Genomic DNA, 55,600 nt, shown 5'->3' on the forward strand with positions numbered 1-55,600 from the left:
GGGTCGATCTTCACCAAACTCGACCTGGACCCCCGGATGGACGGCCACCGGAGGGTGCTGGCGGTGCTGGCCTACCTCGACCGCTGACACGGCCGGGGACCGGCGTGCGGCCGGGCTACCCCGTGGCCTCCTCCGACGCGGAGGACGGGGACGCGCCCCCCTCCTGGCCGCTCTCCTCGCCGCCTCCGCTCCCGTCGTCCATGCGCAGGGCCCGGATGCTCGGCAGCAGCGCCGCCGCCGCGCACATCACCGCCACCGCCCCGCCGCTGGCCATGAGCACGGCGAGCGGCCCGAAGGCGTCCACCGCGGGCCCCATCACCAGCGTCCCCAGCGGCATCAGGCCGTTGAACGCCAGGAAGACGATGCTTCCCACCCGGCTCATCAGGTGCTCGGGCACCTTCGCCTGGAGCAGCGACGGGAACAGCGAGTTGAAGAAGTGCAGCCCGACGCCGTACACGACGGCCATCGCGAACGCCCCGGGGTGGTCCCCGAACACCCCCACCATCAGCAGTGACGCCGCCATCATGGCCAGCATCGCGAACATCCCGGTGCCGACCCGCACCACCGTCAGCCGCACCAGGATCAGCGCGCCCAGCAGCGCCCCCGCCCCCTCCAGCGCGTAGAACCCGCCGAGGTCGGCGGCCTCCTCGACGCCGCCGGGGGAGAGCACGAAGGGCACCGTGACGTCCAGGCTCCCGGTGAACACCGCGTTGGCCAGCATGCCCACCGCGAACGCGACCACCAGCCACCGGTGGCCCAGCACGTAGCCGAAGCCGCCGGCGATGTCGGCGAGCACCTTGCGCGGGCCACCGTCGCCGTCGCCACCCGCGTCGCCGGTCGCATCGCCGGTGGCGGACTCGGCGGTGGACTCGGCGGTGTCCGCGCCGGAGGCACCCGCGTCGGCGGGGACGGCCGGGCCCGCCCCCTGGGCCCGCCTGCTCCGCGCACTCCGGATCGCCAGAATGCACACCGCCGACGCCAGGAAGGTCAGCGCGTTGAACCCGAACGCGGCCGCCGCGCCCAGCGCGCCGATGAGCAGCCCGCCCAGCATCGGCCCGGTGATCAGCGCGATCTGCTGCCCCACCGAGTTCGCCGAGTTCGCCGCCACCAGCCGGTCCTTGCGCACGATCTCGGTGAGCAGGGCGAACGAGGCGGGCATGAAGAAGCCCTCGCCCACCCCCAGCAGCAGGGCCAGCACGACCACCACCGCCGGGTGGGCGGACAGCAGCACGGCGACGGTGATCGCCCCCGCCGCGGCGAACCGGCCCACGTCGGCGGCGGCCATGATCCGCCTGCGGGAGTCGGCCGTGTCCCCCACCGCCCCGCCGTACAGGTAGAAGACCAGCGACGGCAGGGTCAGCACCGCGCCCGCGACCGCCAGGCTCCACGGGCTCCCGGTCTCGGTGATCAGGTAGGTGATCAGGGCGATCCGGAACGCGTAGTCGCCCAGCAGGGAGAGCACCCGACCGGTCCACAGCATCCCGAAGTCGCGCTCGGCGACGATGCCCAGGCGCGACCGGAGCGCCGCCACCCCTCCTCCGCTCATCCCGCGGCCTCCTTCCACACGTCGGCGGCCCGTGCCGCGACCCGCTCGGCCCCGGGGGCCAGACCGAGCAGCGACCCGCGCACCGGGACCGCCGAACAGCCGCGCAGCCGCTTGGCCTCCTCCGCGCCGAGGCCGTAGGAGATGCGCCGGATGCCGACCTCGCGGGCGTGCTCGACGGGGGTGTAGTAGGTGCTCTCGAAGTAGGCGCCGACCGCCCGGGGGTCGTCCTCGTCGGCGCCGGTGTACAGCCCGTGCCAGACGTCGCCGTCCCGCACGAACAGGGTGAAGCCGAGCGGCGGCCCGCCGTCCCCGGGGTCGAGCACGACCAGGTCGGTCCTGCCCTCCAGCGCACCGGCCACGGCCTCCAGCCGCAGGAGCTCCGCACCGTGGTCGGCGGGCAGCCCGTACTTGCGGCGGTTGGCGGTCCGCAGCCCGGCCATCCGGTCGAGCAGGGCCCCGTCCGGCCGCTCGGTGACCCGCGCCCGCACCCCGTGCCCGCGCAGGGCCCGGCGTTCGGCCCGCACCGCCGTGCGCCGCTTGGACGGCAGCGCGGCCAGGTACCCGGCGAACCCGTCCTCGGGAACGTCCAGGTAGGCGTCGCCGCCCAGGTCGAACCCGTGCGCCCCCAGGGCGCGTGCGGCCCGGTCGAGCGGGGAGTCCGCCTCGGCGTAGGGCAGGGCGACCGCCGCCAGGCCGCTCTCCCGCGCCCACGCCACGACGGCGGCCAGGCCCTCGCCCGCGTCGCCGGGGCCGAGGGGGAACGTGGCGTAGCCGGGGTAGGTCAGCAGCAGGTGCGGGTAGAGGGCGGCCGTGTCCAGGCCGGTGAGCCCCTCTCGGGCTGTGTCGGGGGCGAACGGCGACCCGGGGTCGGCGAAGAGCGCGCCCGCGTTGCCCAGGGGGTAGGCGCCGGGGTCGGAGACCACGAACCCGCCGATGCCGAAGGCGGGGCCGCCGCCGGGCGCCTCTCCCCGGCTGAACCAGACCTGCTCGCCTTCGATCCGCCCGGCCATGGCCGTGCTCCACTCCTCGGCGGCCAGCAGCGGCGGACCGGCCGCCCGCCAGGAGGCGGGGTAGGCCGTGTCCACGGCGAGGTCACCCATGGCCGCCGCCTTCCAGCGCCGCGCGCAGTCGGCCCAGGCCCGTGTCGAGGCGGTCGGCGGGCAGGGCGAAGGAGAGCCGCACGTGGCCGGGGGCGCCGAAGGCCGCCCCGTCGACGACGGCCACGCCGTGCTCCCCGCGCAGCCACCCGACGGGGTCGTGCCGCGCCGCCTCTGGGGCCCGCTCCCGGAGCCACCGCGACAGGTCGGGGAAGAGGAAGATCCCGCCGCCGGGCTCCGGGCAGTCCACGCCGGGGAGCGCGTCCAGGGTCTTGGCGGCCCGGCGCATGTTCTCGGTCAGCGGCCCGCCGACCCGCTCGGGCAGGCCGCGGTCGCGGACCGCCTCGGCGGCGGTGGCCTGCACGGCCGCCGACACCCCGCCGACCAGGTGGGAGGCCAGGCCCTGCGCCCGCTTGAGCAGGCCGCCGGAGGCCAGCGCCCACCCGATCCGCAGTCCGGCCAGCGCGTGGCTCTTGCTCAGCCCGTCGAGCACGGCGCAGTGGTCGGGGAGCGTGCCGAACAGGTCGAGGGCCGACGGGGCGCGCCCGCCGCGCAGCGGCACCCCCCGGTACACCTCGTCGAAGAGGACCGTGACGCCGTTGCGTCCGGCCCAATCGGCGATGGCGGCCAGGTCCTCGGCCGGGGTGAGGGCGCCGTCGGGGTTGCGCGGGGAGTTCACCACGACCGCGCGGGTGGCGGGGGTGCGCGCCGCCTCCAGGTCGGCCGCCCGCACCCCGGTGCCGACGTCGCCGGGCACGGGGACGGCCGTCGCACCGGCCGCACCGATCACGGCGGGGTAGCTCGCCCAGTAGGGCGCGGGGAGCAGCACGTCGCCGCCTTCGGCGGCGGCGCGCAGCACCACCAGTGCGGCGACCCGGGCGCCGGGGGCGATGAGGACCGCGTCGGCGGGCACCTCTGCGGCGCTCCGGGAGGCCTGCTCGGCGACCAGGGAGCGAAGTTCGGCGTCCCCTGCGGGCGGCGGGTAGGGCTGGTCGCCCCGGCGGGGCGCCGCCGCCCCGCGCTCGGGGTGGACGGGAACGCGGACGTCCCCGGTGGTGAGGGCGATGACGCCGTCCCCATGCGAGACGGCCGCAGTGGGAGAGAGGCTCATTCCGCCGTCCCTTCATGGTCGTATTCCGGCCCATGTCCACGAGACGGGCAGGTGCACCGAGGGGCACGCCGGGAGCGGACGGTGTCCCGGTCCGCGAGCACGTCGCGGGGCCCCTGCACGAGTCGCCCCACGATCTTCCGGTCGGCCGGAACCGCTTCACGACGGTTGCGGACACCACCGTGCCGGTCCGGGCCCTCGCAGGAGGCGGCCCCGCCCCGATGGCGTCCGCGGAGTTCGCCCGCGATGTGCCCCGGAGTCACGGGGCGATCATCGCCTCGGTCTGAAGACGCTGCCGCGTGCCCGGTGCGGTCCTGTGCGGCCGCAGGCCCTACGGGCCGCTGCTCGCGCGGCGTCCCGTGGTGGGAGTGCGGCATCAGGCCGCCCCCTCCGGGTCCGGGAGGACGCGGCCGACGCGGACCGGGCGGCCTGCGAGGGCTTGTGCCACCGCTTCCGCCACCCGGCGGCGGCTGCTGTCCTCGGCCTCCTCCGACAGGAAGGCGCGGTGGCTGGTCACCACCGTGCGCGGGTGGGCCAGGACCGGCGCCCACCTCGGGTCGTCGTGCGGGTTCTCGGGGAAGAACACGTCCAGACCGGCCCCGGCGATCCGGCCCTCCTCCAGTGCCTTGCCCAGCCCCTCGGGGTCGACGAGCGCCCCGCGCGCCGCGTTCACCAGGTAGGCGTCCGGCCGCATGCGGGACAGCGCCGCCGCGTCGAACATGCCCCGCGTCTCATCGTTCAGCGGGCAGTGCAGGGTCACCATGTGCGCCTGCCCGAGCAGCTCGTCCAGGTCGTCCACGGCCTGCGCCCCGTACCCCTCGGGCAGGTCGCGCCCGATGTAGGGGTCGTACACCAGCACCCGCCCGTAGAACGCCCCGAGCCGCGCGGCCACCGCCCGCCCGATCCTGCCGAAGCCGACCACGCCAAGCGTGCGCCGGTTGGTGCGCCTGGGCACCCCGCCCGCGTAGATGTCGAAGGCTCCGCCGGTGAGGCCCTGGTGCTGGGGGACCACGGCCCGCTCCAGGGACAGCGCCAGCGCGCTGGTGTGCGCGCTGACCTCGTCCACGCAGTAGTCGGGGACGTTGTAGCCGGGCAGGCCGCGCTCTGCCAGGAGCGGCGCGTTGAGGTTGTCCACGCCGACGCCTTGGCGCACCACGGCCCGCAGTCCGGGCCCCGCCGCGTCCAAAAGCTCCGGGGTCACCTTGCAGCGGTACACCACCAGCACTCGGGCGCCCCGGGCCCGCTCGGCCAGGTCCGGCCCGTCGAGCAGGTAGCGGCCCCCTTCGCGGCGGCCGAAGGCCAGCTCGACACCGGGCCCAAGGACCTCGGTCTCGACCGTGGCCAGTGCCGGGTCGGCGCCGTCGCCGGACGCCAGCCACGGCGGGTCGGTGTACAGCACGCGGGGTCGGCCATCAGCCATGGGTCTGCATCCTCTCCGTGTTCTCCGTCATCGCGCGGAGCACGTCGCGCTCGGTCACCGCGCGCGGGTTGTTGTCGGCGCGCCGGGAGGCCAGCGCGTCCGCCCACCCGCCGTGCCCGGGTACGGACTCCGGCATCCCGCCGAAGGCGAGCACCCGGTCCACCAGGTGCTCCACACCGTCGGCACCGGCGTGGCGGCACGCGCCCCGGACCCGCTCCACCAGGTCGCGGAGCGCTTGGGGGCCGTCCGGGTGCCGGTTGTCCTCCCGGGTCACCGCCGCGTTGTGGCCGACCAGCCAGCGCAGGTGCAGGCCGACCGCGTACCCGTGCGGCACCCCGTGCCCGGCGGTGAGCCCGTAGGACAGGGCGTGCGCCGCCGTGGTGCGGGTGCGGTCGATGGCCGCTCCGGCCATGAGCGCCCCTCGGGCCAGCTCCTCGCGCAGGCCGGGGTCGGCGAACCCGGCGCCGTCCGTACCGCCCTCACCGCGCGTGCCCCTCGTTCCGCCCACCGCGCGGAGCAGCGGCGGCGCGACGGTCTCGACCGCGCCGAGCGCCAGTTCCCGCGACGCGTCGGTCCCGGCCACCGACCAGTGGGACTCCACGCCCTGGCAGAGGGCGTCCAGCGCGCTCGCGGCGGCCGTGTGCGGCGGCACCGACGCCGTGAGGTCGGGGTCGACCAGGGCGGTGTCGGCCGCGGCCTCCGGGTGGTCAAGGGAGAGCTTGCGCCCGCCCTCGTAGACGGTGGCGAACCGGGTGAGCTCGCTGCCGGACCCGGAGACGGTGGGCACCAGCACCAGCGTGCGCACCCGCGGCCACCGCACCAGCTCGGGGCGGCGCAGGTGGGCGGCCACGTTGGCGCCGCCCGCGCCCGGGGCGGCCAGCACGGCGACCGCCTTGGCGGCGTCCATCGCGCTGCCGCCGCCGATGCCCACCACCGCGTCCGGGGTGAACCGGCGCGCCGCCGCCACCGCCTCGGCGACCTGGTCGGCCCCGGGGTTGGGGCGGATGCCGCCGAAGAACCGGACGTCGGGCGCGGCCCGTGCCACCCGCTCGGCCCGCGTCCCGGACCGGAACGAGGACCGCCCGTGAACCACCAGCACCCGGCGCGCCCCGCGCTCCTCCAGCACGTCGCCGAGGGCGTCCAGGGCGCCGCGCCCGAAGCGAACCTCGGTGCGCTCGGACAGGCCCTCCAGCGCGCGCCCGGTCACGCGGTCCCCTCCGCCAGGCGGGCGGAGAACCGGGCACCGATCTCCTCGACCGTGATCGTGCCCGACGCGCGCTCACCCGCCGAGCCGCCCTGCACCCCGCGCACCACCAGCGCGACGGGGCCGGGGGTGCGCATCGCCCTGCGCACGGCCGACGTCAGCGCCTCGGGCCCGACGGCGTCCGCACCCCCTGCGCCGCGCGCGCTTCCCGCTCCGCCGGTCCCGTCGACGGTCAGCGCCTCGCGGTAGCCGCAGGCGCGGGCCACCGCCGCCAGGTCGGTGCGCGAGGCCGCGACCGCCTGCCCGCCGGTCGACTCGTAGCCGCCGTTGTCGAAGACGACGTGCACCAGGTTCTCGGGCGCGAAGTGGCCCACCGTGGCGAGCGCCCCCATGTGCATGAGCACCGACCCGTCGCCGTCGAGGACGGCGAACCGCTGCTCGGGCCGGGCGAGGGCGGCGCCCAGCGCCAGGCTCGCGATGTGCCCCATCGACCCCTGCATGTAGAAGTCCCCGTCCCGCCCGCCGAGGTTGAACAGGGTGCGGGAGAGGTAGCCCGTGGTGGCCATCAGCCGCGCCTCCCCCGCCTCCGCGAGCACGGCGCGCACCGCGTCCTCGCGGGTGAGGGCGCCCGCCCGGGGCGCATCCGGCCCCGCCGCGGCCGGCGCCCCCTCGACCGCCCCCTTGGCGACCAGGATGAACGCCGGGCATCCCGAGTCCAGCACGGGCTGGGCCTCCTTCAGCAGGGCCGGCAGCTCGGGCCCGCCGGGCCGCAGCGTCCAGTGCGGGACCTCCAGGGAGTCCAGCCAGCGCGGCACCACCTGCCCCATCCACCGGTGCTGCGGCTCGCCCGGCCCCGCCTCGGGCCACCCGCGCATGCTCACCAGCGCCAGCACCCCGATCCGGTACGGCAGCACCAGCGAGGTCAGGGGGTTGACCAGGTTGCCGAAGCCGGAGTTCTGGGCGATCACCCCGGCCCGGACCCCCGACAGGGCGGCCCCGGCGGCCGTCGCCAGCGCCGTGCCCTCGTTGGCGGCGGGCACGTAGCCGATGCCCCCGTAGGACTCCAGCTCCCGGATCGGCGCGCCGAAGTAGGAGCAGGGCACGCCCGAGAGCAGCCCCACCCCGCGTTCGGCGAGCGCGTCCAGGAACGCCCGGCCGCCGATCACGGGGCCGCCTTGAAGTCCGCGGGCATGCGCTGCAGGTCGAACAGCTCGGGCATGGTGGCGATGCCGTCCTCGACGTCCCGCGCGCGCCCCGACGCCGCCAGCGCGTCGAGGGTGGAGGTGACGCCGCTGACCGCCGCGCGGAGCCCGTGGTTGGCGTAGATGACGATGCGGTACCCCGCGTCGAACAGCTCCCGCTCGTGCATCTGCCCGTAGGTGGTGGGGACCGCCACCAGCGGGACGCCGCCGTCCCAGCGGGCGCCGAACTCCAGGATGTCGTCGGGGCGGGTGCTCTTGCTGTGCACCAGCACCGCGTCGGCCCCGGCGGCGGCGTAGGCGCGGGCCCGCTCCAGCGCCTCGGGCACGCCCTGTCCGGCGATCAGCGCCTCGGTGCGGGCGATGAGCAGGAAGTCGGGGTCGCTGCGGGCCTGCAGCCCCGACTTGAGCTTCAGCGCGAACTCCTCGGTGGGGACCAGGTCGTGCGCGGTCCGCGCGAAGCTGTTCATCTTCGGGAAGACCTTGTCCTCGATGCAGATCGCCGCGACGCCGCGGCGCTCGAAGCGGCGCAGGGCGTGCGCCACGTTCAGCGGGCCGCCGAATCCGGTGTCGCAGTCGGCGATGACCGGCAGGTCCACCGCGGCGTCCATGGCCTCGGCGGCGTCGACGAACTCGGCCAGACCGAGCAGGCTGGCGTCGGGCAGGCCCTGGCTGGCGGACAGCTCGAAGCTGGAGGACCACACCGCCTCGAAGCCCGCGCGTTCGGCGAGCCGGGCGGTGAGGCCGTTGTGCGCCCCGACGGCGCGCACGGGGTCCGCGCCTCGCAGGAGCCGTCGGAGCCGTTCCGGTTTGGGTGTGCGGGGTCGTTCAGGCAACGGTCGCTTCCTTTCACGCTCGGGCGCCCGCGGGCGGGGTCAGTACCAGAGCCGGTCCTCGGCCACGTACCGGTCGATGCCGTCGGCGGCCATGGCCCCCAGGGCGAACCGCACGTCGGGGGTGACCGCGCCGCGGATGCGCAGCAGCAGCAGGCGGGGCGCCGCTCCGCCCTCGGGCGCCGCCAGGGACAGGGGGACGCCGGGGACGGCGTAGGCCGAGTCGCCCGGTTCCAGCCGCTCGCTGTGGCTCCGGCCGTCGCGGGTCCAGGAGGCGGTGACGGGGGCGTCCCCCAGGACGTAGGCGTACTGGTGCTGGTGGGTGGTGAGCGGCGGCCCCTCCTCCCCGGTGAGCACCTCCACCTCCAGGGCGCTGGTGTGGGGGTGCAGGGGGTCGCCCGCCAGTTCGGCGATGCGGTAGGACGGGCGGCGGGCGTCGGGGTAGGTCCAGCGGCGCACGTCGGCCCCCTTGCGCACCCGTACCCCGTCACGGGCCCGGGTGGAGGGGGCGAGCAGCTCCCGGACGGGGACGCCCAGGGCGGGGGCGAGCGCCGCCAGCTCGGACCATTCGGCCCGCCCGGCGCCCGTGCACAGGGTGTGGACACGGTCGGGGGACAGGCCGCTGCGCCGGGCCAGTTCCCCCTCGGACATGGCGCGCGCCCGCAGGAACGAGGCGAGCAGCGCCCCGTCGGCCCCGCTGGGCAGGGCCAGGTCCCCGGCCGCGTCCGTGCCGAGGGCGGCGATCTCCCGCTGGGCGTCGCCGGTGAGGTCCCCGCCGTAGGTCAGGGCGAGGATGTAGGCGGGTTCGGCGTCGCTGCGCGCGGCGAAGGAGTGCGGGCCGAACGGCAGCCCCCACACCGAGTCCCCGGTGGTCATCGGCACGCAGTGCCGCACGCCCTCCCACTCGTGGTAGTAGTTCACCGGCCCGACGAAGTAGGTGAACTGGTAGAGCAGGTGGCCCTTGTTCCATTCGACGGCCGGGTTGCCGGGCTCGTCGTCGTCCACGGTCCGCAGCATGCGGATCCACTCGGGCCGGTAGGAGGACAGCCGGGACATCGCGGTGTCCCGGTACTCGTAGTAGGGGCCGCCGCCGCGCTCGATCACGCGGGAGGTGGCGGCCGACTCCTTGGCGCGGCAGACGCGCACCCCGGTCGGGGCGTCGTCGCGCACCGGGAGCAGGTCGCGCTCGTTGACCGGCCAGACGCGGGCGGCGCGCTCGATCAGCTCCCAGGTGACGGGCCGTCGCCCGGAGGTGTACTCGGCGAACGCGCCCGGCGCCAGGGAGAGGTCGGCTTCGGCGTCGCGGTCGTTGCGCTTCAGGTCGTTGGCGGTCGAGCGCAGCAGGGCGGCGGCCCTGGCCTGCAGGTCGTCGCCGAGGGCGGACCCGGGCGCGGTGTCGGACGCGGTGTCGGGCATGCGGACCTCCATCTCGGTTCCCGGTGGGGAGGGCGGCGCGGGGCGCCGGGGCGGGTCGGTGGACGGCACGGTCGGGGGGCGGCACGGTCGGTGGACGGCACGGTCGGGCGGCGGTCAGGGCGGGGCGGGGGCCGTCGGGGCCGGTTCGGACAGCAGGGCGGCGGCCTGCCGCAGCTCGTCGGCGTGCGCGGGGTCCAGGGCCACGGCGTGGCCGCGCACCGGCGCCGGGGTGCAGCCGCGCAGCAGCTTGCCCTGCGCGTGCCCGATGCCGTAGTCGATCTCGTCCAGCAGCGACCGCCCGGTGTGGTCGACGACGGCGTAGTAGGCGGCCATGAAGTGCGCGAACGGCAGCCGCTCGGCGGCCTCGGAGGCGCCGGAGTAGACGACGTGCATCGTCCGCCCGGTGCGCACGGCGACGCAGGAGGAGAGCAGCTCTCCGTCGTGGCGGGCCCCGTAGGCGGTCAGGCCGGGGCCGAACTCGGCGAGGAGCCGCTCCAGCCTCCCCCGTTCGGCCTCGGCGTCGGCGCGCTGGCCGTAGCGCTCGAGCAGAGAGCACCGGCCGTGCAGGATGCGGTCGAATTCGGCGTGCGGGTCGACCCGCACGGCCTCGACCCCCGCCTCCTCGGCGCGGCGCCGCTCCCGACGCACCTCGCGGCGGCGGGCCGAGGGCAGACCGGCCAGGTAGGACTCCCAGCCGTCCCACCACACCGGCATCGCGCACCGCTCCGTCAGCGGGAAGGACACGCCACCGAGCCCTGCCACCGCCTTCTCGGCCGCCGCACCGCGGGTGTACAGCACGTACAGCGCGGCCATCCCGTTGGCCCGGCCCCACGCGGCGGCGCCGCTCAGGCAGCGCCCGACCGCCTCGGCCCGGTCGGCGCTGCGACCGGCCGGGTCGCCCAGGTACCCGGGGGCGACCAGCACCAGTGCCGGCAGCGCGCGGGCGGGTGCGTCCGGCAGCTCCGCCAGGCGCCGCGCCCGCCGCCCGGGATCGGCCACCGGGAAGACCGGCGGGTCACGCCAGAGGACGGCGCGGGGGTTGTAGGCCTCGTAGGCGTCCGGGTCGGTGACGACGGCGCCGAAGAAGCCCACGTCGCCTCCGTCGGTGACGGTGTAGGGCGCGCCGGGCAGGCGCCCGCCCATCGCCCGCAGCCAGGCGGGGCTCTGCAGCGGGGAGCCGTGCTCCAACAGGGACCAGGCCTTCTCGTCGAACCCGGGGACGACGGCGGTCATCCGACCACCCGCCCCAGGCGCACCGGCCGCAGCCCGTACCGGGTCTTGAACTCGTCGTTGCGCCGCCCGAACTCCAGTACGGGCAGGCCCGTGCCCAGCCCCGCCTCCATCTCGGCGGCGAAGAGCACGTACTGCGGGCTCCAGTTCAGCTCCCGCGGGTAGAGGCACCCGCCCGCCCAGAAGTGCGCCGAACGCCGGTCCAGCAGGCAGATGGAGGCGGCGAGCAGGGTGCCGTCGAGTTCCAGGCGCAGAATGCGGCAGTCCTCGCCGAGCGCGCGCAGCAGCGCCTCCAGCTCGTCGGGCGGGTAGTAGCCCGGGGCGTGCTTGTCCGCGGTGGCCAGGCACAGGTCGAGCACGTCCCGCCGCAGCGCCCGGTCGGGGGTGTCGAACCGGACCACCGCGCCCGCGTCCGCGGCGCGCCTGCGGTAGAGGCGCATGGTGCGGCGGGACGAGCGCCCCACCCCGGCGAGGTGGTCGTCCACCGAGGCCGGTCCCGGGTCGCGGGGCAGGCGGTAGCGGGGCGTGGTCTCCTGCGGTTCGAGCCCGATCCCCTCCAGCGCCGCCGCCAGGTCCCCGCCGAGCGGGATGTTGACCAGGCCCCAGGTGTCGGCCCCGGTCTCGGCGGCCAGGTCCGCCAGCGCCTCCCACAGCGGCCCGACCAGCCCGGGGCCGACGGGCACGCGGGAGGGCAGCGCCGTCTCATAGCAGTGCCACATGTGCCCGGCCAGGATCCGCACGGCGGGGGCGTCCGGATCGGCCGCGAAGGGGTCGGCGGTGTGCGCGAGGTAGAGCGGCAGCACCGCCGCCGGCTCGCCGGATCCGTCCCGGGCCACCAGGTAGAACGCCTTGGACCCGGCGGTCAGCGGCCGCTCCTCGATGCTGCGGAGGAAGCCGCGGCCGTAGAAGACCGAGGAGTCCGCGGCCAGGCGCTCCCAGGCGCCGCGCCCGATCCGCCCGATCGTGTCCTCGACCGTGACCCGCATCCGCGCCGCGGCCCCCATCAGGCCGCCGCCTCCGCCCCGACGGCGCCGCGGTCGCGTGCGGGCGGGAAGTACAGCGAGGTCTCCAGGACCAGGTGCTCCCAGGCGTCGGGGCGCACCCCGATCCGCTCCAGCTCCTCCAGCACGGTGCGCATCCGCACCCGGTCCTGCCAGTCCGGGGTGAACTCGCAGCGCAGCACCTCGGCCAGCGGGCCGCGCACGTGCCCGGCCACCAGGTCGGCCAGCGCGTCCCCGGCGCCGGGGCGGCCGAGCGCCGACCGGTCGGGGAAGGCGGCCCCGGCCCGGGTGCGCACCCCGGCGGGCAGGTCCTCCCAGAGCGCCAGCAGCGCCCGGGTGCGCACCCCGGCCAGGACGGCGTCGAACCCCCGGCGCTCCTCGGCCCCGCCGCCGCCCAGCCCGCACAGGTAGGCGGCGTCCGCGCCGTCCGCGTCGGCGGGGGACAGGCCGAACACCCCGGCCTCGCGGGCCGACTCCTGCGGGCCGTCCGAGGAGTGCATGAGCCCGAGAACGCTGTTGACGGCGCCGAAGTCGGCGCGGATGGTGCCGGGGGCGGCGCGGTGCGGGTGCTGGTGGCCCTTGCGCTCGGCGAGCGCCCGGTGCGGGTCGCCGTGGCGGTCGGCGCCCCGGCACAGCAGCGCCAGCGACGGGCCGGAGGAGAACAGGGCGTCCACCAGCCGGTAGCGCCAGGTCTGCCACTGGCCCGCGATCACGTCGGCGTACAGGTCGTCGATCATCTCCGGGTCGGCGCGCACCAGGCGCGCCGCCGCCGGGCGGAAGCCCTCGGCGGCCAGGCGCTCGGCCATCCGCCCCTGCAGCCCCCGGTGCAGCGCGTCCGGGCTGATCAGCACGAACACGTGCCGTTCCCAGAAGCGCTCGTCGGTCTCGCCCATGGTTGCTCCTCTCTGCGCGCGGGTGCCCCCGCTAGGCGGTGCGCCCGCCGGGGCGGGGCGCGGGCGGGCGGAAGGGGCAGCCCTGCGGGTCCGCGACCGCCGTGTCGTCGGGAAGCGCGTACTGGCGCCACTTGTGGGTGGAGGACCGGCGGGGGTCGCCCATGTGGGGGTGCGGGGCGACCGCGTCGTATCCGGCCAGCCCGGCGCGGACCCGGCGCTTGGCCGACCGCCCGGCCGGGGTCGACCCGCCGATCCCCTCGAAGACGCGGCGGGTCTGGAAGACGAGGGTCAGACAGGGGCCCAGATCACGGCTGCGGCGGGCGCCGTAGGCGGGGCTGCCCATGAAGGTGAACCAGGGCTCCCCGGCGAAGCACCACTGCCAGGCCGGGTCGGACGGATCGGACGGGACGTCGGGCGGCCACGGGTCCCGGTCCCGTGCGCTCAGGCCCTCCAGCAGCGCCCAGAACCGGGCCGTGTCCTCCTCCAGGGACGGATGTTCGCGCGGCGGTCCGGCGAAGACGATGAGCGACTTGCGCGGCGCCCCGGTCCAGGCCTCGTCGCGGAAGGCGCGCACGGTCCGGGCCAGGGCGTCCGGTCCGTGGTGGGGGAGGCGGTCGTCGACCGCGGCGAAGCGGTTGTCGCCGCGGCGCTGGCCGCGCACCCCGAAGTAGCAGGGGTGCTCCGGCCCGGTGGCCGTCATCCGGGCGTCGAAGACCGCGTGCGCGTCCACCAGCCAGTCCCAGGGGGCGGGGCCGCCGTCGGCCGCGGTGATCTCCTCCGACCGCCACGGCCCGCTCATCGCCCGCCCTCCTGCGCCTGCGCCAGCACCACGGCCGTCCGGCCGTCGGCGCGCAGCGGCGCCCGGGAGAAGTCGCCCCACATGTCCAGCAGGCGCCACCCGGCCGCCTCCAGGTCCCCGGGGATGTCCTCGGGCCACAGGAAGCGGAACGGCAGCGGCGGGCCGTACACGCGGTCGGTGACCGCGCCCGAGGCGTCCAGCCGCTCGAAGCGGATGCCCAGCTCCACCCGGCCGTCCGCGAGGTCCACCACGCGGGTGGTGTCCTCCCAGCGCACCGCCGGGTGGGCGAAGCGCTCCACGACCACGGCGTCGCGCGCGGCCAGCTTGGCCGCGTCGGGCAGGGCCGCGTCGAAGGCCAGCAGGCCGCCCGGCGCGGTGTTGGCGCGCACGTTGGCCAGCACCCGGCGCAGGTGGCCGCGGGTGGCGACGTGGTTGAACGTGTTGAGCGCGGCGTAGGACAGCGCCGCGGGCGCCGGGAGGGTGTACTCGGCCAGGTCGGCCTCGATGAGGCGGATCCGGTCGCCGACGCGCTCGCGGCACCGCTCCAGGGCCCGGCCGGAGCCGTCGACGCCGGCGCCGGGGCGGACGGTCCGGGCGACGCGCCCGTCGCCGATGCCGAGTTCGACCACCGGCCCCCGGGCGCCCTCGGCCAGGCCGCGGTAGAAACCGGCGTCCGGCAGGTCGATCCGGTCGTTGACCTCGGCGAAGCGGTCGGCGAGCAGCTCGAACGCCATGAGTTCCTCAGTGGGCACGGCACCTCCTGCGGGAAGGGACGCCGATCACCCTGCCAATCGGCCCTTGACAGCGCCTTGCATTCGCCATGACGGACACTTGCACCCGTGGTCGGAAGGCGATTTTCCATTCCGCTCTGGACGCCCCGGTGACGGTCGGGTAAGAAGGGGTGGACGAACGGGATCCCCGATTTTCCGGCCCCCTCGGACGGGAACACGCCGAAACGCCGCCGGAATGGCCGGACGGCCCCCGGAAACGGGAATCGAAAGGGAATCCCTGATTCCAGCCCCGGCAATCCGTGAATTGGGTGGTGATCGTGGCGGACTGCATCATGTGCCGCGGCGTGGACGCAGACCCGGACCTGATGCGGGTCCAGGTGTGGGAGGACGAGAACTGGAGGCTGACCACGGCCGTCGTCGGCGAAGCCCCCGGATTCTCCTTCCTGGAGCCCAAGCGCCACATCCGCTATGTGCACGAGCTCGACGGCGAGGCGGCGGCGACGTTCGGCACGGTCCTGGCCGAGAGCACCGCCGCCATCAAGGAGGCGACCGGCGCCGAGCTGGTCTACGTCTACATCTTCGGCGGGTCCTTCGACCACCTGCACGTCCATTTGGCGCCGCAGGCCGCGGACGGCCCCTTCAACGACTGCATGCTCAAGGGCGCGATCGTGGAGAAGGTCCTGGACAACGGGGCGGTGGTGCAGAGCAGCGAGGACTACCCGCTGCTCCCCGACGCCGACCTGCGGGACGCGGCCGAGGCCGTCCGCGCCGCGCGGAGCCGCTGATGGGCGCCCCGGCCGCCGCGACCGCCGCCGAGGCGCTGGACTCCCTGCCCGGCGGCGTGGTGCGGGCGCTCGCCGCCCGCGGCATCGCCCCGGACGACCTGGACGCGGCCCGCGTCCTGGACCCGCGCCCGGCCCAGGCGGTGCTGCTCACCGGCTCCTACGCCACCGGCGAGTTCAACCCCACCTCCGACCTGGACCTGCTGGTGCTCACCGACGGGTCCGCCCCGGCCCGGCCGCCGGGCGCCACCAACCACCCCTCCACCTTCGGCGACAGCTTCGACACGGTCGTGGGCGGGCTGGTGGTCAACACCGAGTACGTGGACCGGTCCCGCGCCGACGAGCTGTCCCGGGTGGTGGCCGGGGCGGCCGGCGCGCCCTCCGGCGCGGCGGCGCCCCCGGACCTGCCCAACCTGCAGCCGCTGGAGGTGCGGCTGGTCCAGCGCCTGTCCATCGGAGTCCCGCTGTACGGCGGCGGCCTGGTCGAGCGGCTCCGCCCCGGCCTGGGCGAGGAGACCGTGCGCGCCTCGGCGGCGGCCCTGAACTTCGTGATGGCGCTGAGCCTGCTGGAGGACACCACGGTGCTGCCGTCCCCGGCGCGGGAGCTGATGTGCCGGAGCGCGGGCGAAGCGCTCCTGCTCAGCGCGATCAACGCGTTCGGGCCCATCACCTACGACGTCAAGCACCTGTGCTCGCGGGCCGCCGCGCTGGCCGCCCGCCCCGGGGCGCCGGCGGTCGCCGCCGACCGCGAGCGCGCCCTGTTCGCCGACCGGCTCGCGCACACCGAGGCGCTCGACCTGCTCCTCGGACACGCCGAGGACCTGTACGCCCGGCTGGCGGGGGGCGGCGCGCCCGACGCGGCCGCCCCGATGCTGCGGCCCTTCCGCGGGCAGTGGGCGTGGACGGGGCGGGCCTTCGCCTGAGGGCCCACCCCGTCCGGGACATCACACCCGGCGCCGGATGATGTCCATGTGCGCCCGGGACAGCTCGGGGGAGACGTCGAGGCCGAGCTCCTCGACCAGGCGCGAGCGCGTCTGGCGGAACACCTCCACCGCCTCGGCCTGCCGCCCGTCGGCGTACAGCGTGTACATCAGGCGGGCGGCCAGGCGCTCGCGCATCGGGTTCTCCTCCCACGCCTTGCGGAGGAGCGGGTCGGCCCCGCAGTCGCGGAGCCGCAGCCGGGCCCCGGCCCGCTCCTCCAGGACGGTGAGCCGCAGCGCTCCCAGCCGGTCCGCCTCGTGCCGGGCGAACGCGTACTCGTGCAGGTCGGCGAAGGGGGAGCCGGCCCACATGTCCAGTGCGCGGTCGAAGTGGCCCACGGCCGAGTCCGGCCGGCCGCGCCGCAGCTCGGCGAAGCCCTCGTCGGCGGCCCGTTCGAAGCGGGCCGCGTCCACCGCGTGGCGGGGCAGGCACAGGCGGTAGGCCGAGCCCCGGCGCCGCAGCGCCTCCTTTCCCCCGAGCTGGGCGCGCAGCCGGGACACGTAGCTGTGCAGGGAGACCTTCACCGAGGGGGGCGGGGCGTCCCGCCAGACCTCGTCCACGATCTCGTCCGCGGACACGTGCCGTCCGATGTTCGCCAGCAGGACCCCCAGGATCGCGCGCTGCTTCTGCCCTCCCAGGGCGAGAGGGACCCCGTCGCGCGCGGCCTCGACGGCCCCGAGGACCCGGACGTCGAGGTGGAGGCCGGTTCGCTCTCCCTCGTTCCGAGGGGCGGGATGCGTCACGTACATGGCGTCCATTGCGCCTTTCGTTCAATGTCCGTGCTGCGGTACCGCACGGGATCGCCGTGCGGATCGTCGCCCCCTTCCGGAGCAGGTACCGCCCCGGTCGGGCACCTGAAAAGCGGTGGGCACCGCGGCGCGGACGCATTGGCGGCGACCGGGGCGCACTCCGGCGCCCCACCCCCGTTGCCCCGCCCGCTCGGCCGCACGATTTCCTACCGGAAAATCAATTCATGAACTGTGCATTAATTCGCGGTTATTGAGCATTATGTCAGGGTTGCGTAGCACCTGGAGGGGGACAAGGGCCCAGGCCGATGACGGTCACCGGCTTTAATCGCGCCCGAAACCGGGAATGACGGTACTTCCATGCCCGTGCCCCGGGCTCCAGGCCGCCTCCGCCCGCGGACGGCGCACGGGAACCGTCGTACGCGCGGCCCCGACCGCGCACCATGATCACCGCCGGGGACGCCGGGCCCGCAGAGCGCCATAACGGCATGGCCACATGTCGACATGCCTCTCCACCGAAACCCGGATCGACCGGTCGGCGCCGTCGCCCCCTGGGCCCCGCCCGCCCTCTCCCGCGGCACGCGCCACAGCCCCTGCCCTCCTCGCGGTGTTAGTGACTAACATTGTCGTATGGACCGTTGGAGCCGCACGCATGAGGCGTTGAGGCGGGCCGCCCTGGAGCTGTTCACCGAGGACGGGTACGACGCCGCGAGCACGGCCCGGATCGCGGAGCGGGCCGGGGTGAGCGAGATGACCCTGTTCCGGCACTTCCCCTCCAAGGACGCCCTGCTGCTGGCCGACCCGTTCGACCCGCTGATGGCCGAGGCGGTGCGCGCCCGCCCCGCCGAGGAGCCGCCGATGCGGGCCCTGGCCGAGGGGATCCGGCGGGCATGGGCCGGGATCGACGCCGACAGCGCCCGCGACCTGCGCATCCGCCTGCGGATCATCGCGGAGGCGAGCAGCCTTCACGGGGCGCTCGAACGCAACAGCGGTGAGACGATCGCGGCGCTGGCCGGTGCGCTGGCGAAGCGGGGGGCCGCCGCGGCACCGGCGCGCGCCGCGGCGACCGCGATGGTCTCCGGGCTGAGCGTGGCCCTGCTGGAGTGGGCGCGCTCGGAGCGGTCGTCCCTCGACGACGCCCTGGGCCGCGCGCTGGACGTGTTGGGTGGTGGGTGAGGTGCTCGACTTCTCGGGCGTCGGCTTCCGGTTCCACGGGGGCACGGGCGTCGACGACCTGGCCTTCCATGTGGACCCGGGCGAGGTCGTGGCCCTGATCGGATTGAACGGGGCGGGCAAGACCACGCTGATGCGCCTCGCGCTGGGGATGCTCCGCCCGCAGCGGGGCCGGGTGCGGCTGTTCGGCGAACCTTCGGCGGACCTGCCCGACGCGGCGTGGGGGCGGGTCGGGGCGCTGGTCGAGGTGCCGCCGGCGTATCCGGAGCTGACGGTGCGGGAGAACCTGCGCATCGCCTGCCTGCTGCGCGGGGGCGACACCCGGCGCGTGGAGGAGGCCGTGGACCGATGGCGGCTCGCCCCGGTCGCGGACCGCCGCTTCCGGCGCCTGTCGCTGGGCGACCGGCAGCGGACCGGCCTCGCCGCCGCGTTGCAGCACCGCCCCCGGCTGGTCGTGCTCGACGAGCCGGGCAACGCACTGGACCCGGCGTCGGTGATCCTGCTGCGCGAACAGCTGTCCCGACGCGCGGGCGAGGGGGCGGCGATCCTGGTCAGCAGCCACCACCTGGACGAGGTGGCGCGGATCGCCGACCGCGTGCTGCTGATGAACCGGGGCCGCCTGATCGGCCGCCTCGACACCACCGGGGCCGACCTCGAACGCGCCTTCTTCGAACGCGTCCGCGAGGACGACGAGCGGCGCGACCGGGACGGGGAGGGGACACGATGATCACCGCCGTCCGCGTCGAGGCGCTCAAGCTGGCGCGCTCCCCGGTCGGGGGGACCGCCACCCTCGCCCTGGTCCTCGGCATCGTCGTGCTGCTGGCCGGGATCACGGCCGGGGTCGCGGGCGGCGACCCCCGGCTCATCGCCAAGGCGGGGCCCGCAGCGGCCCTGGACTGGGAGGGGCTGGTCGCGGGGGCGCACCAGATCGCCGCCGCCGCCGCGCTCCTCGGCTTCGGGTCCGTGCTGTCCTGGATGTTCGCCCGCGAGTTCACCGACCGCACGATCACCGGCCTGTTCGCGCTCCCGGTCGGCCGCGGGAGGATCGCCCTCGCCAAACTCACCGTCCACCTCCTGTGGGCCGTCCTCGTCGGGCTCGTCCTCCCGCTCGGTGTCGCCGCCCTGGGCCTCCTCCTCGGCTACGGCGCCCCGACCGCCGAGGCCGGGGGCGCGCTCGCACGGCTGTCGGCGCTGGTGGCGCTCACCGGGATCCTCGCCACCCCGGTCGCCTGGATCGCCACCGTCACCCGCTCCCTGCTCGCGGGCGTCGGCGGCACCATCGCCCTCGTCGCGATCGCGCAGGTCGGGGCGCTGGCCGGAGCCGGTGGCTGGATGCCGTTGGCGGCCCCGGCCCTCTGGGCGATGAGCGGCGGGGCCGCCGTGAACGCGGTCCAGCTCGCCCTGGTGCCCGTGTTCGGAGCCGCCTTCACCGTCCTGACCTGCGCGGCCTGGGCGCGGCTCCAGCTGACCCGGTGAAGCGCGCACGCCGACGCGCCGCCCCGACGGTGTCGGGGCGGCGCGGGCGGCGCGGCGCCCGTCAGTCGGCGGGAGCCTGGCCGTCGACGCCTGCGCGCCGGGCGGTGTCGGCCTCCCGCACGGCCCGGGCGACGGCGGCGGCGTCCTTCTTCAGGATCGCACCGTGGTTGCTGGGCACCTTGGCGCTGACCTCGATGTGCGGGTTGCGGGCGGTCACCTCGGCGAGGCTGGTGCGGATCCGCTCCTGCTCGTCGCCGCGGCTTCCGAAGGACGTCCCCGAGGCCACCACGTAGCGGGTGGGGACGGTGAGGGCGTCCAGCACCGGGGACAGCTCGCTCTCCAGGGAGAGGCGGCCGAGCTCGATGTTGCTGACCGCCATCTCCTCGGCGTTCATCCGCGGGAGCAGGCCCGTCGGCCGCAGCAGGGGCGACAGCCAGGCGACCCGCCGGAACAGCGTCCGGACGCGCTCCTCCATGGCCTCGTCCATCCAGTCGTAGGGGAAGGCGCCGTCGACCAGGACCGCGGCCAAGGCGCGCCCGGGGTTCCGGTTCGCCCAGTGCGCCGCGACGACCGCCCCGTAGGACCAGCCCACCACCAGGGCCTTCTCCACGCCGCGGGCCTCCAGGACGGCGTCGACGTCCCGGACCGCGGCCTCGAAGGAGTAGTCGGCCGACCGACCGGACTTCCTTCCCCGCGCGCGCTCGTCGTAGGTGATGTGGCGCCAGCCGGTGCCCAGCTCTGCGACGGTGCGCCGCCAGTAGCCCTGGGTGGCGAACTGGCCGTTGAGGTAGAGCACCGGGGTTCCGGCGCCGCCGGTGTCGGTGACGGCAAGGGCGGTGTCGTCGACCGGCACCATGCCGGACCACTGGCCTGCGTCGTTCGCGGTGTGCCCGGTGTGCTTCGTCATCGGTTCCTCCTCGTGGTCGTGCCGGTCGTCGTCCGTGCCCGTCCGCTACAGGGTGCGGGCGGTGATGTCGCCGTGGGAGGTCGTCGCACGGATGGCCAGGCCGGGGGCGCCGTCGGTGTTCTTGAGGGAGTTGTGGACGCGGCCGTGGGCGGTCCCGGCGTCCAGCGAGGCGGAGACCCCGGGGGCCGCGGCGACCGTCACGTCGCCCATCTGCGTGGACAGCACGACCGCGCCGGAGGCGGCCTCGTCGACGGTGACGTCGCCCTTCTGGGTGGTGACCTCCGCGGGGCCGGTCAGGCGGCCGACCGAGACGTCCCCGAAGGCGGTGAGGTGCGCACCCGCCGCCTCGTCGATCCGGACGGCGCCGCCCAGTCCCTGCCCGGCGACGCGGCCGAGCCGGCCGACCCCGCGGAACTCGGCGTAGGACGAGGTCGCGTCGACGTCGGAGCCGGTGGGCACCTGGATCGTGACCTCGACGGCGCCCGTGGGACCGACGTGCCGGTTCGCCGCCCCGGGGCCGGTGACCCGCAGGACGCCGTCGCCGAACGCGACCCCGGTCTGCTCGGCCGCCTTCGCGTCGCGCCCCTTCGAGGCGTCGGCGGGGCGGATGTCGACGGTGGTGTCGGCGCGGTCGGCGGCGACGACCTGGATGCGCCCGGCGGGGATGTCGATGACCGCGGTGACGGGGGCGGGGGTGGTGAAGGTCTGCATCGTGGTCTCCTGCGTTCGCTCGTCGTTTCCGATGAACGAAACGCTACGTTGCCTTCACGGTCCAGGCAATGCCATCGTTGCGATGGAATCTCAAATCTGCAGGTCAGATAAATATAATCATTGCGTCGAGCAAGAGACTAACGCAATGCACACCTCGCCGATCGTTGCGTTGGACGGCGAAGTAACGCTACGCTGGCGGCATCGGGCCCACACGGAGGGGGAGACAGGGTGTCGGGAAGCAGGCTCACTCAGCAGGAGCGGCAGCAGATCGCGCTGGGGCTGGCCGACGGGCTGGCCTTCGCGGAGATCGCCAGGCGCCTGGAGCGGCCCACGTCGACGGTCACCCGCGAGGTCATGCGCAACGGCGGCCCCAACGGCTACCGCTCGGACCTGGCCCAGCGCGCCAGCGAGCGCCGGGCCCGGCGCGGCAGGCCCACCCGGCCCCAGGGGCAGGAGGCGCGGGCCCGGGGTGAGGGAGCCGACGACGCGGCCGTGCGCGAGTACGAGGAGGAGTTCACCACGCTCCTCATGCAGCAGGGCCTGCCCAAGATGGCGGCCGGGGTGCTGGCCGCGCTGTTCACCTCGCCGACCGGCAGCCTCACCGCCGCGGAACTCGTCCGGCACCTGGGGACGAGCCCGGCGTCGGTCTCCAAGGCCGTCGCGAGCCTGGACGAGCTCGGCCTGGTCACCCGTGAACGCGACCAGGGGCGCCGCGAGCGCTACATCGTCAACGACGACGTCTGGTACCGGTCGACGGTCGCCGGGGCCCACGGCCTCGCGCAGATCTCCGCGATCGCACGGAAGGGGATCGGGGTCCTCGGCCGCGACACCCCGGCGGCGACCCGCCTGGAGAACATCGCGCGCTTCAGCGACTTCGTCAGCGAGAGCATCCTCCGCGCCGCCGAACAGGCACGTGAGGTCCTCCACACGGGCCCGGTGGAGCCGTCAGGGGACACGGCCGCGCCGGACCCCCGGGAAGGGGTCACCGGCGACGGGTGAACGGCCTCACGGCGGCGTTCCCGGAGGTTCGACGCGAGTCGCGTGCCGGGAGAGGACCTCGGTGAGGGCCTCGGAGGACCCCGTCCCGTCCGGCCTCCCCGGGTCGGACGAGAACAGGGGACGGCACACGGCGAGCACGCGGTCCAGGGCGGGGCGCTCGGCCGGGTCCTTGGCCAGACAGGCGTCGACCAGCTCCTTGAGGGGGCCGGCCAGCCCGGCCAGGTCGGGCTCGGAGTAGACGACGCGGTGGGTCACCGCGTACGCCGGGCCTTCGCCGAAGGGGCTGCGCCCGCTCGCGGCGAAGGCCAGGACGCACCCGAGGGAGAACACGTCGGATGCCGGTCCCACCTCCTGCCCGGTCACCTGCTCCGGCGACATGAACGCGGCGGTGCCCAGAACGGTGGAGGTCCGAGTGGCCGACGTGGAGTCCAGGGCGCGGGCGATGCCGAAGTCGATCACCCGGGGCCCATCCGGGGACAGGACGACGTTCCCGGGCTTGAGGTCCCGGTGGACCAGCCGACAGCCGTGCACCGCCTTCAGGCCTTCGGCCAGGCCCGCGCCCAGCGCCGCGACCGGGGCCGCCGGAAGCGGTCCGTGCCCCTGCACCACCTCCTGCAGGGAGGGGCCGGGGATGTAGGCGGTGGCCAGCCAGGGCGGAGTGCCGTCGGGATCGGCGTCCACCACCTGGGCGGTGAAGAACCCGCCCACGCGCCGGGCGGCCTCGACCTCGGTCGCGAAGCGCCGCCGGAACTCCGGGTCGTCCGCCAGGCCGGGATGGACGACCTTCACCGCGACGGTGCGCCCGCCCGGGGAGTGGGCGAGGAACACCCGCCCCATGCCCCCGCCGCCCAGACGGCCGTGCACCCGGTAGGGGCCGATGTGCGAGGGATCGCCGGGGCCGTTCCGGGCGGTCGGCGCCGCGTCCGCCGCAACGGCCTCCGGTCCGCCGTTCGGCCCCGCCGCCACGGCCGCGGAGCGGCGCTCCGCTCCGCGGTTCCTCCAGAGCAGCACCGCAGTGGTGACGATGGCGACCACCACGACCGCGACGACGGTGATGAGCCAGAGGGGGAGGGGGAGAATCCTGGAGCCTTCGGCCGCCAAAGAGGACATGGGGAGACGCTAACCCCGCAGCCCCGTCCGCGGCGAGGGGCGGTCCCCGACCCCGCTCCTTCGTTGACGACCGCCCCCCTTCAGCTCCTCCGCCGCCCATCGGCGCCGGAGGCGCGGGGCCGCCGCTCTCCAGGTCCCGGCCGACGCGCTCGCAGATCTCCCCGCCGCCGGACAGGCACGCGAATCCCTCCACACGGGCCCCGGGGTCTCCTCCTCCACCACCGGTACCGGGTGAAATGCTTCCGGGGCGTCCGGGGCAAAGCGGATAAAACACCGGTGACCCGATCCGGCCATTTCGGCGTGCCCACTGGTGGCGCCGTCATCCACTGATCACCCGCCGTTGCCGCGCGACTCCCCTACGGGTAGGTTCGGCGTGTCGAATTCGGTCGAGCGCGAAGCAAGATCCATTTCCGTCCGCCGCGCACGCGGACCGGACGGGCGTTCGGCCTCCGATTCGCGTAAGCGACCCCACAGAATTCCACAGAGGAATACACGCGATGAGGAAATCCCCCACGCCCGGCCGCCGGCGCACCGTGGCGGCCGCCGCACTGATCGGCCTCACCCTCGGGCTGGCGACGCCGCCCGCGCTGGCCGCCACGGCCAGCGGCCCGCTGGGCTACATCGGCCCGATCTACGGCAAGAACTACACCAACCAGGCCGTGGTGAGCGACCAGAGCGTCAACTACAACCTCTACGCCGCCACCCGGAACAATTCCCGGAGCGGGAACCTGCCGACGGGGTACCTGGGAGCCCGGCCGCGCCTGTTCAAAGGGGGCTCCCTGTGCTCGCAGGGGGCCTGGTACTACAATTCGGGAACCGCGAGCGGGATCTCGACCTCACGGCACACCAACGGCTGCGGGCGCGGTTCGTACAATAGCTACGGAGTGACCCGCCACTACAACGGGAACGGGTACGACAACTACTACACGTTCCGCAGCCCCAATATCGGCTTCTAGGGATCCGGTGGAGAAATGAGGACCAAGCGCAGCAGGATGCTCACCGCGGTCTTCGGAACGGCCGCCTTCATCGCCGCCGGTGCGGTCGGAGCACAGGCCTCGTCGCTGATGCTCCCCGACGGCGGGCCCGCCCGGCCCGCCCCCTCGTACGCGACCAACGCCCAGGGGCAGACCTACGGTTCGGCCCTGGAGGCCCGGACCCCCCAGGAGGAGCCGGACCTGATCGAGGCCTACGGCGACGACGGAACGCTCGGCTACGTCAAGGCCGACGACCTCAAGGGCCCCGACCAGACGCGGGAAGAGGTCTTGGAGCACATCGACGCCCAGGAGAGGGACGCGATCCCGGACGTCCGGATCCCGCTCTATGAGCGCGACGGCACGACCGTCATCGGGACGTTCACGATCGACGGCTCGGACGCCTCCCGATCAGAGGAGACGGTCTCGGGAGACTGAGGAGGGTCGGCGTCCCGACCCCATCGGGACGTTCCGACGGAGCCCGGGCCGCTCCGGCCCGGGCTCCCTTGCGGGCGGCGGCCGAGTACTCTCCCCCGTCCCGGCCGGTCCCGCCCCGGCGCCGTGCCGGCACCGGTGGGTGGTGTACATGTGGTGGACCGGACCCTCCGCCGCACACCCCCGGAGACCTTCATGCGACGTGTCGCCATCTTTCTCGGCTCGGCCGACGGGCATGACCCCGCGCACGCCGAGCTCGCCGTCGGCGTGGGCAAGGAGCTGGCCCGACGCGGAATCGGCATCGTCTACGGCGGGGGCCGCAAAGGGCTGATGGGCGCGGTCGCGGACAGCGCGCTGAAGGCGGGCGGCGAGGTCGTCGGCGTCATACCGAAGAGCATGGTCGAACGGGAGTGGGCGCACGAGGACGTGACCGAGCTGATCACGTGCGATTCGATGCATGAACGCAAGGCGCTGATGGCCGACCGCTCCGACGCCTTCCTCGCCCTGCCCGGAGGGCTCGGCACCTTGGAGGAGATCTTCGAGGTGTGGTCGTGGCGCCAATTGGGCTTCCACTCCAAGCCGGTCGGGTTCCTCGATGCCGGGGGCTTCTGGACACCCCTGCTCGACGCGCTGCAGGGGCTCGTCGACTCCGGGTTCCTCGCCGCCGCCACACTGCAGGACGCCGCCGTCGCCCCCGACCTGCCCGGCCTCTTGGCCGAGTTGGAGGAACGGATGCGCAGCACCCCGCGGCCCGCCCACGGACCGGAGGGAGCCGGCTGAGCCTCAGGTGGGGGATCACCGGCCGCCCCCTCCCGGGCGTCGGCGTCCTCCCCGGACCCGCGTGCCCTCAGGGCGAGAGGTTCCCCGGGCCGACATGCGGGGAAGGAGACGTGCCTCTGAACCCGCATGTCGACTCCCCGGTGGGCACAGTGCGCGCGGAGATCGATGTGCACGCGAATCCGCTTGTCGACTCCGCACATGTCGACAAGCGGACCGCATGCGGGCACCCCCACCGCCCTGGTCGGGGTGCCGGTCCGAGGGCCGACGGGCTCAGGCGGCGGCCTTGTCGGTGACGCGCCGGACGGCGTCCAGGGCGACGTCGGGCTGGTCGGTGTGGATGTAGTGGCCGCTCTCCTCGGCGGTGCTCAGCTCACTGTCCTCGGAGACCGCCAGCCACTTCTCCTGGCCCTCCGTCCACACGCGCTCCAGGTCGTCGCCGTACTCGGGGACCTCGCCCAGGTAGGGGACCCCGTGCTGGATGACCTCGGTCGGGATGTCGCCCGCCGAGCGCACCTCCGGGTCGCTGTCGATGGTGATCATCTCCGGGTTCTCCCCGCCGAACAGGGCGACGTTCTGCGCGCGCACCTCGGCGCCCTCGCCCTCGGCGGACTCGGGGATGACCCCGGTGATGTCGTCGATCATCGTCGGGGAGGTGGCGTCCAGCAGCACCAGTCCGGCGACCTCGTCCTTGTGGTCGGGGGCGTAGCGGGCGGCGATCAGCCCGCCCAGCGAGTGGCCCACCAGGACGACCGGGCCGTCCGGGGCGACGTCCTCCAGCACCGCGGTGAGGGTCTCTCCGGCGTCGGCGATGCTCTGCGCCCCCTTCGGCGCGTCGCTCCCGCCCTCGCCGAACCGGTCGTAGGAGCAGACCCGGTCCTTCTCGCTCACGGCCTCCTGCAGGTCGGCCATCGTGTCCAGCCCGTCGCCCATCCCGGGCATCAGGACGACGACGGGCCGCTCGTCCGCGGGGCCGCCGGAGCAGGAGACGTTCACGTCGCCGCCGTCGGTGCCGAGCATCTTCGTCCCGGTGAACAGCTCCCCGTTGTTCGCCACGTCGTCGGCGGCGGACTCCAGGTCTGCCTTGACCTCGTCCATCCCCGCGCCGACGTCGTCGGCGACCGTCCCGCACCCGGCGAGGACGGTGGAGAACAGGGCGGTCAGGGCGGTCACCCGGATGGTGCGGGACATAGGGGGCCTCCAGAAGGCGAAGCTGTGCGGGAGAAGGCGCGGCGCCGGACGGGTCGTCCACCCGCCCGGCCGCCGCCATGGGCGCGGAGCGCCGGGTTCGGGGGAAGACGCTACGGATCCGGCACGGGTCGAGGCGTCCCCGTGGAGTGGACACCTTCCTGTCGCTCGCGCGGGGGACACGCCCCCGGACGGCCGCCGCTATGCTGCCCCGGTGTCCACGCTCCGGCGGCTCCCCCACGTGTGGCAGCGACTCGACGTCACCCTCCGGGACCTCCCCCTCGCCCTCCTGATCCTGACCGCCTCGCTCATCCCCGACCTGCACAACCACGGCACGCAGCTCGGCGGCGTCCCCGACCGCCCGATGGACTCCCTCGGGCTGCTCGCGGCCGCGCTGCAATGCCTGCCCCTGGCCGGGCGCCGACGGTGGCCCGCCCTGTCCCTGGCCCTGGTGGCGGTCGGCTTCTCGCTCGACCAGCTGAACGGCTACCACCTGTACGCGGGCACCGCGATGCCCATCGCGCTGATGAGCGCCGGCGCCCACCTCGGCCGGTACCGGCGCACCGCCATGGCCGCCGCCTCGGTGGCGTACGTGGCGCTGGCCCTCGCGCTGTCCCGGCTCGGGTCGGGCGAGTCCCTTCCCGAGTGGGTGATGTACTACGCGGCGCTGGCCCTCGCCTGGGGGATCGGCGCGTGGCTGCGCTCCTTCCGCGCCGCCGAGGCCGAGCGCCGCCGCCTGGTCGCCGAGGCCACCCGCACCGCCGAGCGCACCCGCATCGCCCGCGAGCTGCACGACGTCGTCACCCACCACGTGACCGCGATGGTGGTGCAGGCCGAGGCGGCGCGCTACCTGACCGCCGCGCCCGACCGCCTCGACCAGACGCTCACATCGGTCACCGACACCGGCCGCCAGGCCATCACCGACCTGCGCCGCCTGCTGGACGTGCTCAACCCGGACCACGACCGCGACCCCTCCTCCGACGAGGGCCTGGCCTCCGTGGTCGAGCGGACCCGGCGCTCCGGGCAGCCGGTCGCGTTCAGCGAGGAGGGCGAGCCGTCCGCCTCCCCCGGCAGCGCGGGGCTCGTCGCGCACCGCGTCGTACAGGAGGCGCTGACCAACGCCCTCAAGCACGCGCACGGCCGCCCCACCTCCGTCCGCGTGCACCACCGCCCCGAGGAGATCACCGTGACCGTCAGCACCGACCGCAGCGGGCCCACGGACCGCTCGGGACCCCCGGACGGTGCCGTTCCCGGCGGCGGGCGGGGCCTGGCGGGCCTGCGTGAACGCGTCGAGGTCCTGGGCGGCGACTTCTCCGCCCGGCCGGAGGAGGGCGGACGCTTCACCGTGCGCGCCCGCATCCCCGCCCACGCCCCGGCGGGCACGCGGCCATGAGCGCACCGATCCGGGTCCTGATCTGCGACGACCAGGCGATGATCCGGACCGGCCTGGTCACCATCGTCGACGCCCAGCCCGACCTGGAGGTCGCGGGGGAGTGCGGCGACGGCGGGGCCGCGGTCGAACTGGCCGGGAAGCTGCGCCCCGACGTGGTGGTGATGGACGTGCGCATGCCCGTGCTCGACGGCATCGAGGCCACCCGCCGCCTGGCGGGGTCCGGGGTGGACCTCCCCGTGAAGGTCCTCGTGGTCACGACGTTCAACCTGGACGAGTACGTGTACGAGGCGCTGCGCGCGGGGGCGAGCGGGTTCCTGCTCAAGGACGCGCCCCCGTCCCAGCTCCTGCACGGCATCCGGACCGTGGCCACCGGCGCGGCGCTCCTGGACCCCGAGGTCACGCGCCGGCTGGTGGGCAGGTTCGCGGCCCGCATCCGCCCTTCGTCCACCGAACCGGGGGACGTCCCGCTCACCCCGCGCGAGCTGGAGGTGCTGCGGCTGATCGCGAACGGGCTGTCCAACGGGGAGATCGCCGCGACGCTGGTCATCAGCCAGGAGACCGTGAAGACGTTCGTCTCCCGCATCCTGACCAAGCTCGACCTGCGCGACCGCGTCCAGGCCGTGGTCTATGCCTACAGGAACAGCCTGGTGGACTGAGCCGGGGCCGGTTCCCATTCCTGCAAGACGCCGGTGGCGGGCCCAGGGGACGATGCGCGGGTCGTGTTCCGTGCCGATCCGTGTCAGGAGTCGTCGATGGCCGTCCGCCGCGTCGTTCCCAATGCCCGTTCATCGTCCGTGCGGGAGGCCGCCGGGTTCTATGCGCTGTTGGGCTTCGAGGAGGTCATGAACCTCGGCTGGGTCGTGACGCTCGCGTCCCCGGAGGTCCCGACGGCACAGGTCAACCTGATGACCGGCGACGCGACCGCGCCGGTGGTCCCCGACATGAGCGTGGAGGTGGACGACGTCGACGCGGCGTACGCGGCCGTCCGCGAGAGCGGCGCGGAGATCGTTCACCCCTTGCAGGACGAGGAGTGGGGCGTGCGGCGGTTCTTCGTCCGCGCCCCCGACGGCCGCGTGGTCAACGTGCTGGGCCACCGGTGAGCCGCTGTTAGGCCGCCGCTGGGCCACGTTTCCCGTGAAACGAGGCAGGCCCCGGCACTTCGCCGGGGCCGTCCTGCCCGTCAGTCGGTGGCCGCGTCCAGGGGGAAGCACACGACGATCATCACAACGGTCAGCGCCACGCAGAAGACGTACATCTTCCACTTCGGGACCACGTGTTCCTCCCCGGCGGCGTGCTTCTCCAGGCTCTTGCGCATGTCGGGGCGGAGGGCGGCGAAGAGCACCGCGAACGACGCGAACAGGAAGGTGGAGGCGTAGAAGGTCTCGGTCACCGTGAAGTGCCGAGACGGGTTGCCCGCAAGGGGGAAGCTCAGCAGGAAGGCCGGGAACAGCGTCCAGGCCAGCACCGCCGCCACGCGCCGGAAGCAGAAGTAGAGCGCGGCCATGGTCAGGACGGCGGCCGCGATCGCCGCGTACTTCCACTGCTCGGCCTCCAGGAGGTCGATGAACAGCATCCCCGTGATCCCCCGTTCGTCAGATATGCCGCAATGGTCCCATTCGGGCGACGCGCTCCGCCCTGGAGCACGGGTCGGCGACGGCGGTCACCCGTTGCCGAAGCGCGACAGCCCCCGCGCCGCGCGGTCGGCCGGTCGCCGCACCTCCGGGGCCAGTTCGGGCGGCCCGAGCAGGGTGTCGTCGACAGGGAGCTGAACGAGCCGGAACACCAGGTGCCGCGGTTGGCGATGTGGAACCAGACCGCCCACCTGTGGCCGGGGGCGTCGCTGGGGCTGAAGACGCTGCCGGTGGAGGCCATGCACGGCGACATGGACATCGTGACGCAGACGCTCGGCATGCCGGAGGAGGTCAGGGTGAGCGCCCGCGAGCGCGCTGGACGCCCTTCAGCTCACCCTGGACGTGGACCGCAAGGTCAACGGGGGCTGAGGCATGGCCGACCGCAACGGCTCCACGTGGCCGGTTCCGGCGGCTGGTCCGCATCACCGGCCCGAGATAGCATCCTCTCGGGATGCTTTCAGGTAAAGCACGACGCGGCCCCCGTCCAGACCGACGGGGGCCGCGTTCGTGTCTGGGATTAGAGGTCGCGGACCGTGGCGAGGAACGCCCCCCACTCGACAATGGGGAACATGAGGTGCCCATCGCCAGGGTGCTGGCTGTCGCGGACCGCCGACGCGCCGGGCGCCTCGGCGACCTCGACGCAGTTCTCTCTGGCGCCCTGGGAGTAGCTGGACTTGCGGAACTCCAGGTGGGATGCGGTTGACATAGTGGTCCTTCAGGGCTCTATGAGGGTCTCCAGGAACGCCCGCGAGTCTTCCACGCTGAGCGCAGATGCATGGACGTGGTCATAGATCATCTCGCAGCGCTCGATCTCACGAGGATCCTCGTAAAACAGCGATGAGAGGATGTCCTCCCGATATACCACCTGCGGATCCTCCTTGAAATCGAGGATCACGAAGCTCCCCGCGGTGGCCGCATGGAGACCGGCGGAGTACGGCAGCACCTGGATCCGCAGCTCCGGCCGCTGTACATCGAGCAGGTACCGGATCTGTTCATCCCTGAGCTCTGAAGGGAGCCTGTGCAGGGCCGCCTCATCGATGATGGCCCAGATCCGAGGTGACTCCGGGCGCCCGAGGATCTGCTTGCGCAGCATTCGCGCCTCGACATGGCGGTCGACCTCGTCCTCGGCGGTCACACCGGCGGCCCGTGTGGCGGCGCGTGCGTACGCCTCGGTCTGGAGCAAGCCAGGGATGACCAGCGCCTCATAGGTACGGATGCGGGACGCCTCGATCTCCAGCCCGACGTAGGCGCCTTTGCCGAGGACATCCGAGTAGCCGACCCACCAGCCGCGTTGTCGGGCCTGTTTGGTGAGCGCGATGAACGAGTCCCGTTCGGCTTCGTCTGTGACGCCGTAGATGTCGAGGAGTACCTCGACGTCTTTGGGGCTGGGACGCGTCCACTCGTTGTTCTCGATCCGCGTGAGCTTGCCGCGGGACCAGCGTCCGATGCCCGTCTTCTTGGCTTCCGCAGTCACGTACTCGGCCGTGTAGCCCTGGGCCTCCCGTAGCTCCCGCAAGTGGCGTGACAGTCGCCGACGCCGGAGTGGCGGGCTGCTGGCCATGTCGGTGCTCCTCGTTGTCGAGCTACGGACCTGGCCTGATCCTACGCCGGGGCGCGAGTATTCGGACAATTTGGTACACCGTCCACTTAGTTACTGGCTTCCGAGGGTAACTTTCGATGCCTGAAAAGATTCTCACACGGATTTGAAAGTGGGCATTGAACTTTTACCGTGCGTGAGGGAGCATGGCGTCACCTGAGAGCAGCCGGGCCTCCCACCCGGCACATCCCGAGGAGCCACCCATGGACCTCTCCGTGAAGAAGCCCCCCGAGCGGCGGCGGGCCGCGCGCGTCCGCAGCTACAGCCGCGACCGCATCCCCGGCTTCGGCCACTTCTGCGAGGTCGCCTCGCGCCACCGCGACGACTGGTCGATCACCTACGACTACGCCTCGCCCACCCCCTACCGGGCGCAGTCCCGCCACCGCGACGACGCCGTCATCACCACGAGCGCCGTCGATGTCCTCGACGGCGCGCTCGCCGCGCTCGCGCCGGTGGCCGACCCACGCTCCTCCGCGCTCCGGTCGCGGACGGACGGCTTCGCCTCGACCATGCGGAAGGTGGCGTGATGGTGCTCCCCGAGACCGACCACCCGCTCATGACCACCACCGAGGTCGCGGCCATCTTCCGGGTCGACCCCAAGACCGTCGCCCGCTGGGCGGGCGAGGGCAGGATCAAGGGGGTCCGCACGCTCGGCGGCTTCTACCGGTTCCCCCGGGCCGAGGTGCAGCGCGTGCTCTCCGAAGGCATGGCGGCGTCCGGAGCACCGGCCCCCGCCTCCCGGCGACTCTCCCTCCGGCCGGAGGCGCCGCCGGCCGAGCCGTCCGACATCGCCCCGCCCGAGGTCGCCCCGTCCGACGCCGTTCTGTCCGACGACAAGGCCTCCGACAGCGACGACGAGTTCCCCGACATCACCCCCGAGCCCGACGCGGACGTGGTGTGGGCCTACTTCGACGCCGACACCGGTGACGCGGTCCTCACCCTGACCGACGACGCGTGCGGCGTCCTCCGCCTCCGCACCGACCGCGAGGAGCACGAAGCCGTGCTGCTGGCGGTCCTCACGGCCGCGTGCGCGGGCGCCCGCACCGCCGTCGACGAGAGCACTCGGAACTGGTGGGCCGCCGTCGCCCGCCGGGGCGAGGCGGTCCTGGACCAGGTACGCGGGGTCGGCCGCCTACCGCAGGTGTCCCGAGAGGACCCGTGACCGAACGCGTGACCGACCGCATCGACCCGATGCGCATGGCGAGCGCCGATCGGGGTTGGGAAGTGGTGGCCGCGGCATTTCTCCCCGGGGTCGCGATCAGCGCGCTCGGGGCACCCGACGACCGGATCGGCCTCTGGGACCCCGCCACCGGTTCCTACGCCCTCGCCATACGCACGGGCGGGGGCGCCCCCGAGGTGGACGAGCGCGGCCCGCGCTCCCTGTGGTCGGAGCTGGAAGAGGCCTACCTGCAATGGCTGGCCATGGGCGCCCCGGGCCGCGACCGGTCGGCCTACTGGTCGACCGACAAGGGCAGCACATCTGGCTCGACCGCCCGGACGACATGATCGGAGGAACGGCCTGATGGGCGAACACCGCAAAGAGGTCAACCGCTCAGGCTGCGGCGGACGCGGAAGGGTACAGCAGTCCGAGGACGGCAGGGTCGTGATGGTGGACTGCACGCTTTGCGGCGGAACCGGCAGGCAGCCGTGACCTCGCATCCGTGGCGGAAACGGAACACCCCCGACCCGCGGGCCGGGCGGGGGAAGCACCGCATGGCCTGCAGGCGAGCCTCATCCGGGGAACGCCGCCGGTTACCGTCAGGAGGGAACCCCGGCCCATTCGGCCAGTGCCGCGTGCCGCTCCCCACGCCGGGCCTCGGTGTCGGCGGTGCGCGTGGCCCAGGCGATGTGGCCGTCCGGGCGCACAAGGACCTCCTTCACCCCTTCGAGGTCCGCGTGCTCCTCCCGTTTCGTGGCGGCGACGGCGGCGACGCGTGCTCCCCGGCCTGTGGACACCTCTTCGGGAACGGCGCCGCCCGCGAGGTCGAGGTGGACGAACCGGCCCTCGGTGAGCAGCTCGTAGACCCGTGCCGCCTGCGACCCGGCGGCGGTGAGCCCGATGTCGGGCATGCGCCGCCCCACGAGCCGGTCGGCCCCGGGGCTCGTCGGCGGGTAGGCGGTACCCAGCGCGGACACGCGGGCGGCGAGCCTGCGGTTGACCTCGTCCATGCGCAGGAGCTCGTCGAACAGGCCGCGGAGGGCCGCCCCGGGCCGCTCGTACCGGGGGACCAGCGCCAGCTCCGCGAGAAGCGTCTGCACCTCGGTGTTCTCGGCGACCGCCCGGCCGACCGGGTGGCGCTCGGAGTGGTAGGTGTCCAGCAGCCCTGGCGGCGCCCACCCGTGGACGGCGGCGGCCAGTTTCCAGCCGAGGTTCACGGCGTCCTGGAGGCCGGTGTTCAGCCCCTGGCCTGCGGCGGGGAAGTGGATATGGGCCGCGTCGCCCGCCAGCAGGACACGGCCGCGACGGTAGCTCTCCGCGAGGCGGGTGGCGTTGCCGAAGCGGGAGAGCCAGCGGGGATCGGCCACGCCGCAGTCGGTCCCGCAGATCCGGACCAGCGAGGCGCGGAACTCCTCCAGGGTCACGGGCGCGCGGGACGGGACCCGCATCCGCTCCGGGTCCACGAAGACCAGCCTGGTCAGGCCGCCCTCCAGCGGCGCGACGAGGACACCGCGCTCGCGGGCGCGGTCGAGGACCGCCGGGTCGCCGTCGATCACGGCGACATCGCCGAGCACACCGGTGAGGGTCTCATCGGTTCCGGGGAAGCCGATCCCGGCGGCCTCCCGCACCCGGCTGCGCCCGCCGTCGCACCCGACCGCGAACCGGGCGCGGTGCGCCTCGTCGCCCCGGGGTCCGCGCACCCGCACGTCGACCCCGTCGCCGTCCTGGGTGAGGGCGAGGACCTCGTGGCCGTACCGGACCTCCACGCCCAGCTCGTGGGCGCGCTCCGCGAGCAGCGCCTCGGTGCGGACCTGGGCGATGAAGAGCGTGCAGCCGTGCCGGGAGTCCAGCGCCGAGAAGTCCAGACGGGTGGGGAGCTGCGCGAAGTGCCAGCCAGGGACGGTCCGGCCGAGCGGCAGGAACCGGTCGAGCAGCCCGCGCTGGTCCATCAGTTCCAGGCTGCGCGGATGCAGCGTGAGCGCCCGCGAGTCACGCTGCGGCGCGGTGCGGCGTTCCAGGACCCGGGGCCGTACCCCGGCGAGCGCCAGCTCGCACGCGAGCATCAGTCCGGTCGGCCCCGCCCCGGCGACGACCACGTCGGCGTCCATCGGATCCACCCTCCCCCTATTTAATGAACAACGTTCACGTGAACGACGTTCACTATAATGGGGCCCATGAGCTCCCCGTCAAGCCCGGCCCGCGGCCGACCCGCGCGGCTCGACCGCGCCCGCACCCTGGAGACCGCCCTCGACCTGCTGGACCGGTCGGGTCTGGACGCACTGACCATGAGGCGGGTCGCCCAGGAGATGGACGTGCAGGCCGGTGCGCTGTACCGCTACTTCGCGACCAAGCAGGACCTGCTGACGGCGATGGCCGAACGCATGATGGAAGGCGTCGCCGAAGGAGCCGAGGCGCCGGGGGGCGACTGGAGCGAGCGGCTGACCGCCCTCGCCCGCGGGATGCGGACGGCCCTGCTCGCCCACCGCGACGGTGCGCGGGTGTTCGCCGGTACGCACTCGACCGGGAAGAACGTGCTGGGCTTCGCCGACACGTTCGTCGGAGCCATGCGCGAGGCGGGCTTCCCCGACGACGAAGCGGTGCGGGCGCTCTACACCGTGGCCAACTTCACCGTGGGCCACACCTTGGAGGAACAGGCCGCCCTGCAGCCGGAACACGGCGGTTCCGACGGCGGTTCCGCGGACGCGGACGCCCTGGCCGAAACGGTGTCGAACGGCCCGTATCCCCACCTCAAAGCCGATCTGCCCACCCTGACGAGCACGGACTTCCCCCGGCTGTTCGAGTTCGGCCTCGGCCTGCTGATCGGGGGCCTGGGGGCGCGCCGCTGAGCCGCGACAGGCCTCCGCCCGGGCACGCCTCAGGAGCGGCGGTCGTTCCGGATGCGGAGGGCGAACGCGCCGTGAAGATCCCCTGAAGAGTCACGGCGACGTCGGGCAGGGGGCTGAAACATGCCCAGTAACCTGCACGAAAAGGCCTCACGGCGGACGGATGTGCCGGGCACGGCACGTCCACGGCACGTTGGAACGACCGAAGGGCTCGCGTGGACGTATTGGTGGTACTCGCACTGGTGGCGGGGTTCGTCCTGTTGGTGGCCGGGGGTGAGTCCCTCGTACGGGGCGCCGGCTCGCTCGCGCGGACGCTGGGGATGTCCTCGCTCGTCGTGGGGTTGACCGTGGTGTCGTTCACCACGTCGGCGCCGGAGCTGGCGGTCAGCGCCGACGCCGCGTTCTCCGGGCACCCCGGGCTGGCCGTGGGCAATGTCGTGGGCAGCAACATCGCCAACATCCTGCTGGTCCTCGGGGCGTCGGCGCTGTTCGTCCCCCTGGCGGTGAACTCGCAGGTCGTGCGCGCCGACATCCCGGTGATGGCGGCCCTGTCCGTGCTGGTGCTCCTGATGTCCCTGGGCGGCCACCTGGGCCGCTTCGAGGGCGCCGTGCTGCTCGCGGCCCTGCTGGCCTACGTCACCGTCACGGTGCTCGTCTCCCGGCGGCGCGCGGGCGGCGCCCCGCCGTCCCCACCTGTGAACGGCGCCGAGCCGCACGCGGAGGCCCCGCGGGCCGACGCCCCGGGGGCGGACGGGCCGGCCCGCACCCCGCGGACCAAGCGGGTCCTGCTGGACCTGGTGCTCGTGGTGCTCGGAGCGGCCCTCCTCGTGGCGGGCGCGCGGCTGCTGGTGTACGGGGCCAGCGCGATCGCGTCGGCGCTGGGCGTGAGCGACCTGCTCATCGGGCTGACCGTGGTGGCGATCGGCACCTCACTGCCCGAACTGGTCACCTGCGTGGTCGCGGTGGTGCGCGGCGAGCGCGACATGGCCGTGGGCAACATCGTGGGCAGCAACGTCTTCAACATCGGCGCCGTGCTCGGCGTGACCGCCATCCTGGCCCCCGAAGGGATCACCATCGACCCGGCGGCCCTCCGGTTCGACCTGCCGGTCATGGCGGCGGTGGCCCTGGTGCTCCTGCCGATCGCCCTGACCAGGTCGGACGTGTCCCGCTGGGAAGGTGCGCTGCTCGTCGGGTTCTACACGGCCTACATCACGTACCTGGTCGTGGACGCCACCGGACACGATGCGGTGGAGCCGTTCAGCGCCGTGATGCTGTGGTTCGTCATCCCGCTCACCGCGCTATGGCTGGTGTCGACGGCGGTGTACGAAGTGAGCCGACGGCGCAGGAGGAGGACGACCACGGCCACCCCTCCGCCCCCGCCCCCCGAGAAGGTGCGAGAACCGAAGTAGGAGGCCGGGACCGCGCCGACGGCAGCCGGTCGACCGTCTTCGCAGGACGGGACGGCGTCCCCTGGACGGAAGCGCCTGCGGTCCGGTGTGTGAAACACCCGGCCTCCCCCCTGCGGAGACGGCGCCGACTCCAGCCGAGTCGGCATGGCGTCATGACCGGTTGTCGACTTGGCGACCGACGTGCGCCGCCCGCACGGGGGGGAGGTCAGCCTTGGGCGGTGGGACGCACGACGATGTCGCCCACATCGACCGCGTCAGGCTGCTCGATCGCGAAGGCGATGGCCCGGGCGATCGCCTCGGGGGGAATGGCGATGTCGTCCCGCCTCTTCGTGATCTCCGCCCTGATCCGGCCGTTGGTCGACGCCTCCGCGAACTCGGTCGCGGTCATGCCGGGGGAGACCATCGTCACCCGTAGGGACTCTCCGGCCTCCTGGCGAAGTCCTTCGCAGATGGCCCGGACCGCGGACTTGGTACCGGCGTAGACGGCCATGGCCGGAACGACGCGGAACGCGGCCGTGGAGCCGGTCATGACGAAGTGGCCGCTTCCCTGCGCCCGGAAGACCGGCAGCGCGGCGCCGATCCCGTGCAGGACGCCCTTCACGTTGACGTCGACCATGCGGTCCCACTCGTCGACGCGCAGATCGTCGAGGGGCGAGACGGTGCCGACGCCTGCATTGCCGACGAGGACGTCGAGCCGGCCGAAGCGCTCACCGGCCAGCGCCACCAGGGCCTCCAGATCCCCCCGCCGGGTCACGTCGGTGCGGATCTGCACGGCCGTGCCGCCCGCCTCACCGATCCGGTCCACCACCTCCGCCAGGCGATCGGACCTGCGTCCCCCGAGGACGAGTCGCGCGCCGCGTTCGGCGAGCAGCAGCGCGACCGCCTTACCTATGCCGCTGCCGGCACCCGTGACCGCCACCACTTTGCCTTCGATCCCGGACATGGGTCGTCCCCTCCGTCTTCGGCACCGGGGCCGGAGTTCCGAGTGCCGAAGGGCACCGGCAGGCCGGGGCACCGGTGTGGCCGTGTGGGGCCGCCGGTCGTGCCGCGGCCCGTGTTCGCCCACCAGTCTCCTGCGGGCTTAGCCTGGTATCCAGACCGCGTTCATTCTGGAACTGAAGGTGCCAGCCACCATGCCCGCGCATCCGGACCGCCGCCAGCTGAGTGCATTCCTGCGCAGCCGGAGGGAGCGCCTGACCCCTGAAGAGGTGGGGCTGCCCCGGACCGGCCGCCGTCGGACTCCCGGGCTCCGCCGGGAGGAACTGGCGCTGCTGGCCGGGATCAGCGCCACCTGGTACACGTACCTGGAGCAGGGGCGGGACATCCGCGTCTCCGGACAGGTGCTCGACGCCCTCGCCAGGGCACTACGGCTCCACCGCCACGAGCGCGACCACCTTCTCCGGCTCGCGGGCCACGCGCCTGCGGCCGAAGCGCAAGAGCCCGAGCCGCTCCCGGCGAAGGCGGCCGCCGTCCCCTTACTGCTCCAGCCGAACCCGGCGTACATCATCGGCGGCGACTACGGCGTCCTCAGCCACAACCAGGCGGCCCACGAGCTGTTCCCGGGGCTCATGGCGGGCCGCCCCGCCAACTTCGTCCGCTGGGTGTTCCTCGAACCCGCGGCCCAGGACGTCCTGGTCGACTGGGAGCCCGAAGCGCGCGGCCTGCTCGGCCGACTCCGGACGCTGGCGGCACAGCACCCCGGCGACCCGCGGTACACCCGGCTGATCGAGGACCTGCACGAGGGCAGCCCGGAGGTACGGGACTGGTGGCCGCAGTACGAGGTGCAGGCCCGGCACAGCGGCCGCAAACGGCTGCGGCACCCGCTCCGGGGCGTCACCGAATACGCGTACACCGCTTTTCACCTGGCCGATCAGCCGGAACAGACGCTGGTCGTCTATGCCGACGAAAGCGCCCCCTCCGACGGCGCCTGATCGCCGTCATGGAGGGGGTGGGCCATGGCACCGCTCCCGGTCGGGTCGGGGGGTGTCCGATCGGCCTGATGATGCCAGAGGTCCGCACTCGACCGACATCCTCATACGGGGCCGCCTCAGGCCGGTCGGGAACATGGGGCCCCATCCCCTACAGAGGACGAGGCCCCACACGCCGTCGAGCGGTCAGGCGTCCGGGCCGGACTCGGGAGGCAGGGTGGGACGGCCCCTGCTGTAGTAGAGCTCGCCCGGCTCGGTCTCTCCGAGCATCTGCGACACCGTGGCGAAGGTGTAGCCCTGCTCCGTCAGCTCTTCGAGGATGGACGGGACCGCGTCGACCGTCGTGCCGTGGATGTCGTGCATCAGGATGATCGCCCCCGGCTCGGCGCCGTCGATCGCCCGCTGGGCTACGATCTCCGCGTCCCGGTCCTTCCAGTCCTCGGTGTCGACGTTCCACAGGATCTGCGCCAGGCCGAGAGCGGCGCTGACCTCCGCCACCGTGTCGTTCGTGGCACCGTAGGGCGGCCTCATCAGCACCGGGACGGAGCCGGTCTCCCTGCGGATCTGCTCGTTGACCGGGGCCAGCTCCTCGCGGACCCCGGCCTCGTCCAGCGTGGTCAGATCGGGGTGGTCGATGGTGTGGTTGCCGATCTCGTGCCCCTCCGCGTACGCGCGGCGCACGGTCTCCGGGTACCGGTCGATCGTGCGCCCCGTCTGGAAGAACGTCGCGGGCGCGTCGTACTCGGCCAGGGTGTCCAGGAGTTCGGGTGTACGCGCCCCCGGGCCGTCGTCGAAGGTCAGCGCCACACACTTGGTGTCGGCTCGGGTGCAGTCGACGCTTTCGGTCCAGTCCTCCATGCGCCCCGGCACCGGGAGGTTCTCACCGCCCCCGTCGACCGCCTCGTCGAGCGTGAAGCCCTCCACCGCCTCCTGGGAGGCCGCCTGGGCGCGCGTGCCGAGGTCGGAGAGGAGCGGCGCGGCGTCGGCGCTCTCGATGACGGCGCCGGTCCGGTCCTCGTTCTCCGGGGCGAGCTGCTCCGCGTCGAACTCCACCACCAGGTCGCCGTCGTCGTTGAAGGCCATCGAGTCGTACAGGCCCAGCACCGGCTGGAGCGCTCCGTCGGCGGCCTCTTCGCCCTCCGACTGCGCGAGGACCAGGTCGTTGAGCGCCTCCAGCTGCTCCTGTCCGGCGAGGAGTTCGGTGGAGTACGCCGCTCGTCCCGTCTCGGCGTCGTACCAATGGGTCTCGGAGCCGGTGTGCTCGCCCTCCGCGCCCTGTTCGGTCCAGGCGATCCGCACGCCCACGATGCCGTTCGCGGCGGCGGTGATCTCCCAGTCGGACTCGAACCCCTTGGCCGAGGGGGTCACGGCCGTGAAGTTGTCGATCCGCTGGTCCAGGGCCTCGGCCAGGCGCTCGTTCAGTGCGCCGGCGTTCGGGATGACGGGGTAGTCGGCCTCGACGGGGACGGCGTAGTCGTCCGGCAGCGCCTCCTCGGCCAGTCCGGTGAGGTCGTCCGGTTCGACGGAGGAGAACACGAGGTCCGCCGTCGGCAGTCCCTCTTCACCGCCCGACCGGGTGTCGGCGACGGTGCCGGAGGTGCACCCGGTGAGGGCGACCGCTCCGGCGGCGAGGAGGGCCGTGAACCCACGGCGCCGTGACATGTCCGGACGGGCGGAGCGCCGTGGGTGAGCGGGGAGAGGACGCGGGAGGCCGTCCCGTTCCGTGGGGTCCATAGGGGGGTCCTCAGAGCAATGAAAGGGGTTTTCATTCCCATTTTTCACAATGGGTACTCGCTCCGACACCCCGCACATAGGGTGACCCACGTCACTTACTTAACGGTAAGCCCCACGTGACGCACACACCGAGCGATGGCGTCCGCCGGATGTTCCCCGAACCCGCGGCCCGAGGCGTCGCCGAATACGCGTACACCGCTTCCCACCTGGCCGAGCGGCCGGAACAGACGCTGGTCGCCTATGCCGACGGCAGCGCCCCCTCCGACGGGGCCTGATCGCCGGTGCGGTCGGCGTTGTCGGCGTTGTCCTCGATCCAGTCGAGCATCGCGGCCAGGTGCGCGCAGAGGCCGCCGCCGAGCGGAGTGAGGCCGTAGGCGACCTTGGGCGGGGTGGCCGGTTCGACCTCGCGCCAGACCAGGCCGTCCTCGACGAGGTTCCGCAGCGTCTGCGAGAGCATCTTCTCGCTGATGCCCCCGATGCGGTCGCGCAGCTCGTAGAAGCGCAGGGGCTGCCGTTCGTGCAGGCGGAGCAGGACCCAGATGCCCCAGCGGCTGGTGACGTGGTCGAGCAGCCGCCGCGCCGAGCACTCCGTATGAAACACGTCACGGCCACCGCTAGGGGCCGCTCCCCCTGCCGGGAGTCCGTCGTCCATGGAAGGAGCTTACGTCAAGGTACGCCCTTTCTATAAGTGAGCCGCCTACCTATGGTCTGCCGCGTACCTCGAGAAAGGAACCGTCATGATCGTGGTCACCGGATCCACCGGCAACATCGGCCGTCCGCTGGTCGAGGCGCTCACATCGGCCGGAGAGTCCGTCACGGCCGTCTCCCGCGATCCGATCGGGCTGCCCGCGCGCGCCCGGCACTTCGCCGGGGACCTCGCCGACCCAAGCGGCCTGGAGCCCGCCTTCAAGGGCGCGGACCGGATGTTCCTCATGGTCCCCGACCCGGCGCTGCCGGTCGACGAGATCGTCGCGACCGCCCGGACCGCCGGTGTCGGACGGATCGTGCTCCTGTCCTCCCAGCGGGCGCAGTCCAGGAACGACCCCTTCCTGACCGGCATGGAGCGGACCGTGACCGGCGCGGTGCCCGAATGGACCGTCCTGCGCCCCGGCGGCTTCGCCTCCAACGCGCTGCTGTGGGCCGAGTCGATCCGTTCCACCCGGACCGTCACAGCGCCGTTCGGCGACGTCGCGCTCCCGCCCATCGACCCCGCCGACATCGCCGCCGTCGCGGCCGCGGCCCTGCTCGGGAACGACCACCTCGGCCGGTACTACACGCTCAACGGCCCCCGGGCGGTCACACCGCGCGAGCAGACCGCCGCGATCGCGGACGCGCTCGGCGAGCCGGTCGCATTCATCGAGCAGACCCGCGCCCAGGCCTTCGAGGAGCTGTCGCAGGTCTGGCCCCCGGCGGTCGTCGACAAGACCCTCGACGCACTCGGCACACCGACCCCGGAGGAGCGCACTCCGGCGGCCGACACCGAGACCGCCCTGGGCCGCGCCCCGCTCTCCTTCACCGACTGGGCCGCCCGCAACGTCGACGCCTTCCGGTAGCCCGCACGCCCCGCCCGCCCGACGGGACGGTGGCGTCCGCTCTAGGGGGTGTTGTGTGGATCATGGCCGTAGCGAGCGGCGTCCAGGTGCGTTCATCGCGAGAACGCTGTGTTTCCCGAAAAGCAGGGGAGTCAGCCTGGGTGCGCTGTCGACCGATGAGGACGCAGCGAGGGGCGTGCCCGGGCGTCGCGCAGTAGGTCGTGATCCACACAACACCCCCTAGGGGACGGCCGGGCCGCAAGGGCCGGAGCGTTGGATCCGGCGTCGTCCGGTGTCCGGATACGGCCTACCGGACCGGCGACGGGAGCGGACCGTCCGGGAGCCGATCGGCGCCATCGGCCCCGGTCGCCGCGGCCTGGCCGGTCCGCGCCCGTGTGCCGGCGCCCGCCGTCCGCGCCGCTCCGGAACCGCCTCCTTGCAGGCCCCGTAAGCCGCGTGCAAGCCGTATTTCCCACGATTTCATGCGAAAGGGGAAATATGACTTCAGAGGCACAATCGCGGGTCGGCGACCTGTCCCCCGAGCAGCGGGCGATGCTCGTGAAGTCGCTCCGCCGGCGCATCGGGCGCCCCGCCGACGGGCCCAGCCACTACGACGTCGTGATCCTCGGCGGGGGCGCCGCCGGGCTCACCCTCGCGCTGCAGCTGCACCGGACCCGCCCCGGCACCCGCATCGCCGTGGCCGAGCGGCAGCGCCACCCGGTCCCCGAGACCGCGCACAAGGTCGGCGAGTCCACCGTGGAGGTCGCCGCCCACTACCTGCGCGACGTCCTCGGCCTGCACGACCACCTTCAAGAACAGCAGATCCGCAAGTTCGGGCTGCGCATGTTCTTCAGCAGCGGCGACAACACCGACATCGCCCGGCGCGTGGAACTGGGCAGCTCCGCCTTCCCGCCGCTGAGCACCTACCAGCTCGACCGCGGGCGGTTGGAGAACGAGCTGGGCCGCCGCTGCCGCGCCGCCGGCATCGACTTCCTCCCGGGCGGCAGGGTGCTCCGGGTCGACCTCGCCGAGGAGGGGGAGGCCCACCACGTCCGCCTGCGCGACGACCAGGGCGAGCGCAGCCTCCACGCCGCGTGGGTGGTCGACGCCACCGGGCGCAACCGGCTGCTGCAGCGCCGGCTCGGCCTGGGCAAGGACGTGGGGCACACGGCCAACGCGGCGTGGCTGCGCGTCGGGGCCCCCATCGATGTGGGCACCTGGACGAGCGACCCGATCTGGCACGCCCGCATCGCCGAGGGCGACCGGGCCCTGTCCACCAACCACCTGATGGGCCCCGGCTACTGGGTGTGGCTGATCGCCCTGTCCTCCGGGGCCACCAGCGTCGGCATCGTCGCCGATGCGCGGACGCACCCCTTCGAGGAGTTCAACACGCTGGACGGCGCGCGCGCCTGGCTGCGCCGGCACGAGCCGCAGTGCGCCGACGCCCTGGAGGAGCACCGCGACGAGATCCGGGACTTCCGGGTCATGCGGGACTACTCCTACAGCGCCGAGCAGGTCTTCGACGGGCAGGCCCGCTGGTGCCTGACGGGCGAGGCCGGGATCTTCCTCGACCCGCTGTACTCGCCGGGCCTGGACCTGATCGCCATCGGCAACGGGCTCATCACCGACCTGGTCACCCGGGCGCTCGACGGTGAGGACGTGCGGGCCGCCGCAGGGGTCCACGACTCCCTGTTCCGGCGCATCGCCGAGATCTGGCTCGCCCTCTACGAGGACCAGTACGCCCTGATGGGCCACCCCCGGGTGATGACCTCGAAGGTCATCTGGGACACCGCCTTCTACTGGGCGGTGTTCGGCCTGCTGTTCTTCCAGGACGGGTTCCGCCGCCTGACCGACAGCCGCGTGGTCGCCGAGACCCTCTCCGGCCGCCTCACCGGGATCAGCGACCGGGTCCAGGCGTTCTTCCGCGAATGGGCCTCGGTCGACGACGCCGGGTTCGAGCCCCGGTTCGTCGACCTCTACTCGCCGCTGGACTTCATGGTGGAGCTGCACTCCGGTATGGCCGACACGCTCACCCCGGAGCGGTTCGAGGAGCGCTTCGCCGCCAACGCCCACCGCCTGGCCCAGTTGGCCGGGCAGCTGATCAGCGCGGTGATCGACGCCCAGGCCGCGCGTCCCGGCGACGACCGGGCCGTGGCGATGATCCAGCGCTGGCAGCGGGACCCCCTGATCGCCGAGCTGCTGGCCGTCTACCGGCGCGAGCGCCACCGCGACCCCACCAGCGACGGCTGGATCACCGTGCGGCCGCCCCGTACGGGTCCGCCCGCGGCCGGCCCCGAACCCGCCCCGGCCCCCGAGCACGACCGCGACGAGAACGAAAGGCACCACGGTGAGCGAAACACCGACCACGTCACCCTCACCTGACCGGGCCGACCGCTACGACGTGGCGATCCTGGGCGGGGGCATCGCCGGCCTGACCCTCGCCCTGCAGCTGAGCCGGACCGCCCCCGGGCTGCGGATCACCGTCGTCGAACGGCAGCACCACCCGGTCCCCGAGGCCGCCCACAAGGTCGGCGAGTCCAGCGTCGAGGTGCAGGGCCACTACCTGCGCGACGTCCTCGGCCTGCGCGAGCACCTCGAGAACGAGCAGCTGCACAAGTTCGGGCTGCGCATGTTCTTCCCCCAGGCCGACAACTCCGACATCGCGCGGCGCACCGAGTACGGCCAGATCGACGAGGCGCCCCTGGCCTCCTACCAGCTCGACCGCGGGCGCCTGGAGAACCGGCTCGGGGAGTTCGTCGCCGACCGGGGGGTGGAGTTCCGCACCGGGTGCCGGGTCACCGGCGTCGAGATCGGGCCGGGGGAGGACGACCACACCGTCAGCGTCCGCGGCGACGACGGCGAGCGGCGCCTGCGCACGCGGTGGCTGGTCGACGCGACCGGCCGGTCCTCACTGCTCAAGCGCCGTCTCGACCTCGCCAAGCCCTTGGACCACCAGGCCAACGCCTCCTGGTTCCGGATCGGCCATCCGATCGACGTCGAGGAGTGGTCCGACGACGGCGAATGGCGCTCCCGGGTCCACGGCGGCCGCCGCCGGCTGTCCACCAACCACCTGATGGGCCCCGGCTACTGGGTGTGGCTGATCCCGCTGGCCTCGGGCTCCACGAGCGTGGGCATCGTCGCCGACGCCCGCGTGCACCCCTTCGACGGGTTCAACACCTATGAACGCGCCCTGGCCTGGCTCGACGAGCACGAGCCCCAGTGCGCCGCCGAAGTGCGGCGCAACGCCGGGCGGATCCAGGACTTCCGGGTCATGAAGGACTACGCCTACGGCTGCAAGCAGGTGTACTCGGCGGACCGCTGGTGCCTGACCGGGGAGGCGGGCATCTCCATCGACCCCCTCTACTCCTCCGGGGGCGACCTCATGGCCATCGGCAACGGCCTGATCACCGACCTGGTCGAACGCGACCTGCGCGGTGAGGACGTCTCCGAGAAGGCGGTGGCCCACAACCAGGTCTACCTCGTCCTCGGCGAGATCTGGCTGCTGGCCTACCACCGCCAGTACCCGCTCATGGGCAACGCCCGGGTCATGGTCGCCAAGGTCATCTGGGACACGTTCATCTACTGGGCGGTCCCCGGGCTGCTGTACTTCCACGACGCCTTCCGGCGGCTCGACGAGCGCCCGCAGACCTTCGCGGGACTGCACCGCGCCTGGACCGTGCACGCCCGCGTGCAGCGGTTCTTCCGGGAATGGCACGGCGTAGACGACACCGCCTCCTCCGGCGGGTTCGCCGACCCCTATTCGCTGCTGGACCTCATCGTCGACCTGCACAACGGGATGGCCGCCGGGCTGCCCGACGACGAGCTGGAGGAGCGGTTCACCGCCAACGTCGCGCTCCTGGAGCAGCTCGCCGGGCAGCTGGTGGCCACCGTGACGGACCGCGTGCGGACGGCGGCACCGGAGGCGGCCGCCGAGCAGATCGCGCGGTGGCGGGAGGACCCGCTGCTCACCGAGCTGGTCGCCCGGTACCGCGAGCGCGACCCCATCGAACCCGTGGACGACGCCTGGATCACCCTCGGACGTCCGACCACGCGACCCGCGGAGGCGACGACATGACCGGACCCCGCGAACCGTCCGCACCCGAGGCCTACGACGTCGCCGTCGTCGGCGGCGGCGTCGCCGGACTCACGCTCGCCCTGGAGCTGCGCCGGAGCCGCCCGGACACCCGCATCGTGGTGGTGGAACGCCAGCGGCACCCGGTCCCGGAGACCGTCCACAAGGTCGGGGAGTCGACCGTCGAGGTCGCCGGCCACTACCTGCGCGAGGTCCTGGGCCTGAGCGAGCACCTGCGCAGCGAGCAGCTCGACAAGTTCGGCCTGCGCGTCTTCTTCTCCCAGGGCGACAACAGCGACATCACCCGGCGCGTGGAACTGGGCCACTCGGAGGCTCCCCCCGCGGCGGTGGGCACCTACCAGCTCGACCGGGGGCGCCTGGAGAACGCGCTGGGGCGCGAGCTCCGCCACCGCGGGGTGCGCTTCCTACCGGGGAGCAGGGTCGAGTCGTTGGACCTGGGCGCCGAGGAGGACCACCGGCTCCTCGTGCGCACGCCCGACGGGGGTGAGCGCCGCATCGGGGCGCGGTGGGTGGTGGACGCGACCGGCCGGTCCTCGCTGCTCAAACGCCGGCTCGGGCTGGGGCGGCGGGTCGGGCACCGCGCCAACGCCGCGTGGTTCCGCGTCGGGCACCCCATCGACATCGGCGACTGGTCCGACGACCCGCAGTGGCAGGCCCGGATCAAAGAGGGGCGGCGGGAGCTGTCCACCAACCACCTGATGGGCCCCGGCTACTGGGTGTGGCTGATCCGGCTCTCCTCCGACGCGATCAGCATCGGCATCGTCACCGACCCCGCACTGCACCCCTTCGAGGCGACCAACCGGTTCGACCGCGCACTGGAGTGGCTGGCCGAGCACGAGCCGCAGTGCGCCGCCGCGGTCACCGGACACCGGGAGGAGGTCCGCGACTTCCGGGTGATGAAGGACTACGCCTACGGCTGCGAGCAGGTCTTCTCCGCGGACGGCTGGTGCCTGGCGGGGGAGGCCGGCGTCTTCCTCGACCCGCTGTACTCGCCGGGCCTGGACCTGATCGCCATCGGCAACGGGCTCATCACCGACCTGGTCACCCGGGCGCTCGACGGTGAGGACGTCGAGGAGCGCGCCGCGATCCACGACCGGATGTTCCTCCTGATCGCCGAGGGCTGGCTGGCCGTCTACGAGGACCAGTACCCGCTCATGGGCGCGCCCCGCCCGATGCTCGTCAAGATCATCTGGGACACGGCCGTGTACTGGGCGGTCATCGGCCTGCTGTACTTCCAGAACCGGATCCGCGACCTGGGGGACCTGCCCGGCGCGGTCGCCGGGCTCGGGCGGTTCAGCGTCTGGAGCCGGGAGGTGCAGCGCTTCCTCCGCGAGTGGGGCGCCGTCGACGACTCCGCCGGTCCCGCCGCTTTCGTCCGCTTCTACGACTTCGCGTTCATGCCCCGGCTGCACGTGGGCATGACCGCCGACCTCGGCGACGGCGGACTGGAGGAGCGGTTCGCCGCCAACCTCCGGTTCATCGAGCACCTGTCCGGACAGCTGGTGGCCACGGTGATGGCCGAGTTCGAGGCCGACCCCGGCAACGGCGACAAGCGCCGCCTGCTCCGGCGGTGGCGCGACAACGAGGTCCTCATGGACCTCGTCGCCGTCCACGAGCAGGACCGCTCGACCGACCCCGTCGACGACGGCTGGATCACGCTGGGCGGCGACCTCCTGGCCTCCGGGGGCCGCCGATGACGCCCGGACCCACGCCCCCCGCCCCCGCGCTCCGGGAGAGGCTCGCCCGCCTGCCGCAGGGGGAGCGCGCCGAGCTGCTCCGGCGGCTCCGGGGCCGCACGCCGGCCGCGCCGGACCCCGGCGCCTGGTTCGCGCGGCCCTCCGCGGGTGCGGCGCCGGAGCTGCGCCTGTTCTGCCTCCCCTACGCCGGCGGGGGCGGATCGGTGTTCCGTTCCTGGGGCGCGGACCTTCCCGCCGGGGTCGAGGTCTGCCCGGTCCGGCTGCCGGGGCGGGAGGCGCGCCTGTCCGAGCCCGCCCACCGGAGCCTGCCCGCCCTGGTCGAGGCGCTCCACCGGGCCATCGGCCCGCTGCTGGACGTGCCCTTCGCGTTCTTCGGGCACAGCATGGGCGCGCTGATCGCCTTCGAGCTCGCCCGCCGGCTGCGGCAGGCGGGGGACCCCCGGCCCGAGCACCTCTTCCTGGCCGCCTTCCGCGCCCCGCACCTGCCCAACCCCAACATCAGGATCCACCACCTGCCCGACGAGGTGATCAAGACCGTGCTCCTCAAGGAGGGCACGCCGAGGCAGGTGGTGGAGGACGACGCGGTGATGCGGAGCCTGCTCCCGACACTGCGCGCCGACCTCGAACTCTGCGACACCTACGACCACGTCCCCGGACCCCCGCTGTCCGCCCCGCTCTCGGCCTTCGGCGGCCTGCAGGACGTCCGCGTGAGCGGCGGCGACCTCGACCAGTGGCGCCGCCACACGGCCGCCCGGTTCCGGCTGATCATGCTGCCGGGATCCCACTTCTTCGTGCACAGCGCCCGAGACGCGGTTCTCGCGGAGGTCTCCGCGGAGCTGGAGACCACCGTGACCGGCAAGAAGGAGCGTTCTCATGACCGATCGACCGGCGAGTGAGGTGCCGGAGGCGCCCATCGCCATCACCGGAATCGGCTGCAACCTGCCCGGCGGCGCCACCGGCCCCGAGGAGTTCTGGGAAATGCTGTGCGCCGGGGTCGACGCGACCCGGGACCTGCCGGAGGACCGGTGGGACGTCCGCAAGTTCTCCCACCCCGACGGCGACCGGCTGGGCAAGTCGGGCCCCGTCCACGGCGGGTTCCTGGAACGCGTCGACCGGTTCGACGCCCAGTTCTTCGGCGTCTCCCCGCGCGAGGCGGCCTGGATGGACCCGCAGCAGCGCCTGCTGCTGCAGGCGGCCTGGGAGGCCCTGGAGGACGGCGGCCGCTCCGGGACGGACCTGGCCGGCGGCGACACCGGCGTCTTCACCGGCGGCTTCACCCTCGACTACCAGCTGCTGCAGAACTACGGGATCTACAGCCGGTACCAGCTGGAGGCCCACTCGGCCACCGGAATGATGATGACGATGCTGGCCAACCGGCTCTCCTACGCCTTCGACCTGCGGGGCCCCAGCCTGGCCGTGGACACCGCCTGCTCCGGGTCCCTGGTCGCGGTGCACCTCGCGGTGCAGAGCCTGCGCCGGGGCGAGTGCTCGACGGCCCTGGCCGGCGGGGTCAACGTGATGGCCGCCCCCACCATGACGATCGCCGAGTCCAAGGGCGGCTTCCTCTCGCCCGAGGGGCGCTGCCGCAGCTTCGACGCCGCGGCCGCCGGGTACGCCCGCGGCGAGGGGGCGGCCATGGTGCTGCTCAAGCCATTGGACCGCGCCCTGGAGGACCGCGACCCGGTCTACGCCGTCATCCGGGGGACGGCCGTCTCCCAGGACGGGCACACCGGCGGGATCACCGTCCCCAACGGGGACGCCCAGCAGGCCGCCATGCGCACCGCCTGCCGCCGGGCCGGGATCGCCCCCCGCGAGATCGACTACGTCGAGGCCCACGGCACCGGCACCCCCGTGGGGGACCCGGTCGAGGCCCACGCGATCGGAAGGGCACTGGCCGCGGACCGCCCGCCCGGGGCGGAGCCCCTGCTGATCGGATCGGTCAAGACCAACATCGGGCACCTGGAGGCCGCGGCCGGGGTCGCCGGACTCATCAAGGCCGCACTGTCCCTCAAGCACCGCCGCATCCCCGGCCAGCTGCACTTCAACGAGCCCAACCCCGACATCCCCTTCGAGGAGCTGGGGCTGCGGGTCCAGACACGGCCGGGGGAGTGGCCGGCCAAGGACGGCCCCCGCTGCGCGGGCGTCAACTCCTTCGGGTTCGGCGGCACCAACGCCCACGCCGTGCTCCAGGAGGCACCGGCCGAGGAACCGGCCCCGGCGCAGGGCGCGGACGGCGAGGGCCGCAGGTACCTCGTCCCGCTGTCGGCGCGCGGCCCCGGCGCCCTGACCGACATGGCGCGCTCGCTCGGCGACGCGCTCACCGGGCACGGCCACGCCCTGCGGGACGTGGGCTACACCCGCAGCCGCCGCCGCGCCCACTTCGAGCACCGGGCGGCCGTGGTGGCCTCCACCCCGGCCGAGGCGGCCGAACGCCTGGCCGCCCTGGCCCGGGGCGAACCCGGGCCCGGGGCGGTGACCGGCCAGGCCCCCTCCGGCGAGCCGCCCCGGACCGCCTTCGTCTGCTCCGGGATGGGCCCGCAGTGGTGGGCGATGGGCCGACGGCTGATCGAGACCGAGCCCGTCTTCCGCGCCGCCGTCGAACGCTGCGACGCCGAGCTGCGCACCTTCACCGACCGCTCCCTGATGGCCGAGCTGTGCGCGGACGAGGGGTCCTCGCGCATGGCCGAGACCGAGGTGGCCCAGCCGGCCAACTTCGCGCTGCAGGTGGGGCTCGCCGAGCTCTGGCGCTCCTGGGGCGTGGTCCCCGAGGCGGTCCTGGGGCACAGCACCGGGGAGGTCGCGGCCCAGTACCTGGCCGGCGTCCTCGGCTTCGAGGACGCCGTGAAGGTGACCTACCACCGCAGCAGCCTCCAGCAGCGCGCCACCGGCGCCGGGCGCATGCTCGCCGTGGGCATGACGCCCGAGACCCTCGACAAGGCGGTCGCCGACGCCGGCCCGCGGGTGTCGGTCGCCGCCGTGAACAGTCCGGGCGCGGCCACCCTGTCCGGCGACGCCGAGGTGCTGGAGGGCATGGCCGCCCAGCTGGAGACCTTCGGGGTCTTCCACCGCTTCCTCCCGGTCAAGGTCCCCTACCACAGCCACGCCATGGACGTGCTGCGCCCGGACCTGCTCCGCGCCCTGGCCGGCCTGCGGCCGCGCAGCGCCGCACTGCCGCTGTACTCGACCGTCACGGGGTGCCGGATCGACGGCGGGGGCGCCGACGCGCACTACTGGTGGCAGAACGTCCGCGCCACGGTGCTGTTCGCCGCGGCCTTCCGGCAGCTCCTCGCCGACGGCTACACCCGCATCGTGGAACTGAGCCCCCACCCGGTGCTGGCCGGGGCGATGCGCGAACTGATCGCCGAGCACGGCGGCGACGGGGCCGTCGTGCCCTCCCTGCGCCGCGACCGGCCCGACGACGCCGTGATGCTGGAGTCCCTGGGGCGGCTCTACACCCTCGGCCACGATGTGGCGTGGGACCGCTTCTACGGCGAGGACGCGCGCTTCGTGCGGCTGCCGACCTACCCGTGGCAGCTCCAGAGCCACTGGAACGAGCCGGCCGAGGCCGCCGAGGACCGGCACTACGACGAGGTCCACCCGCTCATCGGACAGCGCCTGGCCGCGGCCCGCCCCGCTTGGGAGCGGGAGATCGGCACCGGCGCCCTGCCCTACCTGGCCGACCACCGGGTGCAGGGGACGGCGCTGCTGCCCGGTGCGGCGATGGTCGAGATGGCGGCCGCGGCGGCCCGGGACGCCTTCGGCGAGGCCGACTACAGCGTCGAGGCCCTCGACCTGCGCAAGGCGCTCGTCCTCGGGGACGCCTGCGACCCCCGGGTCCGCACGACCCTCCACGAGGACACCGCGGCCGTGGAGATCGCCGGGTACTCCGCCGACCGCGAGGCGGACCGGCGCTGGACGGTGCACGCCTCCGCCCGGCTGAGCCGGCGGCGCCCCGAGCGGACCCGGCGCGATCTGGAGCGGGCCCGCGGCGCCTGCCGACGGCACCTGGACCACGAGGAGGTGTACCGGCGGACCGCGGCCATGGGGCTGGAGTACGGGCCGAGCTTCCGGGCCGTCCAGGAGGTCGCCACCGGTCCGGACATCGCCGTCGGCCGGATCGCGGTTCCCGAGGCCCTGCGCGCCGACCTGGACCGGTACCGGTTCCACCCCTGCCTCACCGACGCCGCGTTCCAGGTGCTGCTGGCCGCGGCCGCGCCCGCGGACGCCGACGGCGGCGCCGCGCCCTACCTGCCCGTCGGCATCGACCGCGTCAGCGTCCTGGCGCCGCCCGCGGACGAGATGTACGCGGTGGCGGAGGTCACCAGTACCGACGAGCACACCATCGTCAGCGACATCGCCCTGTGCGACGCCGACGGCCGCGTCCTGCTCGACGTCCAGGGGTTCCGCGCCCGGTCCCTGGAGAGCGTGTCGGGCCTGAGCCCCGAGCGCATCGACGCCGGACTCTACGAGCTGCAATGGCAGCGGGCGCCGGTCGACGAGGGCGCCGACGGCCCGGTCGGGGAGGCCGCCGACCAGAGCACCGACCACAGCGCCGGGCCCGTGGTCGACGGGGGCGCCGAGGCGGCCGCGGGAGCGGCGGGGGAGGGCCCCTGGCTCGTCTTCGCCGACCGAACCGGCGTCGCGGACCGGCTCCGGAAGCGGCTGGCCGCCACCGGGCGCCGCTGCCTGCTCGTGTACCACGGCGACGTGCCCGAGCCCGTCCCGGACGGGGAGGAGGTGCTCACCATCGACCCCGCGTCGCCCGAGCACCACCACCGGACCGTGCGCAGGCTCGCCGTGCCGGCCACCGGAGACGCGCCCGCGACGGTGGTGCACCTGTGGAGTCTGGACGCCCCGGACGAGGCCGCCCTGAACGACGGCGCCCCGGACGAGGCCGCCCTGAACGGGCGCGCCCCGGACGGCGTCCTCCGGGACGGCGAGGACACCGGAGCGCTCTCCGTCCTGCACCTGATGCAGGCGCTCTCCGGCGAGCACGCGCCGGCCTCGCGGGTCTGGCTGGTCACCCGGCGGGCGCAACCCGTCGGCGGCGCACCCGTCGCCGTGGAGCAGGCGCCCGTGTGGGGGCTGGGACGGGTGATCGGGCACCAGGAGTTCGCCGGGCGGTGGGGCGGCCTGGTCGACCTCGACGACGGCGACCCGGACGACCAGGCCCAGCGCCTGATCGAGGAGATCACCGGCGGCCGCGGGGAGGACCAGGTCGCCTTCCGCGAGGGGCGGCGCCACGTCGCCCGGCTGGTGCCCGCCGGGAACCTCACCCGGCCCTTCCCCCTCACCCTGCGCCCGGACGGCGCCTACCTGGTGACCGGAGGGCTGGGGGCGCTCGGGCTGCTCGTCGCCCGCCTGCTCGCCGATCGCGGCGCGCGGAACCTGGTCCTGATGGGGCGCACCCCCGTACCGCCCCGTGGGGAATGGGCCGGGATGGGCCCGGACCACCCCAGGAGGCACCTCGTCGACGCCCTCCTCGACCTGGAGCGCCGAGGGGCCACCGTGCACTGCGCCGCCGTCGACGTCGCCGACGGGCCCCGGTTGCGCGCCTGGTCCCGGGAATGGGAGCGCGATCTGCGCCCGCCGATCCGGGGCGTCGTCCACACCGCGGGCGTGGTGCGGGACGAGCTGCTCACCCGGATGGACCGGGAGGCCTTCCAGCGGGTGCTCCGGCCCAAGGTGGCGGGCGGCCGGAACCTGCACCGCCTCTTCCGGGACGCCCCGCTGGACCTCTTCGTGCTGTTCGGCTCCACCGGTTCGGTCATCGCCTCCCCCGGCCAGGGCAACTACGCCGCGGGCAACGCCTACCTGGACGCGCTCGCCCACCACCGGCGCTCCCTCGGGCTCCCCGCCCTCACGATCGGCTGGGGGCCGTGGTCGGTGGGCATGGCCGACGCCCCCGGGCTGGCGCAGATGTACGAGCGCAAGGGGATCGGGCTCATCACCCCGGAGAACGGGATGCGCATCCTGGAGCGCGTGCTGGACCAGGCGCCCGCCCACCTGGTGGCGGTCACCGTGGACTGGCCGACCGCCCGCCGGGCGGCGCACGACCGGTTGCCGCCCATGTTCGCGCAGGTCGGAGCCGAGGAGGACGCGGAGGCGGCCCCCGACGACGGCGCCTCGGTCCTGGACGCCCTGCGCCGGAGCCCCGCGGCGGGACGGCCCGCCGTCCTGGCCGCCCGCCTGCGCGGGATCACGGCCGCGGTCCTGCGGCTCGACCCCGCGGGGTTCGGGGACGGGGAACCGCTCTCCGGGCTGGGGGTGGACTCGATGATGGCGGTCGAGATGAAGCACCGCATCGACGCCGAACTGGGCATCGACGTACCGGTGCTCGACCTCCTGGAGGGCACGTCCATCGCCGGCCTGGCCGACCGCACGCTGGCGATGCTCCGCCTCGGCGACGCCGGGGGCGGGGAACCGGGGCCCAGCCCCGAGCGGCCGCCCGACGCCGCGGGGGCGGAGCCCGCCGCGCAGGGCGCCGCCGCACACGACCCCGCGGCGGACGAGCTCGAGGCCCTGCTGGCCCAGCTTCCGCCCGAGAGCCTGGAACAGATCCTCGACGAACTCGACAGCGCCCCCGACAGCGACCCCCACAGCGCCCCCGACGGCGCCGAGCCGAGCGGAGCCCCACGCGATGAATCTGTCAGCTAGCCGCCTGCGCCGCGCCGTGATGGGCGTCTCGGACGCGGAGGCCACCTCGTTCAGCCGGGGCGAGGGGCCGGTCTGGAGCCACCTGGAGACCGCGGTGCGCACCGCGGTGGGCGGCTACCACTGCGTCCTCGACTCCAGCCGGTTCGAGGACCTCGTGCCGCGCCTGGACCGGACCCCCCTGGAACTGCGCGGCTACGCCTACGAGGGCGCGGCCATGGGACTGGCCGGGCTCGATTGCTTCCTGCCGGGCCCCTCACGGTTCCGCGCGTATCTCCGCGGTCCCGGAGAGCCCCATGTGTACATGGCCCACATCGGGGCCGGGGAGGCGCTGGCCCGCCTCCGCCGACGCCCCGAGCGCTTCCTGGCCCGCCTGGACGACCCGGTCCTGAAATGGCTGGTGATGGACGGCTACGGCTTCCACGAAGGGTTCTTCAAGCCCGCGCGCTTCGTGGCGCGGCAGCAGGTCCCCCGCCATCTGTCCCCCTACGCCCGACGCGTCTTCGACCAGGGGGTGGGCCGCAGCATCTGGTTCACGGCCGGAGCCCATGTCCCCCTCATGGCCCGACTCGTCGGTCGCTTCCCTCCGCGGCGGCACGCCGACCTGTGGCTGGGCCTGGGAGTGGCCTGCGGCTACGTGGGAGGCGTGGACCGGGGCACCGTCGAGGACCTGCGCGCCGCCGCCGGGGCGCACGCGGCGCGGCTCGCCGTGGGGACCGCCTTCGTCGCGAAGGGCCGACACCTGGCCGGCAACCCGGTCGCCGACACCGACCTGGCCTGTTCGGTGCTCTGCGGCGGAGCGACCAGCGCCCAGGCCGCGCGGCTGGTCGACGCGGCCTTCACGGACCTGCCCGACGGCCCCGTGCCCGGCTACGAGGTCCTCCAGCGACGGCTGGCCGACAGCCTGGCCGACAGCGGGGCCGAACACCTGGAGCGGCCCAGTGGGCGGCCGGAGCACGAGTCCGCCGGACGCCCGGGCGAAGCCCCCGCGAAGGAGGAGGTCCGGTGACCCTGGCCGGCACCCTGCTCAAGCCCTTCTTCTCCGTCACCCCCGCCGACCTGCCCCCCGGGGCCGCGGGCGACGCCGCGTCGGCGCTGCGCATGCGCCAAGTGGTGTTCACCGTCACCGAGTGCTGCAGCCTCGCCCTGCTGCACCCCCGCGGGCGCTCCCTGGTGCCCCGCCTCGACGCCTACCCC

The 55,600-nt window shown here is 74.0% G+C and carries 54 protein-coding genes (2 of these 54 only partly in view); 28 read left to right on the plus strand and 26 right to left on the minus strand.

The features are described from left to right. A protein-coding gene (locus tag O4U47_RS09405; RefSeq protein WP_270677296.1) for a response regulator transcription factor crosses the window boundary here: on the plus strand, positions 1-87 show its 3' portion. The gene continues 606 nt to the left of window position 1, outside the view; 87 of the gene's 693 nt are visible here — the last part of the coding sequence; its start codon lies off the left edge, out of view; the stop codon is at positions 85-87. A 28-nt stretch (positions 88-115) separates the two neighbouring features. Here the strand turns inward: O4U47_RS09405 and O4U47_RS09410 are convergent, their stop codons facing one another. The 13 genes from O4U47_RS09410 to O4U47_RS09470 all read right to left on the minus strand — a co-directional run bounded on the left by O4U47_RS09410 (position 116) and on the right by O4U47_RS09470 (position 14,498). Further along, complete coding sequence (locus tag O4U47_RS09410) at positions 116-1,546, minus strand: MFS transporter (protein ID WP_270677297.1); 1,431 nt, start codon at positions 1,544-1,546, stop codon at positions 116-118. Further along, positions 1,543-2,646, minus strand: a complete 1,104-nt coding sequence (locus O4U47_RS09415) for a GNAT family N-acetyltransferase (RefSeq protein ID WP_270677298.1) — start codon at positions 2,644-2,646, stop codon at positions 1,543-1,545. The genes O4U47_RS09410 and O4U47_RS09415 overlap by 4 nt, the downstream gene beginning before the upstream one ends. Continuing rightward, on the minus strand, positions 2,639-3,754 hold the full coding sequence (locus O4U47_RS09420) for a pyridoxal phosphate-dependent aminotransferase (protein WP_270677299.1): 1,116 nt from the start codon (positions 3,752-3,754) through the stop codon (positions 2,639-2,641). Before O4U47_RS09420 ends, O4U47_RS09415 begins: the two co-directional genes overlap by 8 nt. Positions 3,755-4,127: 373 nt before the next feature. Beyond that, positions 4,128-5,171 carry a C-terminal binding protein gene (locus tag O4U47_RS09425; RefSeq protein WP_270677300.1) on the minus strand — a complete coding sequence of 348 codons (1,044 nt, stop codon included), beginning with the start codon at positions 5,169-5,171 and terminating at the stop codon, positions 4,128-4,130. Next, a complete protein-coding gene (locus tag O4U47_RS09430) occupies positions 5,164-6,378 on the minus strand; it encodes an iron-containing alcohol dehydrogenase (protein ID WP_270677301.1) in 1,215 nt (404 codons plus the stop codon). The genes O4U47_RS09425 and O4U47_RS09430 overlap by 8 nt, the downstream gene beginning before the upstream one ends. Further along, on the minus strand, positions 6,375-7,541 hold the full coding sequence (locus O4U47_RS09435; protein WP_270677302.1) for a thiamine pyrophosphate-dependent enzyme: 1,167 nt from the start codon (positions 7,539-7,541) through the stop codon (positions 6,375-6,377). Before O4U47_RS09435 ends, O4U47_RS09430 begins: the two co-directional genes overlap by 4 nt. Continuing rightward, entirely contained in the window at positions 7,538-8,410 is an 873-nt protein-coding gene (locus tag O4U47_RS09440) for an isocitrate lyase/phosphoenolpyruvate mutase family protein (protein WP_270677303.1), read from the minus strand. Before O4U47_RS09440 ends, O4U47_RS09435 begins: the two co-directional genes overlap by 4 nt. 39 nt (positions 8,411-8,449) lie before the next feature. After that, positions 8,450-9,823, minus strand: coding sequence for a helix-turn-helix domain-containing protein (locus O4U47_RS09445; protein ID WP_270677305.1), 1,374 nt, complete (start codon positions 9,821-9,823; stop codon positions 8,450-8,452). 114 nt (positions 9,824-9,937) lie between these two features. Beyond that, on the minus strand, positions 9,938-11,056 hold the full coding sequence (locus O4U47_RS09450) for a GNAT family N-acetyltransferase (protein ID WP_270677306.1): 1,119 nt from the start codon (positions 11,054-11,056) through the stop codon (positions 9,938-9,940). After that, positions 11,053-12,057 carry a GNAT family N-acetyltransferase gene (locus tag O4U47_RS09455; RefSeq protein ID WP_270677307.1) on the minus strand — a complete coding sequence of 335 codons (1,005 nt, stop codon included), beginning with the start codon at positions 12,055-12,057 and terminating at the stop codon, positions 11,053-11,055. Before O4U47_RS09455 ends, O4U47_RS09450 begins: the two co-directional genes overlap by 4 nt. Next, the gene (locus O4U47_RS09460; protein WP_270677308.1) at positions 12,057-12,947 is read right to left on the minus strand and encodes a nucleoside-diphosphate kinase; all 891 of its coding nucleotides are present in this window, start codon (positions 12,945-12,947) and stop codon (positions 12,057-12,059) included. The genes O4U47_RS09455 and O4U47_RS09460 overlap by 1 nt, the downstream gene beginning before the upstream one ends. A 31-nt stretch (positions 12,948-12,978) precedes the next feature. Continuing rightward, on the minus strand, positions 12,979-13,746 hold the full coding sequence (locus O4U47_RS09465; RefSeq protein ID WP_270677309.1) for a YqcI/YcgG family protein: 768 nt from the start codon (positions 13,744-13,746) through the stop codon (positions 12,979-12,981). Further along, positions 13,743-14,498: a class I SAM-dependent methyltransferase gene (locus O4U47_RS09470; RefSeq protein ID WP_270677310.1), complete on the minus strand. Its 756-nt coding sequence runs from the start codon at positions 14,496-14,498 to the stop codon at positions 13,743-13,745. Before O4U47_RS09470 ends, O4U47_RS09465 begins: the two co-directional genes overlap by 4 nt. A gap of 323 nt (positions 14,499-14,821) precedes the next feature. Between O4U47_RS09470 and O4U47_RS09475 the strand changes: the two genes are divergently transcribed. Further along, complete coding sequence (locus O4U47_RS09475; RefSeq protein ID WP_270677312.1) at positions 14,822-15,262, plus strand: HIT family protein; 441 nt, start codon at positions 14,822-14,824, stop codon at positions 15,260-15,262. Continuing rightward, positions 15,262-16,182: a nucleotidyltransferase domain-containing protein gene (locus O4U47_RS09480; protein ID WP_270677313.1), complete on the plus strand. Its 921-nt coding sequence runs from the start codon at positions 15,262-15,264 to the stop codon at positions 16,180-16,182. Before O4U47_RS09475 ends, O4U47_RS09480 begins: the two co-directional genes overlap by 1 nt. A gap of 21 nt (positions 16,183-16,203) precedes the next feature. Here the strand turns inward: O4U47_RS09480 and O4U47_RS09485 are convergent, their stop codons facing one another. Beyond that, on the minus strand, positions 16,204-16,998 hold the full coding sequence (locus O4U47_RS09485; RefSeq protein ID WP_270677314.1) for an AfsR/SARP family transcriptional regulator: 795 nt from the start codon (positions 16,996-16,998) through the stop codon (positions 16,204-16,206). Positions 16,999-17,616: 618 nt separating this feature from the next. Here O4U47_RS09485 and O4U47_RS09490 point away from each other — a divergent pair. From O4U47_RS09490 to O4U47_RS09500, 3 genes are read left to right on the plus strand one after another with little or no spacing between them, the layout of a single operon-like run. After that, positions 17,617-18,162, plus strand: coding sequence for a TetR/AcrR family transcriptional regulator (locus O4U47_RS09490; protein ID WP_270677315.1), 546 nt, complete (start codon positions 17,617-17,619; stop codon positions 18,160-18,162). Between the two features lies 1 nt (position 18,163). Continuing rightward, entirely contained in the window at positions 18,164-18,886 is a 723-nt protein-coding gene (locus O4U47_RS09495; RefSeq protein WP_270677316.1) for an ABC transporter ATP-binding protein, read from the plus strand. After that, positions 18,883-19,635 carry an ABC transporter permease gene (locus O4U47_RS09500; protein WP_270677317.1) on the plus strand — a complete coding sequence of 251 codons (753 nt, stop codon included), beginning with the start codon at positions 18,883-18,885 and terminating at the stop codon, positions 19,633-19,635. Before O4U47_RS09495 ends, O4U47_RS09500 begins: the two co-directional genes overlap by 4 nt. 61 nt (positions 19,636-19,696) lie before the next feature. Here the strand turns inward: O4U47_RS09500 and O4U47_RS09505 are convergent, their stop codons facing one another. Both O4U47_RS09505 and O4U47_RS09510 read right to left on the minus strand, forming a co-directional pair. Further along, positions 19,697-20,542 (minus strand): alpha/beta fold hydrolase, encoded by an 846-nt coding sequence (locus O4U47_RS09505; protein ID WP_270677318.1) that lies wholly within the window; start codon positions 20,540-20,542, stop codon positions 19,697-19,699. Positions 20,543-20,587: 45 nt separating this feature from the next. Next, complete coding sequence (locus O4U47_RS09510; protein ID WP_270677319.1) at positions 20,588-21,253, minus strand: DUF4097 family beta strand repeat-containing protein; 666 nt, start codon at positions 21,251-21,253, stop codon at positions 20,588-20,590. Between the two features lie 228 nt (positions 21,254-21,481). On the opposite strand from O4U47_RS09510, the gene O4U47_RS09515 reads away from it, so the two are divergent. Beyond that, positions 21,482-22,252 (plus strand): GbsR/MarR family transcriptional regulator, encoded by a 771-nt coding sequence (locus tag O4U47_RS09515; RefSeq protein WP_270677320.1) that lies wholly within the window; start codon positions 21,482-21,484, stop codon positions 22,250-22,252. Between the two features lie 6 nt (positions 22,253-22,258). On the opposite strand, the gene O4U47_RS09520 is transcribed toward O4U47_RS09515, so the two are convergent. Next, a complete protein-coding gene (locus O4U47_RS09520; RefSeq protein ID WP_270677321.1) occupies positions 22,259-23,362 on the minus strand; it encodes a serine/threonine-protein kinase in 1,104 nt (367 codons plus the stop codon). 497 nt (positions 23,363-23,859) lie between these two features. Here O4U47_RS09520 and O4U47_RS09525 point away from each other — a divergent pair, with 497 nt between their 5' ends. The 3 genes from O4U47_RS09525 to O4U47_RS09535 all read left to right on the plus strand — a co-directional run bounded on the left by O4U47_RS09525 (position 23,860) and on the right by O4U47_RS09535 (position 25,548). Further along, on the plus strand, positions 23,860-24,318 hold the full coding sequence (locus O4U47_RS09525) for a hypothetical protein (RefSeq protein WP_270677322.1): 459 nt from the start codon (positions 23,860-23,862) through the stop codon (positions 24,316-24,318). Between the two features lie 15 nt (positions 24,319-24,333). Continuing rightward, positions 24,334-24,771: a hypothetical protein gene (locus tag O4U47_RS09530; RefSeq protein ID WP_270677323.1), complete on the plus strand. Its 438-nt coding sequence runs from the start codon at positions 24,334-24,336 to the stop codon at positions 24,769-24,771. Between the two features lie 192 nt (positions 24,772-24,963). Further along, positions 24,964-25,548, plus strand: a complete 585-nt coding sequence (locus tag O4U47_RS09535; RefSeq protein WP_270677326.1) for an LOG family protein — start codon at positions 24,964-24,966, stop codon at positions 25,546-25,548. A 270-nt stretch (positions 25,549-25,818) separates the two neighbouring features. On the opposite strand, the gene O4U47_RS09540 is transcribed toward O4U47_RS09535, so the two are convergent. Next, positions 25,819-26,736, minus strand: coding sequence for an alpha/beta fold hydrolase (locus O4U47_RS09540; protein ID WP_270677327.1), 918 nt, complete (start codon positions 26,734-26,736; stop codon positions 25,819-25,821). A 211-nt stretch (positions 26,737-26,947) separates the two neighbouring features. On the opposite strand from O4U47_RS09540, the gene O4U47_RS09545 reads away from it, so the two are divergent. The 3 genes from O4U47_RS09545 (at position 26,948) to O4U47_RS09555 (ending at position 29,226) form a co-directional block, all read left to right on the plus strand. Then, positions 26,948-28,126, plus strand: coding sequence for a sensor histidine kinase (locus O4U47_RS09545; protein WP_270677328.1), 1,179 nt, complete (start codon positions 26,948-26,950; stop codon positions 28,124-28,126). Then, entirely contained in the window at positions 28,123-28,782 is a 660-nt protein-coding gene (locus tag O4U47_RS09550) for a response regulator (protein WP_270677329.1), read from the plus strand. Before O4U47_RS09545 ends, O4U47_RS09550 begins: the two co-directional genes overlap by 4 nt. A gap of 96 nt (positions 28,783-28,878) precedes the next feature. Next, positions 28,879-29,226: a VOC family protein gene (locus O4U47_RS09555; protein ID WP_270677330.1), complete on the plus strand. Its 348-nt coding sequence runs from the start codon at positions 28,879-28,881 to the stop codon at positions 29,224-29,226. Positions 29,227-29,306: 80 nt separating this feature from the next. Here O4U47_RS09555 and O4U47_RS09560 read toward each other — a convergent pair whose 3' ends face one another. The 4 genes from O4U47_RS09560 to O4U47_RS09575 form a co-directional block, all read right to left on the minus strand. Further along, entirely contained in the window at positions 29,307-29,699 is a 393-nt protein-coding gene (locus O4U47_RS09560; RefSeq protein WP_270677331.1) for a hypothetical protein, read from the minus strand. A gap of 87 nt (positions 29,700-29,786) precedes the next feature. Continuing rightward, a complete protein-coding gene (locus O4U47_RS09565; protein ID WP_270677332.1) occupies positions 29,787-29,909 on the minus strand; it encodes a hypothetical protein in 123 nt (40 codons plus the stop codon). Between the two features lie 365 nt (positions 29,910-30,274). Next, the gene (locus O4U47_RS09570) at positions 30,275-30,463 is read right to left on the minus strand and encodes a DUF397 domain-containing protein (RefSeq protein WP_270677333.1); all 189 of its coding nucleotides are present in this window, start codon (positions 30,461-30,463) and stop codon (positions 30,275-30,277) included. A 9-nt stretch (positions 30,464-30,472) separates the two neighbouring features. Further along, positions 30,473-31,318, minus strand: a complete 846-nt coding sequence (locus O4U47_RS09575; protein ID WP_270677334.1) for a helix-turn-helix domain-containing protein — start codon at positions 31,316-31,318, stop codon at positions 30,473-30,475. Between the two features lie 239 nt (positions 31,319-31,557). Between O4U47_RS09575 and O4U47_RS09580 the strand changes: the two genes are divergently transcribed. Genes O4U47_RS09580 through O4U47_RS09590 form a run of 3 tightly spaced genes read left to right on the plus strand, consistent with a single transcriptional unit; the run spans position 31,558 to position 32,860 of the window. Further along, positions 31,558-31,881 (plus strand): hypothetical protein, encoded by a 324-nt coding sequence (locus O4U47_RS09580; RefSeq protein ID WP_270677335.1) that lies wholly within the window; start codon positions 31,558-31,560, stop codon positions 31,879-31,881. Continuing rightward, the gene (locus O4U47_RS31265; protein ID WP_408638953.1) at positions 31,881-32,516 is read left to right on the plus strand and encodes a helix-turn-helix domain-containing protein; all 636 of its coding nucleotides are present in this window, start codon (positions 31,881-31,883) and stop codon (positions 32,514-32,516) included. Before O4U47_RS09580 ends, O4U47_RS31265 begins: the two co-directional genes overlap by 1 nt. Then, a complete protein-coding gene (locus O4U47_RS09590; RefSeq protein WP_270677336.1) occupies positions 32,513-32,860 on the plus strand; it encodes a hypothetical protein in 348 nt (115 codons plus the stop codon). The genes O4U47_RS31265 and O4U47_RS09590 overlap by 4 nt, the downstream gene beginning before the upstream one ends. 252 nt (positions 32,861-33,112) lie before the next feature. On the opposite strand, the gene O4U47_RS09595 is transcribed toward O4U47_RS09590, so the two are convergent. Further along, positions 33,113-34,621 (minus strand): monooxygenase, encoded by a 1,509-nt coding sequence (locus O4U47_RS09595; protein ID WP_270677338.1) that lies wholly within the window; start codon positions 34,619-34,621, stop codon positions 33,113-33,115. A gap of 66 nt (positions 34,622-34,687) precedes the next feature. On the opposite strand from O4U47_RS09595, the gene O4U47_RS09600 reads away from it, so the two are divergent. Next, positions 34,688-35,359, plus strand: a complete 672-nt coding sequence (locus tag O4U47_RS09600; protein WP_270677340.1) for a TetR/AcrR family transcriptional regulator — start codon at positions 34,688-34,690, stop codon at positions 35,357-35,359. A 212-nt stretch (positions 35,360-35,571) separates the two neighbouring features. Then, on the plus strand, positions 35,572-36,765 hold the full coding sequence (locus tag O4U47_RS09605; RefSeq protein ID WP_270677342.1) for a calcium/sodium antiporter: 1,194 nt from the start codon (positions 35,572-35,574) through the stop codon (positions 36,763-36,765). A gap of 205 nt (positions 36,766-36,970) precedes the next feature. On the opposite strand, the gene O4U47_RS09610 is transcribed toward O4U47_RS09605, so the two are convergent. After that, entirely contained in the window at positions 36,971-37,708 is a 738-nt protein-coding gene (locus O4U47_RS09610) for an SDR family oxidoreductase (protein WP_270677346.1), read from the minus strand. Positions 37,709-37,898: 190 nt separating this feature from the next. Here O4U47_RS09610 and O4U47_RS09615 point away from each other — a divergent pair, with 190 nt between their 5' ends. Then, entirely contained in the window at positions 37,899-38,696 is a 798-nt protein-coding gene (locus O4U47_RS09615; protein WP_270677348.1) for a helix-turn-helix transcriptional regulator, read from the plus strand. Between the two features lie 183 nt (positions 38,697-38,879). On the opposite strand, the gene O4U47_RS09620 is transcribed toward O4U47_RS09615, so the two are convergent. Beyond that, positions 38,880-40,355, minus strand: a complete 1,476-nt coding sequence (locus O4U47_RS09620) for a polysaccharide deacetylase family protein (protein WP_270677349.1) — start codon at positions 40,353-40,355, stop codon at positions 38,880-38,882. A 221-nt stretch (positions 40,356-40,576) separates the two neighbouring features. Between O4U47_RS09620 and O4U47_RS09625 the strand changes: the two genes are divergently transcribed. Beyond that, positions 40,577-40,702 (plus strand): hypothetical protein, encoded by a 126-nt coding sequence (locus O4U47_RS09625; protein ID WP_270677350.1) that lies wholly within the window; start codon positions 40,577-40,579, stop codon positions 40,700-40,702. Here O4U47_RS09625 and O4U47_RS09630 read toward each other — a convergent pair. Continuing rightward, complete coding sequence (locus tag O4U47_RS09630; RefSeq protein WP_270677351.1) at positions 40,666-41,028, minus strand: winged helix-turn-helix transcriptional regulator; 363 nt, start codon at positions 41,026-41,028, stop codon at positions 40,666-40,668. The genes O4U47_RS09625 and O4U47_RS09630 overlap by 37 nt on opposite strands. A 136-nt stretch (positions 41,029-41,164) precedes the next feature. Here O4U47_RS09630 and O4U47_RS09635 point away from each other — a divergent pair, with 136 nt between their 5' ends. From O4U47_RS09635 to O4U47_RS09670, 8 genes are all read left to right on the plus strand, one after another. Then, on the plus strand, positions 41,165-41,980 hold the full coding sequence (locus O4U47_RS09635) for an NAD(P)H-binding protein (protein ID WP_270677352.1): 816 nt from the start codon (positions 41,165-41,167) through the stop codon (positions 41,978-41,980). Positions 41,981-42,457: 477 nt separating this feature from the next. Next, on the plus strand, positions 42,458-44,341 hold the full coding sequence (locus tag O4U47_RS09640) for an NAD(P)/FAD-dependent oxidoreductase (protein WP_270677353.1): 1,884 nt from the start codon (positions 42,458-42,460) through the stop codon (positions 44,339-44,341). Next, positions 44,307-46,034 (plus strand): NAD(P)/FAD-dependent oxidoreductase, encoded by a 1,728-nt coding sequence (locus O4U47_RS09645; protein ID WP_270677354.1) that lies wholly within the window; start codon positions 44,307-44,309, stop codon positions 46,032-46,034. The genes O4U47_RS09640 and O4U47_RS09645 overlap by 35 nt, the downstream gene beginning before the upstream one ends. Further along, on the plus strand, positions 46,031-47,749 hold the full coding sequence (locus tag O4U47_RS09650) for an NAD(P)/FAD-dependent oxidoreductase (RefSeq protein ID WP_270677355.1): 1,719 nt from the start codon (positions 46,031-46,033) through the stop codon (positions 47,747-47,749). Before O4U47_RS09645 ends, O4U47_RS09650 begins: the two co-directional genes overlap by 4 nt. Next, entirely contained in the window at positions 47,746-48,645 is a 900-nt protein-coding gene (locus O4U47_RS09655) for a thioesterase II family protein (protein WP_270677356.1), read from the plus strand. Before O4U47_RS09650 ends, O4U47_RS09655 begins: the two co-directional genes overlap by 4 nt. Next, a complete protein-coding gene (locus O4U47_RS09660; RefSeq protein ID WP_270677357.1) occupies positions 48,623-54,406 on the plus strand; it encodes a type I polyketide synthase in 5,784 nt (1,927 codons plus the stop codon). Before O4U47_RS09655 ends, O4U47_RS09660 begins: the two co-directional genes overlap by 23 nt. Beyond that, positions 54,390-55,412: a DUF1702 family protein gene (locus O4U47_RS09665; RefSeq protein WP_270677358.1), complete on the plus strand. Its 1,023-nt coding sequence runs from the start codon at positions 54,390-54,392 to the stop codon at positions 55,410-55,412. The genes O4U47_RS09660 and O4U47_RS09665 overlap by 17 nt, the downstream gene beginning before the upstream one ends. Further along, on the plus strand, positions 55,409-55,600 hold the beginning of the coding sequence (locus tag O4U47_RS09670) for a DUF1702 family protein (RefSeq protein WP_270677359.1). The gene runs 747 nt beyond the window's last position; the window shows 192 of its 939 coding nt (coding positions 1-192); it begins with the start codon at positions 55,409-55,411; the stop codon falls past the right edge of the window. Before O4U47_RS09665 ends, O4U47_RS09670 begins: the two co-directional genes overlap by 4 nt.

This window comes from Nocardiopsis suaedae, from assembly GCF_027706745.1.
Classification (GTDB): Bacteria; Actinomycetota; Actinomycetes; order Streptosporangiales; family Streptosporangiaceae; genus Nocardiopsis_A; species Nocardiopsis_A suaedae.

Excerpts from the sequence above, each read along its gene's own strand:
- O4U47_RS09665 (WP_270677358.1), top strand. The coding sequence starts at position 54,390 with ATGAATCTGTCAGCTAGCCGCCTGCGCCGCGCCGTGATGGGCGTCTCG.
- O4U47_RS09535 (WP_270677326.1), top strand. The coding sequence starts at position 24,964 with ATGCGACGTGTCGCCATCTTTCTCGGCTCGGCCGACGGGCATGACCCC.
- O4U47_RS09635 (WP_270677352.1), top strand. The coding sequence starts at position 41,165 with ATGATCGTGGTCACCGGATCCACCGGCAACATCGGCCGTCCGCTGGTC.
- O4U47_RS09655 (WP_270677356.1), top strand. The coding sequence starts at position 47,746 with ATGACGCCCGGACCCACGCCCCCCGCCCCCGCGCTCCGGGAGAGGCTC.
- O4U47_RS09575 (WP_270677334.1), bottom strand. The coding sequence starts at position 31,318 with ATGGCCAGCAGCCCGCCACTCCGGCGTCGGCGACTGTCACGCCACTTG.
- O4U47_RS09450 (WP_270677306.1), bottom strand. The coding sequence starts at position 11,056 with ATGACCGCCGTCGTCCCCGGGTTCGACGAGAAGGCCTGGTCCCTGTTG.
- O4U47_RS09620 (WP_270677349.1), bottom strand. The coding sequence starts at position 40,355 with ATGTCACGGCGCCGTGGGTTCACGGCCCTCCTCGCCGCCGGAGCGGTC.
- O4U47_RS09640 (WP_270677353.1), top strand. The coding sequence starts at position 42,458 with ATGACTTCAGAGGCACAATCGCGGGTCGGCGACCTGTCCCCCGAGCAG.
- O4U47_RS09560 (WP_270677331.1), bottom strand. The coding sequence starts at position 29,699 with ATGCTGTTCATCGACCTCCTGGAGGCCGAGCAGTGGAAGTACGCGGCG.
- O4U47_RS09520 (WP_270677321.1), bottom strand. The coding sequence starts at position 23,362 with ATGTCCTCTTTGGCGGCCGAAGGCTCCAGGATTCTCCCCCTCCCCCTC.
- O4U47_RS09550 (WP_270677329.1), top strand. The coding sequence starts at position 28,123 with ATGAGCGCACCGATCCGGGTCCTGATCTGCGACGACCAGGCGATGATC.
- O4U47_RS09485 (WP_270677314.1), bottom strand. The coding sequence starts at position 16,998 with ATGGACGCCATGTACGTGACGCATCCCGCCCCTCGGAACGAGGGAGAG.
- O4U47_RS09610 (WP_270677346.1), bottom strand. The coding sequence starts at position 37,708 with ATGTCCGGGATCGAAGGCAAAGTGGTGGCGGTCACGGGTGCCGGCAGC.
- O4U47_RS09615 (WP_270677348.1), top strand. The coding sequence starts at position 37,899 with ATGCCCGCGCATCCGGACCGCCGCCAGCTGAGTGCATTCCTGCGCAGC.
- O4U47_RS09460 (WP_270677308.1), bottom strand. The coding sequence starts at position 12,947 with ATGGGCGAGACCGACGAGCGCTTCTGGGAACGGCACGTGTTCGTGCTG.
- O4U47_RS09625 (WP_270677350.1), top strand. The coding sequence starts at position 40,577 with ATGTTCCCCGAACCCGCGGCCCGAGGCGTCGCCGAATACGCGTACACC.
- O4U47_RS09600 (WP_270677340.1), top strand. The coding sequence starts at position 34,688 with ATGAGCTCCCCGTCAAGCCCGGCCCGCGGCCGACCCGCGCGGCTCGAC.
- O4U47_RS09420 (WP_270677299.1), bottom strand. The coding sequence starts at position 3,754 with ATGAGCCTCTCTCCCACTGCGGCCGTCTCGCATGGGGACGGCGTCATC.
- O4U47_RS09530 (WP_270677323.1), top strand. The coding sequence starts at position 24,334 with ATGAGGACCAAGCGCAGCAGGATGCTCACCGCGGTCTTCGGAACGGCC.
- O4U47_RS09455 (WP_270677307.1), bottom strand. The coding sequence starts at position 12,057 with ATGGGGGCCGCGGCGCGGATGCGGGTCACGGTCGAGGACACGATCGGG.
- O4U47_RS09415 (WP_270677298.1), bottom strand. The coding sequence starts at position 2,646 with ATGGGTGACCTCGCCGTGGACACGGCCTACCCCGCCTCCTGGCGGGCG.
- O4U47_RS09510 (WP_270677319.1), bottom strand. The coding sequence starts at position 21,253 with ATGCAGACCTTCACCACCCCCGCCCCCGTCACCGCGGTCATCGACATC.
- O4U47_RS09490 (WP_270677315.1), top strand. The coding sequence starts at position 17,617 with ATGGACCGTTGGAGCCGCACGCATGAGGCGTTGAGGCGGGCCGCCCTG.
- O4U47_RS09660 (WP_270677357.1), top strand. The coding sequence starts at position 48,623 with ATGACCGATCGACCGGCGAGTGAGGTGCCGGAGGCGCCCATCGCCATC.
- O4U47_RS09425 (WP_270677300.1), bottom strand. The coding sequence starts at position 5,171 with ATGGCTGATGGCCGACCCCGCGTGCTGTACACCGACCCGCCGTGGCTG.
- O4U47_RS09580 (WP_270677335.1), top strand. The coding sequence starts at position 31,558 with ATGGACCTCTCCGTGAAGAAGCCCCCCGAGCGGCGGCGGGCCGCGCGC.
- O4U47_RS09505 (WP_270677318.1), bottom strand. The coding sequence starts at position 20,542 with ATGACGAAGCACACCGGGCACACCGCGAACGACGCAGGCCAGTGGTCC.
- O4U47_RS09650 (WP_270677355.1), top strand. The coding sequence starts at position 46,031 with ATGACCGGACCCCGCGAACCGTCCGCACCCGAGGCCTACGACGTCGCC.
- O4U47_RS09465 (WP_270677309.1), bottom strand. The coding sequence starts at position 13,746 with ATGAGCGGGCCGTGGCGGTCGGAGGAGATCACCGCGGCCGACGGCGGC.
- O4U47_RS09410 (WP_270677297.1), bottom strand. The coding sequence starts at position 1,546 with ATGAGCGGAGGAGGGGTGGCGGCGCTCCGGTCGCGCCTGGGCATCGTC.
- O4U47_RS09540 (WP_270677327.1), bottom strand. The coding sequence starts at position 26,736 with ATGTCCCGCACCATCCGGGTGACCGCCCTGACCGCCCTGTTCTCCACC.
- O4U47_RS09445 (WP_270677305.1), bottom strand. The coding sequence starts at position 9,823 with ATGCCCGACACCGCGTCCGACACCGCGCCCGGGTCCGCCCTCGGCGAC.
- O4U47_RS09480 (WP_270677313.1), top strand. The coding sequence starts at position 15,262 with ATGGGCGCCCCGGCCGCCGCGACCGCCGCCGAGGCGCTGGACTCCCTG.
- O4U47_RS31265 (WP_408638953.1), top strand. The coding sequence starts at position 31,881 with ATGGTGCTCCCCGAGACCGACCACCCGCTCATGACCACCACCGAGGTC.
- O4U47_RS09525 (WP_270677322.1), top strand. The coding sequence starts at position 23,860 with ATGAGGAAATCCCCCACGCCCGGCCGCCGGCGCACCGTGGCGGCCGCC.
- O4U47_RS09555 (WP_270677330.1), top strand. The coding sequence starts at position 28,879 with ATGGCCGTCCGCCGCGTCGTTCCCAATGCCCGTTCATCGTCCGTGCGG.
- O4U47_RS09570 (WP_270677333.1), bottom strand. The coding sequence starts at position 30,463 with ATGTCAACCGCATCCCACCTGGAGTTCCGCAAGTCCAGCTACTCCCAG.
- O4U47_RS09595 (WP_270677338.1), bottom strand. The coding sequence starts at position 34,621 with ATGGACGCCGACGTGGTCGTCGCCGGGGCGGGGCCGACCGGACTGATG.
- O4U47_RS09500 (WP_270677317.1), top strand. The coding sequence starts at position 18,883 with ATGATCACCGCCGTCCGCGTCGAGGCGCTCAAGCTGGCGCGCTCCCCG.